General features: G+C 39.0%; 45 protein-coding genes (1 of these 45 running past the window's edge). 18 read left to right on the top strand and 27 right to left on the bottom strand.

Translation table 11 applies throughout. From position 1 onward, the window contains the following. Together Q4489_RS08695 and Q4489_RS08700 are read left to right on the top strand one after the other, a co-directional pair. Positions 1-598 carry the 3' portion of a symmetrical bis(5'-nucleosyl)-tetraphosphatase gene (locus Q4489_RS08695; RefSeq protein ID WP_303479132.1) on the top strand. Its footprint begins 218 nt before the window's first position, so only the last 598 of its 816 coding nucleotides appear in the window; its start codon lies beyond the left edge, outside the window; its stop codon occupies positions 596-598. 147 nt (positions 599-745) lie between these two features. Further along, complete coding sequence (locus Q4489_RS08700; RefSeq protein WP_303479134.1) at positions 746-2764, top strand: methyl-accepting chemotaxis protein; 2019 nt, start codon at positions 746-748, stop codon at positions 2762-2764. A 188-nt stretch (positions 2765-2952) separates the two neighbouring features. On the opposite strand, the gene folA is transcribed toward Q4489_RS08700, so the two are convergent. After that, the gene (gene folA / locus Q4489_RS08705; protein ID WP_303479136.1) at positions 2953-3438 is read right to left on the bottom strand and encodes a type 3 dihydrofolate reductase; all 486 of its coding nucleotides are present in this window, start codon (positions 3436-3438) and stop codon (positions 2953-2955) included. Positions 3439-3635: 197 nt separating this feature from the next. Between folA and Q4489_RS08710 the strand changes: the two genes are divergently transcribed. Together Q4489_RS08710 and Q4489_RS08715 are read left to right on the top strand one after the other, a co-directional pair. Further along, positions 3636-5771, top strand: a complete 2136-nt coding sequence (locus tag Q4489_RS08710; RefSeq protein ID WP_303479138.1) for a TonB-dependent receptor — start codon at positions 3636-3638, stop codon at positions 5769-5771. Positions 5772-5841: 70 nt separating this feature from the next. Continuing rightward, positions 5842-6954 (top strand): PepSY domain-containing protein, encoded by a 1113-nt coding sequence (locus Q4489_RS08715; protein WP_303479141.1) that lies wholly within the window; start codon positions 5842-5844, stop codon positions 6952-6954. A gap of 74 nt (positions 6955-7028) precedes the next feature. Here Q4489_RS08715 and cgtA read toward each other — a convergent pair whose 3' ends face one another. The 3 genes from cgtA to rplU form a co-directional block, all read right to left on the bottom strand. Continuing rightward, complete coding sequence (gene cgtA, locus Q4489_RS08720; RefSeq protein ID WP_303479144.1) at positions 7029-8189, bottom strand: Obg family GTPase CgtA; 1161 nt, start codon at positions 8187-8189, stop codon at positions 7029-7031. Positions 8190-8312: 123 nt separating this feature from the next. Then, positions 8313-8570: a 50S ribosomal protein L27 gene (gene rpmA, locus Q4489_RS08725; protein WP_074498721.1), complete on the bottom strand. Its 258-nt coding sequence runs from the start codon at positions 8568-8570 to the stop codon at positions 8313-8315. 17 nt (positions 8571-8587) lie between these two features. Further along, positions 8588-8899 carry a 50S ribosomal protein L21 gene (gene rplU, locus Q4489_RS08730; RefSeq protein WP_074498722.1) on the bottom strand — a complete coding sequence of 104 codons (312 nt, stop codon included), beginning with the start codon at positions 8897-8899 and terminating at the stop codon, positions 8588-8590. A gap of 233 nt (positions 8900-9132) precedes the next feature. Here rplU and ispB point away from each other — a divergent pair, with 233 nt between their 5' ends. Then, complete coding sequence (ispB, locus tag Q4489_RS08735; RefSeq protein ID WP_303479147.1) at positions 9133-10104, top strand: octaprenyl diphosphate synthase; 972 nt, start codon at positions 9133-9135, stop codon at positions 10102-10104. Positions 10105-10230: 126 nt separating this feature from the next. Beyond that, complete coding sequence (locus Q4489_RS08740) at positions 10231-11034, top strand: UDP-2,3-diacylglucosamine diphosphatase (RefSeq protein ID WP_303479149.1); 804 nt, start codon at positions 10231-10233, stop codon at positions 11032-11034. A gap of 45 nt (positions 11035-11079) precedes the next feature. On the opposite strand, the gene mdh is transcribed toward Q4489_RS08740, so the two are convergent. Then, the gene (gene mdh, locus Q4489_RS08745) at positions 11080-12015 is read right to left on the bottom strand and encodes a malate dehydrogenase (protein WP_303479151.1); all 936 of its coding nucleotides are present in this window, start codon (positions 12013-12015) and stop codon (positions 11080-11082) included. A gap of 460 nt (positions 12016-12475) precedes the next feature. On the opposite strand from mdh, the gene argR reads away from it, so the two are divergent. Both argR and Q4489_RS08755 read left to right on the top strand, forming a co-directional pair. Then, positions 12476-12961 (top strand): transcriptional regulator ArgR, encoded by a 486-nt coding sequence (gene argR / locus Q4489_RS08750; protein ID WP_303479153.1) that lies wholly within the window; start codon positions 12476-12478, stop codon positions 12959-12961. 133 nt (positions 12962-13094) lie between these two features. Continuing rightward, complete coding sequence (locus Q4489_RS08755; RefSeq protein WP_303479155.1) at positions 13095-13790, top strand: hypothetical protein; 696 nt, start codon at positions 13095-13097, stop codon at positions 13788-13790. Between the two features lie 23 nt (positions 13791-13813). Here Q4489_RS08755 and Q4489_RS08760 read toward each other — a convergent pair whose 3' ends face one another. The 5 genes from Q4489_RS08760 to Q4489_RS08780 form a co-directional block, all read right to left on the bottom strand. Then, complete coding sequence (locus Q4489_RS08760; protein ID WP_303479157.1) at positions 13814-14743, bottom strand: Dyp-type peroxidase; 930 nt, start codon at positions 14741-14743, stop codon at positions 13814-13816. Positions 14744-14864: 121 nt separating this feature from the next. After that, positions 14865-16130, bottom strand: a complete 1266-nt coding sequence (locus tag Q4489_RS08765; protein WP_303479221.1) for an ammonium transporter — start codon at positions 16128-16130, stop codon at positions 14865-14867. A gap of 9 nt (positions 16131-16139) precedes the next feature. Further along, entirely contained in the window at positions 16140-16478 is a 339-nt protein-coding gene (gene glnK, locus Q4489_RS08770; RefSeq protein WP_074498730.1) for a P-II family nitrogen regulator, read from the bottom strand. Between the two features lie 354 nt (positions 16479-16832). Further along, the gene (locus Q4489_RS08775) at positions 16833-17678 is read right to left on the bottom strand and encodes an HDOD domain-containing protein (RefSeq protein WP_303479158.1); all 846 of its coding nucleotides are present in this window, start codon (positions 17676-17678) and stop codon (positions 16833-16835) included. A 126-nt stretch (positions 17679-17804) separates the two neighbouring features. Further along, a complete protein-coding gene (locus Q4489_RS08780; protein WP_303479160.1) occupies positions 17805-18635 on the bottom strand; it encodes a DUF2797 domain-containing protein in 831 nt (276 codons plus the stop codon). Positions 18636-18713: 78 nt separating this feature from the next. Between Q4489_RS08780 and Q4489_RS08785 the strand changes: the two genes are divergently transcribed. Further along, positions 18714-18995, top strand: coding sequence for a GIY-YIG nuclease family protein (locus Q4489_RS08785; protein ID WP_303479162.1), 282 nt, complete (start codon positions 18714-18716; stop codon positions 18993-18995). Between the two features lie 119 nt (positions 18996-19114). Then, positions 19115-19825, top strand: a complete 711-nt coding sequence (locus Q4489_RS08790) for a DUF3581 family protein (protein ID WP_303479163.1) — start codon at positions 19115-19117, stop codon at positions 19823-19825. Between the two features lie 35 nt (positions 19826-19860). On the opposite strand, the gene Q4489_RS08795 is transcribed toward Q4489_RS08790, so the two are convergent. Both Q4489_RS08795 and Q4489_RS08800 read right to left on the bottom strand, forming a co-directional pair. Continuing rightward, complete coding sequence (locus Q4489_RS08795) at positions 19861-20094, bottom strand: PGPGW domain-containing protein (protein ID WP_303479164.1); 234 nt, start codon at positions 20092-20094, stop codon at positions 19861-19863. Between the two features lie 161 nt (positions 20095-20255). After that, positions 20256-20726: a hypothetical protein gene (locus Q4489_RS08800; RefSeq protein WP_303479165.1), complete on the bottom strand. Its 471-nt coding sequence runs from the start codon at positions 20724-20726 to the stop codon at positions 20256-20258. Positions 20727-20861: 135 nt separating this feature from the next. Here Q4489_RS08800 and Q4489_RS08805 point away from each other — a divergent pair, with 135 nt between their 5' ends. Both Q4489_RS08805 and Q4489_RS08810 read left to right on the top strand, forming a co-directional pair. Continuing rightward, a complete protein-coding gene (locus Q4489_RS08805) occupies positions 20862-21710 on the top strand; it encodes a DNA ligase (protein ID WP_303479168.1) in 849 nt (282 codons plus the stop codon). Between the two features lie 9 nt (positions 21711-21719). Continuing rightward, entirely contained in the window at positions 21720-22337 is a 618-nt protein-coding gene (locus tag Q4489_RS08810; RefSeq protein ID WP_303479169.1) for a LysE family translocator, read from the top strand. Here the strand turns inward: Q4489_RS08810 and Q4489_RS08815 are convergent. The 7 genes from Q4489_RS08815 to modA all read right to left on the bottom strand — a co-directional run bounded on the left by Q4489_RS08815 (position 22334) and on the right by modA (position 30391). Beyond that, positions 22334-23239 (bottom strand): class I SAM-dependent methyltransferase, encoded by a 906-nt coding sequence (locus Q4489_RS08815; RefSeq protein WP_303479171.1) that lies wholly within the window; start codon positions 23237-23239, stop codon positions 22334-22336. The genes Q4489_RS08810 and Q4489_RS08815 overlap by 4 nt on opposite strands. Before the next feature lie 66 nt (positions 23240-23305). Next, the gene (locus Q4489_RS08820) at positions 23306-24730 is read right to left on the bottom strand and encodes a sodium-dependent transporter (RefSeq protein WP_303479174.1); all 1425 of its coding nucleotides are present in this window, start codon (positions 24728-24730) and stop codon (positions 23306-23308) included. 227 nt (positions 24731-24957) lie between these two features. Then, positions 24958-25800 carry an HDOD domain-containing protein gene (locus Q4489_RS08825; RefSeq protein ID WP_303479178.1) on the bottom strand — a complete coding sequence of 281 codons (843 nt, stop codon included), beginning with the start codon at positions 25798-25800 and terminating at the stop codon, positions 24958-24960. Positions 25801-25912: 112 nt separating this feature from the next. Next, the gene (locus tag Q4489_RS08830) at positions 25913-27589 is read right to left on the bottom strand and encodes a M28 family peptidase (protein WP_303479180.1); all 1677 of its coding nucleotides are present in this window, start codon (positions 27587-27589) and stop codon (positions 25913-25915) included. Positions 27590-27841: 252 nt separating this feature from the next. Continuing rightward, positions 27842-28936, bottom strand: coding sequence for a molybdenum ABC transporter ATP-binding protein (modC, locus tag Q4489_RS08835; RefSeq protein WP_303479181.1), 1095 nt, complete (start codon positions 28934-28936; stop codon positions 27842-27844). After that, complete coding sequence (gene modB / locus Q4489_RS08840; RefSeq protein WP_303479182.1) at positions 28929-29651, bottom strand: molybdate ABC transporter permease subunit; 723 nt, start codon at positions 29649-29651, stop codon at positions 28929-28931. The genes modC and modB overlap by 8 nt, the downstream gene beginning before the upstream one ends. Next, positions 29651-30391 (bottom strand): molybdate ABC transporter substrate-binding protein, encoded by a 741-nt coding sequence (gene modA, locus Q4489_RS08845; protein WP_303479185.1) that lies wholly within the window; start codon positions 30389-30391, stop codon positions 29651-29653. Before modA ends, modB begins: the two co-directional genes overlap by 1 nt. A 507-nt stretch (positions 30392-30898) precedes the next feature. Between modA and Q4489_RS08850 the strand changes: the two genes are divergently transcribed. Continuing rightward, positions 30899-33298, top strand: a complete 2400-nt coding sequence (locus tag Q4489_RS08850) for a CHASE domain-containing protein (protein WP_303479224.1) — start codon at positions 30899-30901, stop codon at positions 33296-33298. Positions 33299-33334: 36 nt separating this feature from the next. Here the strand turns inward: Q4489_RS08850 and Q4489_RS08855 are convergent, their stop codons facing one another. Beyond that, entirely contained in the window at positions 33335-34234 is a 900-nt protein-coding gene (locus Q4489_RS08855; protein ID WP_303479187.1) for a LysR family transcriptional regulator ArgP, read from the bottom strand. Between the two features lie 107 nt (positions 34235-34341). Here Q4489_RS08855 and Q4489_RS08860 point away from each other — a divergent pair, with 107 nt between their 5' ends. Then, positions 34342-34944, top strand: a complete 603-nt coding sequence (locus Q4489_RS08860; RefSeq protein ID WP_303479189.1) for a LysE/ArgO family amino acid transporter — start codon at positions 34342-34344, stop codon at positions 34942-34944. Between the two features lie 47 nt (positions 34945-34991). Here Q4489_RS08860 and Q4489_RS08865 read toward each other — a convergent pair whose 3' ends face one another. From Q4489_RS08865 to Q4489_RS08885, 5 genes are all read right to left on the bottom strand, one after another. Then, positions 34992-35360 (bottom strand): YciI family protein, encoded by a 369-nt coding sequence (locus tag Q4489_RS08865; RefSeq protein ID WP_303479191.1) that lies wholly within the window; start codon positions 35358-35360, stop codon positions 34992-34994. 114 nt (positions 35361-35474) lie between these two features. Next, entirely contained in the window at positions 35475-35846 is a 372-nt protein-coding gene (locus Q4489_RS08870; RefSeq protein WP_303479194.1) for a DUF1428 domain-containing protein, read from the bottom strand. Positions 35847-35915: 69 nt separating this feature from the next. Next, positions 35916-36320, bottom strand: coding sequence for a VOC family protein (locus tag Q4489_RS08875; protein ID WP_303479196.1), 405 nt, complete (start codon positions 36318-36320; stop codon positions 35916-35918). Between the two features lie 84 nt (positions 36321-36404). Beyond that, positions 36405-37655, bottom strand: coding sequence for an RNA polymerase sigma factor (locus Q4489_RS08880; protein WP_303479199.1), 1251 nt, complete (start codon positions 37653-37655; stop codon positions 36405-36407). Between the two features lie 236 nt (positions 37656-37891). Beyond that, the gene (locus Q4489_RS08885; RefSeq protein WP_303479201.1) at positions 37892-39523 is read right to left on the bottom strand and encodes an alpha-glucosidase family protein; all 1632 of its coding nucleotides are present in this window, start codon (positions 39521-39523) and stop codon (positions 37892-37894) included. 258 nt (positions 39524-39781) lie between these two features. Here Q4489_RS08885 and Q4489_RS08890 point away from each other — a divergent pair, with 258 nt between their 5' ends. After that, a complete protein-coding gene (locus tag Q4489_RS08890) occupies positions 39782-41548 on the top strand; it encodes an alpha-amylase family glycosyl hydrolase (RefSeq protein ID WP_303479203.1) in 1767 nt (588 codons plus the stop codon). A 62-nt stretch (positions 41549-41610) separates the two neighbouring features. On the opposite strand, the gene Q4489_RS08895 is transcribed toward Q4489_RS08890, so the two are convergent. Both Q4489_RS08895 and Q4489_RS08900 read right to left on the bottom strand, forming a co-directional pair. Then, the gene (locus Q4489_RS08895) at positions 41611-43104 is read right to left on the bottom strand and encodes a tryptophan halogenase family protein (RefSeq protein WP_303479206.1); all 1494 of its coding nucleotides are present in this window, start codon (positions 43102-43104) and stop codon (positions 41611-41613) included. A gap of 117 nt (positions 43105-43221) precedes the next feature. Beyond that, positions 43222-45999 carry a TonB-dependent receptor gene (locus Q4489_RS08900; protein WP_303479211.1) on the bottom strand — a complete coding sequence of 926 codons (2778 nt, stop codon included), beginning with the start codon at positions 45997-45999 and terminating at the stop codon, positions 43222-43224. Between the two features lie 438 nt (positions 46000-46437). Here Q4489_RS08900 and pulA point away from each other — a divergent pair, with 438 nt between their 5' ends. The 3 genes from pulA (at position 46438) to Q4489_RS08915 (ending at position 52937) form a co-directional block, all read left to right on the top strand. Then, on the top strand, positions 46438-49194 hold the full coding sequence (gene pulA / locus Q4489_RS08905; RefSeq protein ID WP_303479213.1) for a pullulanase-type alpha-1,6-glucosidase: 2757 nt from the start codon (positions 46438-46440) through the stop codon (positions 49192-49194). A gap of 138 nt (positions 49195-49332) precedes the next feature. Next, positions 49333-51384: a glycoside hydrolase family 97 protein gene (locus tag Q4489_RS08910; protein WP_303479216.1), complete on the top strand. Its 2052-nt coding sequence runs from the start codon at positions 49333-49335 to the stop codon at positions 51382-51384. 47 nt (positions 51385-51431) lie between these two features. Further along, a complete protein-coding gene (locus Q4489_RS08915) occupies positions 51432-52937 on the top strand; it encodes an MFS transporter (protein ID WP_303479227.1) in 1506 nt (501 codons plus the stop codon). The last annotated feature ends 86 nt before the right edge of the window (positions 52938-53023 follow it).

The following is a 53023-nucleotide window of genomic DNA, read 5'->3' on the forward strand; positions in this document are numbered from 1 at the left end:
TTATGCAGGGTTAAAAAAAGCAAAAGATAAAGACAAGCTTCAGGCGTTGTTATCAGCCCCTGAAATCGAAAATATTATTGAATGGCTAGCTCGACAACCTTTATTGCGAAAACTTCCCAATGAACAAGTTTACATGTCTCATGCGGGCCTTTCTCCTCAGTGGAAAATTAAAAACGCTATAGAGTGCGCTGATTTTGCAACAAAAAAACTGTCCGATAAAAATAGAAACTATTGGCTCTCTATTATGTACGGAGAAACACCTAATAATTGGCAAGATGTAAATAGCAAAGAAGATAAATTTCGCTACACCATTAACGCCTTAACCCGCATGCGGTATTGCTATAAAGACGGCAGTTTAGATTTTTCTTGTAAAAGCTCTCCTGAAAATACACCGAACCACCTAAGCCCATGGTTTTGTCAAACAACAAAACAGTTAAAAAAAGCACATTGGGTTTTCGGTCATTGGGCGGCATTAGAAGGTGATGTTCCTGTAGAAAACATTTATGCGCTCGATACCGGCTGTGTCTGGGGTGGAGAATTGACCTTACTTCGTTGGCATGATAAACAATACTTTAGACAGCAAGCCATAAAAAACTGACGTAAAGCAACAAGTAAAGGTGTAATTCATTTCAAGCTTGTTATACTAGCTGTTAAGGAAAGTAGGCAAGGTGCCGATATAGGCATAAATAACAAATAAAATACCTACTTTTTGTATCAACACCCAAATTAACTATTGGTGGTCTCAATGAATTTGACTGTGAAAGTAAAAATAATTGGTGGTTTTTCCATCATTGCTGTTTTACTCGTTCTTACAAGTATTATCTCTTTAAGCAACTTAAATAATATTCATCATGCAACACTTAAACAAAGTGAACTTGCCATTCCAACACTAAGCTCGAGTACAACCCTGGCAAATGAACTTAGTCAAATAGGTGGCTTAACGTTACGTGGTTATTATCAAACCGAACTAGATGGCTTGGCAGACAACTTAAAACGTTTTAATACTATTAACCAATTGTTTATTGCTGAGCATAAAAAATTAAAATCTATTGTTAGCAAAGAGAAAGCATTACTGACCAATTTAGCAAAGATTGGTGATATACATGCTAATGTTGAAGAAAATATCAACGCCGTATTTAGTAACCGAAAAACAGCAATAGAACAATATAATGTTGCATTAGATACCATCGATGTACTTGAAGAGAAAGCAGATGATGCTGCAACGCTCATGCTCGATTTAGCCGATCATGACTTAGCAGACACCAAATTACAGCGAGCTGTGTCATTAGGGGAGCAATTAGAATTTCAGTTAAATGGTATTGTTGCTTCATCGTTTGAATATCGAGATCTAAGAAATACCCAAGCAACAGAGTTAGTAGAAAGCCAAATTTTAACTGGCTATGAAAATGCTAAACGCGTTATTCGTGAAATAAGCAACGAACTTACCTTAAATAATGCTGGTGGTATTTCTGATGAACTGACCAATATTGAAAAGCATCTCGATGATCTTTTACTAGGTAGCTCGAGCATTTTCACCATCAAAAATGCACAATTAGCTGCCCGCGAACAAGCAACTTCTCAATTAGAAGCGGCAGATAAAAACATTGCTTTAGCAAAAAATGTGCTTGCCACACAAGTTGAATTAGCCAATAAAACCACCAATGAAGCAGGTATTTTAGTTGAAGAGTCGGTGTCTACAGGTACAACCGTTACCTGGATGATAATGTTAGTATCGATTGCTTTGGCGGCTAGCATTGCCTTCTTCGTGTTAATTAGCATCACACGCCCACTATCACGTGTTAATGACATGCTAAATGTTGTTGCCTCTGGCGACCTTTCTCGGAAGCTGGATGATTCAGGTAAAGATGAATTTGCCACATTATCGCGTAATTGTAATACTGTAATTGATAGCCTACGTAACCTAATTACGGGTATCGTGAGCCGTTCGACGCAACTTGCAACCGCAGCCGAACAAACATCAGCAGTGACAGCACAAGGCTCAACAGCGATTGAAGAACAACGCACACAGGTTGAACAAGCAGCTTCTGCAACCACAGAAATGAGTAGTACCTCACAAAGCGTGCTTTCAAGTGCCAATGATGCGTTAGGTGAAATCAAACAAGCCGATGATGAAGCAGAAAGAATCAAAGGCATTTCTAATCGCAACCGTATGACCATCGAACAGTTAGCAAGCGAAGTAGAAGACGCCTCGCAAGTCATTAACAAACTACAGCAAGACAGCGCATCAATTGGCGGTATTCTTGATGTAATTAGAGGAATAGCAGAGCAAACCAACTTACTGGCGTTAAACGCAGCTATTGAGGCCGCACGAGCTGGTGAACAAGGCCGTGGCTTCGCCGTTGTTGCCGATGAAGTACGAACGCTAGCAAGTAGAACGCAAGAGTCTACTCAAGAAATTCAGAACATGATTGAAGTATTACAAACAGGTGCAGAGAAAGCGGTATCTGTCATGGAGACCGGTAAGAAACAGGCCTCTGAATGTGTGGTACAAAGTGGCGAAGCAGAAAAAGCGCTAGAAGTTATTACCCATGCAGTACATGAAGCCTTTGATCGTAGCTCACAAATTGCCAGTGCCGCCGAAGAACAAAGCACGGTTGCCCATGAAATCAGTGAAAACTTAGAGTCTATTGTTGCCATTGCAGAGCAAACCACAGCTGGCTCTCAACAAACAGCTCAATCAAGTAGCGAAGTGGCCCAGTTAGCCGAGGAACTACAACAATCAGTTAGAGAGTTTAAGCTGTAGCTGTAGTCTTAATAATCTCGATAAAACGGCACCTCGTTAGGTGCCGTTTTTTTAAGTGATTTACCGCGCATTTTTAAATTCAAAAAAGTCGATTATAGTGTCTGCAACCACTACGTTTGCTTTGATATACCAGTTTACTCTACTTACCGTGTGGAAAATCAGGAACTATAAAATATTGGGTGACTTAATTAACGTCTTTCATAAACACAGAAATCTAATGCATAGGCATTTTTATCATCCGGTGCACGTGTTTCACAACTCACTTTTTTCCAATCGTTATCATATTCAGGAAAACGAGTATCACCAGCAATGTGTCCATCTATATGAGTAATATACAAACGATCGGCTTTTGGTAAACAATGTTGATAAATGGCCCCACCACCAATAACCATTATTTCTTCAACACCCTTTGCTGTATCTAGTGCTTGTTCAACAGAATTTACCGTCGTGATCCCATCAGCTTCATACGATGGATCACGAGAAATAACAATATTTAAACGTCCGGGTAATGGTCTACCTATCGACTCAAAAGTTTTTCTGCCCATGATCACAGGCTTACCAAGCGTGGTTTTTTTAAAATAAGCGAGATCGGCAGGTAAATGCCACGGCATATCATTATCTCTGCCAATAATACGATCAGCTGCATGCGCAACAATCATAGACAAAATAGTCATAAAAATCCTTAGAATAAAAGCGATAATAAATTTTACCGCAAAGGGAATGAGCAAGCTAGAAAGCCCTGTATTTTCTGTTCAATAAAACTACGCTTTCTTTGAAAGTAGACAACGTTAAAAAAACCTTATTTGCGGTTGTAAATAATAACGATTTGCAATATCATCCACGAAATTTTTAAACATCATCTCTATTTTTTATGAAAGCATTCCCTTTTCAATTAACATTTATCGCTACGCTTATTTCTCCTGCCGCTATGGCATATTTTGACGAAGCTCCTACCGTTGATGACAACACAATCGAACGAGTTATTGTTACCGGCAGTCGTATAGAAGAAAGTATTGACGAAGTACCAGCTACCGTAACCATTATTTCGCAACAAGAAATAGCTCAACAAATGAAGATAACCCCTGAGTTACAAGACATTCTTGCCGCGCTTGTCCCTGGTATGTCTCCCACAACAGGCACATCGAGTAACTCAGCACAAACATTACGAGGCAGAAACCCTTTAGTGATGATTGATGGTGTACCTCAATCTACACCATTGAGGAACGGTGCTTTAGGGATCAGAACCCTTGATGCTTCAGTTATCCAGCGAATTGAAGTAATAAAAGGTGCAACGTCAATTTTTGGTAATGGTGCAGCTGGCGGTATCATCAATTACATTACTAAAAAAGCCGCAACAGATAGAGCATTAGTAGGTGAAATCAGCCTTTCTAGCAGATTCAGTGCGGTTAAATTCAAAGATAGTGCCGGCCACCGTATCACTGGAAATATCCACGGTCAGCAAGATAAGTTCGCATACGTTATTAGTGCAAGCTATGAAGAAAACGGCGTTCAGCGTGATGCAGAAGGTGATATTCTAGGGTTAAAATACGGTTTGAGTGACGCAGTTACTGAAAACCTTTTTACCAAGTTTAATTACTATTTTGATGATGAGAAAAGCGCTCAACTGACATATAACTACTATGAGTCACAGCAAGAAACTGACTTAATTGATGTGGTAGGTAGTATCAATACTGGCGAAAAAACTTACGCAATAAAATCACCAAGTGGTGAACGTTTAATTGGAGCACCGCAAGGCCCGCGTGGCAATCACAACATTATGTTGAAGTATACCGATGACAATATTTTTGCTGATACAGCATTAACCTTTGATGCTTATAAGCAAGACATCGAAAATGTATTCTTCTTTTCAGCAACGTTAGCAAACCAAGATGAAGGCTTTGACGGTGGTCAATCAATGATCAAGTCAGAAAAAGAAGGCTTACGCGTAACATTCAATACATTAGTAGATTTCGAAAACCTCAACGCTACTTTTATTTACGGCATGGATATGCTGCAAGATATCACCTCACAACCCTTATTAGATGGTCGTATGTGGGTGCCTGAAATGGATATGGAAAACCAAGCGTTTTTCTTACAATCTAAATGGCATTTCAATAACGATATAATCGTAAAAGCTGGTGTTCGCCGCGAAAGTATTGATTTACAAGTTGATGATTATCAAACACTCAAACTATGTAGAACGCCAAGCCAATGTTCAGTAGCAATGCAGGTTAAAGGCGATACATTACAGTATGATGCAACAACCTATAACTTCGCAATAAAGTATAATTACCATCAAGCTTTTTCACCATTTATCAGTTACTCACAAGGTGCTGATATCTCGGATATTGGCCGTTTACTTAGAACAGCAACCGTTTCAGATATCGCTGATATTCACACGGAAGCATCAGTAATTGACAATTACGAACTTGGTTTTACGAGTAATTTTGAAGATATTCGCATTGAATTTTCAGCTTACCGCAGTACTTCAGAATTAGGTACAACTAATCAATTTGACCCCGTAACTGGCGTGTATATGCCAATCAGGGCACCACAGGAGATTTGGGGCCTTGAAACGGCAGTAAGTTATCAAATCAGCGATACCTTGAAGTTAAATGCGACCGCAAGTAAAGTTGAAGGCACAAATACAGCGACTAACGAACACCTAGGGGGTAAGCAAATAAGCTCTCCTAAAGCGACTTTGCAAGTTAACTGGCAACCAAACCAAGATACACAAATGATGGCGACACTACTTTACGTTGCTGATAGAAATAAGTTTGAGCAACAAAATGGTGAATGGGTTGGCGATCAAGGGCCTATTGATAGTTACTTCACAGTAAATCTATCAGCCAATCATCAACTAGGTGATTGGCAATTATTTGCTGGTGTAGAAAACTTATTAAACAAGGACTACTACCCTGCTCGCTCTCAAATGTATAGTTACAGTGGCTATAACTTAAAGGGGCTAGGTACAACAGTCACCATGGGTGTTAGTTACCAGTTTTAAGTGAATATCCCCTTGCTGAGCATCCATAGATACTCAGCAAGGGGACACTGCTTAGGTAAAACAAATCACCATGAAATTACTGCTACGCCGAATACACTTAACTCTAGCACTCATTAGCGCAATATTTCTGCTAACGCTATCAATTTCTGGTGCTCTCTTACTCTATGCAAAAGATATTCAACGGACACTTTTCCCAGATCAGTGGACAATCAGCCCTCCCCCAACAACGATTAATGTTGAGCAACTCATTGCTACCATTGAACAACAACACGCTGTTAACGTTAGCTTAATTACCTTACCTAAAGATCCCTCTGCACCTTGGCAATTTCGGTTAGCAAGTGGTACTTACATGAATGTTGACCCTCAAACGCAATCGGTGATCCACCAATACGATTATTACTCAACATTTTACGGGTTTTTAATGGCTTTTCATCGCTGGTTAGCGATTGATAATGTAAATAAACCCTTGAAAGTGTTTATGTCAATTGCAAGTCTTTGTTTAGTTGTTCAATTAATCCTTGGTTTTTACTTATGGTTTAAACCCAAAAAACCATTAAAACGATTAAAAGTTCGGTGGCAAGCAAAAGCCAAAACAAAGTATGCTCAATTGCATAACGTTACAGGCGTGATCGTTTTATTACCATTAGTTTTAATTGCCATTTCCGGCATGGCATTTCATTGGAGTGTTCCTATTCAAACCTTGCTGAATGGACTATTCGTTGGAGAAATACAAACGTTACAGAAACATACAGTCAATGAAACTAACTCTAATCGTTTGCAAATAAATCAAGCCGTAGTAAATGCTCAAAAGGTGTTTCCTGATGCGTCCTTGTATCGTATCTACATTCCGTCAGAGCAAACAGAGCCTATACGTTTACGCTATACACAACCAGCAGAAGCACATGGCAATTCATGGCTTTGGGCACATCCAAGTACCGGAGAAACTATTGAACATTTTGATGCAAGTAGAGCCAATTGGGTGACACAAGTATGGAACTTTAGGTACCCTTTCCATGTTGGTGAATTTATTGGTTGGCCGATAAAGTTACTTTGGTTAGTAATTAGCTTAACGCCTATCTTTTTTGTAGTTACTGGCTTTTATTTATATTTTTCCAGAAAACCCAGCAATCAAAAAAGCACTCAAAAGCAAACTAGACAAGACAATCTTCAAACGCTTAAGTAATTGCTAAATAAAAACAAAAAAGTCAGCTAATTTAACATTAACTGACTTTTAAAATTATATGTAAATCGTAACTTTTAACGTCGATATTCTACTTCTACGTCGTAATCGTCTTCGTCCCAATCTTCATCATCAAGATCGTCTTCAACATCATCAAGTGCTTCTTGATGATAAGTATCCCATTTAAACTCAACCGCTTTGTCTTCTGGCGCTTCTTCTTCGATTTCGCCAGGTAAAGTCTCAATAAAGCTCATTAAGGCTTGGCATAACTCTTCAGTACCCTGCTTATTAAAGGCCGATATTTCAAAAACTTTATCTTGCCAATCTAAGCCATTAACAATACGTTCAGTGACTTCTTTTGCTTCTTCTTCAAGCATCAAATCTAGCTTATTTAACACTAACCAGCGTGGTTTATCAGCCAGTTTGTCAGAATGCTTTTCAAGCTCTTGAATAATCGTTTGGGCATTTTCAAGTGGATCAGATTCATCAACGGGCATTACATCAACAACGTGCAGCAAAACACGACAACGTTCTAAATGTTTTAAAAATTGAGTACCTAAACCTGCGCCGTCAGCTGCACCTTCGATTAACCCCGGAATATCTGCAATGACAAAACTACGCTGGGCATTTAACCGCACCACACCTAAATTGGGAACAAGTGTTGTAAACGGATAGTCTGCTACTTTAGGTTTTGCGGCTGAAACACTACGAATTAGCGTAGATTTTCCAGCATTAGGTAAGCCTAATAAGCCAACATCAGCTAATAATAATAATTCTAACTTTAAATTACGTATTTCACCTGCGGTACCATCAGTTTTCTGACGAGGTGCACGGTTAGTACTACTTTTAAAACGTGAATTACCTAACCCATGCCAGCCACCTTTGGCCACCATAAGCTTTTGTTTATGTTTTGTTAAATCACCTAGTTGTTCTTCGGTATCAACATCAACAGCACGCGTGCCGACGGGTACTTTCAAGACCAAGTCTTCCCCCCGCTTTCCGGTCATATCGCGGCTTTTACCATTTTCTCCACGCTGGGCACGGTGAAAACGTTCAAATTGGTAATCGATGAGTGTGTTCAAGTTTTCATCTGCGATCAAATAAACATCGCCGCCATCGCCGCCATCGCCGCCATTCGGACCACCAAATTCTACATACTTTTCTCTGCGGAAGCTGACACAACCATTACCACCATCACCTGCTTCTACACGGATTTCTGATTCGTCGACAAATTTCATGAGGGTTTTCGTTACTCCAATGCTAATTGCATGTACTCAGTATAATACCAAATAATGATTTTACTCGTTGCATAAAAAAAGCCCCGCTAATTCAGCAGGGCTTTTTCAAATAAGTAAATCTGATTATTCAGCGATAATGCTTACAAATTTGCGGTTTTTAGGACCTTTTACTTCAAACTGTACTTTACCGTCTGATAAAGCAAATAAAGTGTGGTCTTTACCGATACCCATGTTATCACCAGCGTGGAATCTAGTACCACGTTGACGAACAATAATGTTACCTGCTAAAACAGTTTCGCCACCAAAACGTTTAACACCTAAGCGTTTACTTTCTGAATCGCGACCATTTTTGGTACTACCTGCTGCCTTCTTATGTGCCATGTTAGAATGCTCCTAAATTAGCCGTTAATACCAGTAATTTTCACTTCAGTGAACCATTGGCGATGGCCCTGCTGCTTGCGTGAATGCTTACGACGTTTAAATTTAACAATTTTAACTTTATCACCACGACCTTGCGAAACAACCTCAGCTGTTACTTTGCCGCCTGAAATGTAAGGTGCACCTACATTAACATTTTCGCCATCAGCGATCATTAAAACGTTATCGAATTCTACTGAAGCACCTACTTCAAGTTCTAGCTTTTCTAAGCGAACTGTTTGTCCTTCAGAAACACGGTGCTGCTTACCACCGCTTTGGAATACCGCGTACATTTGCTACTCCGAACTGCGCCTATCAAGGGTATGACGCATAAATTTAAAAATATAGGGCGCGAATTCTACGCCAAGACAAAAATTATCGCAAGTATATTTATGCGCTATTTTACACTTTTTTGACTAATTAATGATGATATTAATATCCCCCTTCTTTATTGCCTATTTTAGTGTAAACTTGGCGTCATTAAATAACGTAACGCTTTAATAAGACATACCAGTCATTTTTTCTTATGGATCTTCAACAAATTCAAGCACTCGCACAGCAAGATATGGACGCGGTAAATGATTTAATTTATCAGCAGTTACAATCAGATGTCGTTTTAATCAATCAACTTGGTGTGTATATCGTTAATGCCGGCGGAAAACGAATGCGCCCAATGTTAACGGTATTAGCCGCAAGAGCATTAGCTAACCAATCTAGTCAACATATCGATATTGCCGCCATTATTGAATTTATCCACACTGCCACATTATTACATGACGATGTAGTAGATGAATCAGCATTACGCCGCGGTAGAGAAACAGCCAATGCATTGTTCGGTAATAGTGCCAGTGTATTAGTTGGCGACTTTTTATATACTCGTTCTTTTCAAATGATGACCAAGCTCAACAATATGCATATTATGGACGTATTGTCAGATGCAACGAATATTGTTGCCGAAGGTGAAGTATTACAGTTAATGAATTGCAATGACCCTAATACTTCAGAAGAAAGCTATATGCAGGTTATTTATTGTAAAACAGCCAAGCTCTTTGAAGCAGCAACACGTTTAGCTGCTGTTGTTTCGCAGCAACCTAAACATATAGAACAAGCGATGCAAGAGTATGGTAAATATTTAGGTACGGCATTTCAGCTCGTTGATGACATTATGGACTACACAGCTGACGCAAAAGAAATGGGGAAAAATGTTGGTGACGATCTCGCCGAAGGAAAGCCCACCTTACCCCTTATTTATGCTATGAATAACGGCACTGTAGAACAAAAGCAACTCATTAGAGATGCCATTGAACATTGTAACGGTATGGATAACCTTGATGCCATATTACAAGCAATGGAAGACACTGGGTCGCTTAGATATACACAAGAAATAGCCGAAAAAGAAGCTGATAAAGCCATTAATGCATTATCTGTATTGCCTGAATCTCAATATAAACAAGCATTAATTGCATTAACACATATTGCAGCCAATAGACGCCATTAAATCACTTCTAAATCTATCCCTCAGTGTGGCGTAATCACCACACTGTAAAATTTCCTTCATTTTTCTGTCGCTTAACTGAAACCTTCGCTTTTTATGCTGTATTAACACTTATAAATGGTGATCACTATGACTTCTCAATTGCCAGAAAAAATTGTCACTCGTACGGTTTGGATTTCAGACATTCATTTAGGCTACAAAGACTGTAAAGCAGAATATTTATTGCAATTTTTAGATCGACTGGAATGTGAAACACTCTTTTTAGTCGGAGATATCATTGATGTATGGTCGCTTTCTCGTCGATTTTATTGGCCAGAACAGCACAATAAGGTTATCAGTAAACTAATGACAATGGCAAAGCACCAATGCCGCGTTATTTATGTTCCAGGCAATCATGACATTAACTTTAGAGAATTCTCTGGGCATATTTTTGGCAATATCGAAGTTCATCGCTCTTATATTCATGAAACCATCGATAAACGAAAATTATTGATCATCCATGGTGATGAGCTCGATAGTGTTGTTCGTTTTAGCCGCATCAATAAATACATTGGTGATAGTGCTTATGATTTTTTACTGTTTTTAAACCGTTGGACCAACATTATTCGGAAAAAACTCGGTTATGGCTATTGGTCTTTTGCAAAATATCTAAAAGTTCGCATTAAAAAAGCTAAAAAGGCGATAGAAACCTTTGAAGATGCCGCCATTGATCTAGCGAAAAAGCAGCAGCTCGATGGAGTAATTTGTGGTCATATTCATCATGCAAATATAAAAGAAAAAGACGGAATTTTATATTGTAATGATGGAGACTGGATTGAAAGTTGCACTTTTATCGCCGAAGATTATCATGGCACTTTAGCCGTCACTCATTGGTCGGAAACAGTAAAAACTGCGCAAATGATTGATCTAGCTAAAATAAAACGCGTAGCATAAAAAAGCCTGAGCAGTGCTCAGGCTTTTATGATCAAAAACGCAATACTAGCCGTTGATGAAGTCGATACCTTCTTGAATATCTTTGTTCAACGTTGCTAACATATCTTCTTTAGCTTGTTGTTCAAACGCGCTTAAGTCACCGTATGGTAAAATTTCTTCAACGCCATTTTTACCTAAGCGAACAGGGTGTGCAAAGTAAGCTGCATCACCATTTTCAACAGACACATAAGCATAATCTACAACACTTTCGCCTTTTAAACCTTTCACAAGCGATAAGGTAAAACGTGCTGCTGCTGCACCCATAGATAAGGTTGCTGAACCACCACCCGCTTTAGCATTTACCACTTCTGTACCTGCATTTTGAATGCGAGGTGTTAATGATGCTACTTCATCATCAGAGAACGTTACGCCTTCAACTTGCGAAAGAAGAGGTAAAATTGTCGTACCAGAATGACCACCGATAACAGGCACTTTCACATCGCTAACATTTAAGCCTTTTAATTCAGCAATAAAAGCTTCTGAACGAATCACATCTAGCGTTGTTACACCAAATACTCGGTTAGCTTCATAAGTACCTGCTTTTTTAAATACTTCAGCCACAATAGGTACAGTGCCATTAACAGGGTTAGTAATTACACCAACTAGCGCTTTAGGACAATTTGCAACAATACCTTCAGCTAATGTTTTTATAATGCCAGCATTTACGTTAAATAAATCAGCGCGATCCATACCTGGCTTACGAGGCATACCTGCTGGAATAATAACAATATCAGCACCGGTTAATGCTGCTGATAAATCATCTGCACCGTAACCTTTAACCGTTACAGCTGTTGGGATATGACTTAAATCAACAGCCACACCTGGAACAACAGGTGCAACATCGTATAATGCTAAGTCAGAGCCGGCTGGTAATTGAGTTTTTAATAATAAAGATAACGCTTGGCCGATACCGCCAGCTGCGCCTAGAACAGCTACTTTCATTGGAATTCTCCGAAATTTGAGTATTTACGTAAAATTTGGTTGCCAAAAGATAAAGCATTAGCTCCCAAAAAACAATGTTTAATAATTAGCCCTAGCGTTATCAGGCTGTTTATACTTTATACAAAGTAAATGATGCCTGTCGTTCACTACAAAACGCCACCCAAAATATTCTAGAACAAAATGATATACCGCAACATACCGTGGAATTAACCATTAGTTACTGCCAATATAGTTGCGGTGCTCCAGCAAAATGGTAGTTCTACTGTGCTAATCTGTAATGACCTACAAGGATAGCGTATAATCGCGAGAACGGTATAATACTTAAACAACCTCGGGGTTGAATAAGAAATAGTGCTATATCAATTAAAAAATACCTTAGCCTTACTGCATATTTATAGCTTATATAAAGCTGAGGTACGGAATTAACTCAATTTACTCTAGTGGGATAAGAAGCATTTTTATGACAACGGTTCAACAAAAACAAGAAGCATTGGTTTCAGCCTTTAAAGATTTACTAAAACAAGAACAGTTTGGTTCGCAAAGCGACATTGTTGAAGCTTTAAAAGCACAAGGTTTTGATAACATAAGTCAATCGAAAGTGTCTAGAATGTTGAGTAAATTTGGTGCTGTTCGCACCCGAAATGCGCGTCAAGACATGGTATATTGTTTGCCTGCTGAATTAGGTGTTCCTACTGCAAAAAGCCCCCTTCGTCAGTTAGTTATTGATATTGAACATAATGAAATGATGATCATCATTCGTACTAGCCCAGGTGCTGCACAATTAATCGCGCGTTTATTAGATAGCTTAAGTAAAGCTGACGGTGTTTTAGGTACCATCGCAGGTGATGATACTATTTTTATTGCCCCTACAAGCGTTAAACAAATTAAACAAACGTTGGTACGTTTAGAGGAGTTATTCTCTAAAAGCTCTGCATTGAGTGGCTAATACTTTCCTAACATGGAAAGTTAGTTCGCTTTATCATTATTCGAAACCTACAATACCAACGAGATTAATAGCTAACCGCAAATGCATCATTCAAGTTGGTATTCTATTGATGCAAGCAAACAAGGAAAGTTTCATGAAATTACTACCATTATTACTAACCCTTTTATTCAGCTACTATGCCCTTCCTGTTCAAGCTGGCACATTCGCTAACTTTAATGGAAAACTTATCGAAGCAAATAGCGCTGCAAAGGCGAAAGGTATATTACTGAACAAGCTTATAGCGTATTACGGAAAAATTCATAACATTGAAGTACCGACTCAAGACAAGGCAGCATACCTAACCTTATTTAACCTCACTTCAGAAATTTCAGTACTAAAAAACCAACAAGCGTTAGCGGAGTTAACTGAGCGGCAAAATACGCGGGAGCTGACAGAAAAAGAAAGTAAACAACTTAAACTTTTTCAATCTTTATCTAACACACCTATTTCCTCTCTTAAGGAGTTAACGCCACTGTCGTTATTGCTATTAAACAGAGCGTACATCAATAAGGCGATGCATAAAGAATTTGGTGGAGGGATCATTTTTCAACAAGCAGGTTTAGAAGTTCCAGAAGCATGGAGTGCTTTCGCTCAAGAGCAAGAAGCCCTCAATAATTTAACTTTTATCAATGAATCTTTCAAATCGTCTTTTTATCACGCTCTAAAGCCCAAGAAAAATCATGTAAGTTATCTATCTTCTGGTGATGAAGAGTTTCCAATAATCGATTACCAAAAAGCAATAACAGAAAAAAAAGCGGAGCTAGCCGCGCTAAAGAACAACACACAATAAAACCAGTTCAGGTCAACAATGACTTACTGCTCTCCAGCTAATGCAGCAAGAAAGTTTAAACTTGGGGCGAAAAAGGAAGCCCCTGTTTCGGCTTGTGTATATTTAAGCATATGGTCAAAGTTTCCTTGCCCATCGCCCTCTATCATGCTTTTTAGCATTAATTCAAAATGTACTGGTGTATGACAATAAGATACGAACATTAATCCTTTTAATTTCATATCTCCATAAGGCATGCTTTGTCGTAGTATTTCTAAGCTTTTACCTTCACTGTCTTTTAAATTAGTGCGTTTTATATGAGATGTAGGTAGCTTATTTTCAGCCGTGTACTCTTCATTATCAATTTTAGTGCGGGCAATAATATCTTCTTGCTCTTTCACTTTGAGCGTATTCCATAAGTTTAAATTATGACGATAACGTTGAATATGTAAATAACTACCGGCTGCAAACTCGCTGTCTTGTTCATTTTTAATTAATGCAACGTCACGTCTAAACCGTCCTTGAGGATTTTCAGTGCCGTCAACAAAGCCAGTAAGATCTCGTCCATCCAGAAAACGAAAACCTCTTACTTGTTCTGCTAATTCAACACCTCCAGCAAGTAATGAACATACCTTTTCAGCAACAATATGATTTACATCTGCACGATCACTGCGTAGTTCTATATATAAGTCATAATTTATCGCTGGTGCAATACGATCATCACACTTCAATTCTTCAAATGAACGAAGCATGGTTGGCCTTGCCTCAGGCCATAGTTCATCCCAATAATTCGCACCAATAGCAATAACCCCTGTTAAATTCGCTTCTGAGAATCTATCTGCGTAGTTATCAAAGAGTGCCGGTAATCTAGCAAGCGCTTGCTTAATGTGTTCATTTTTATCATCCAGTACATTAAACAATAAATAATAGCCATGGAGGCTAGGCTCTGCACATATACCGAATTGTTCTCTTGCCATTGGTTATTTCTCAAAAAAGCTAATGTCTTAATATTACACAATTTTAACTACTTTTCAGTAAGAGTTATACATAAAAAAGCCAACGTCGTTACGTTGGCTTTTCACTCATGTAAACAGTCGCTTAACCGCGAGTAAATTCAGGGTATGCTTCTAAACCACAATCTGATTTATCAACGCCTTCATACTCTTCTTCTTCCGTTACACGAATACCGATAGTCGCTTTTAATGCAAACCATACGATAAAACTTGTTGCAAATACCCAAATAAAGATAGTTGCAGCACCGATTAGTTGACCAGAGAAACTTGCGCCATCATTTGTTATCGGTACTAATAATAAACCGAGTAAACCAACAACACCATGTACTGAAATCGCACCCACTGGATCATCGATTCTTAATTTATCTAAACTAACAATCGATAACACAACAACAATACCACCTAATGCGCCAAACAATGTTGCTTGTAGCGCTGTTGGGGTAGAAGGCTCAGCAGTAATCGCAACCAAACCAGCTAATGCACCATTTAACGCCATGGTTAAATCAGCTTTCTTAAATAAGATTCTTGCTAACACTAGCGCAGCTATCGCACCACCAGCCGCTGCCGCATTGGTGTTTAAAAACACCATCGCCACTGAATGAGAGTTGCCAATATCACCAAGTTTTAACACTGAACCACCGTTAAAACCAAACCACCCCATCCATAAAATAAAGGTACCTAACGTTGCCAATGGCAAGTTAGCGCCTGGTATGGCATTTACACGACCATTGCTACCATATTTTCCTTTACGCGCACCTAGTAATAATACACCTGCTAACGCTGCAGCAGCACCAGCCATATGAACAATACCAGAGCCAGCAAAGTCAGAAAAACCTAAGTCACCCAAGTTATATAAGCCAAAAACAGCGTTACCGCCCCATGTCCAGCTTCCTTCCATCGGGTAAATAATCGCGGTTAACACAACAGTAAACAACAAGAAAGACCATAGTTTCATACGCTCAGCAACAGCGCCTGATACAATAGACATCGCTGTAGCAACAAATACTACCTGGAAGAAAAAATCAGAAGCAGTAGAGTAAATTGCACCACCGGTAAAACCATCTTCTCGGCCGGCAAAGTCTTTTAATACAGCATCAGCATCTACGGTTTCAATACCCGATAATAAAAAACCACCGCCATACATAATTTCATAGCCACATACTAAGTACATAATGCAAGAAATAGAGTACAAAGCGACATTTTTTGTGAGTATTTCGGTCGTATTCTTAGCACGTACTAGACCAGCTTCTAGCATAGTAAAACCAGCAGCCATCCACATTACCAAAGCTCCACAAACTAGAAAATAGAATGTGTCCATGGCGTATTGAAGGTGAAAAATATTTTGTTCCATCATTAACCCCTAAAGTGCTTCTACATCAGTTTCACCCGTACGAATACGCACGGCTTGCTCAAGGTTGTAAACAAATATCTTGCCGTCACCTATTTTACCTGTGTAAGCTGATTTGCTAATCGCCTCCACTAAGCGTTCTACTTGATCATCATTTACCGCAACTTCAAGTTTTACTTTTGGCAGAAAATCAACCTGATACTCTGCTCCACGATATAGTTCTGTATGACCTTTTTGACGACCAAAACCCTTTACTTCACTTACGGTTAAACCTTCAACGCCGATTTCAGAAATCGCCTCACGAACATCATCGAGCTTGAAGGGTTTAACTATTGCGCTTATTAATTTCATTGACTACCCCTAGTTATTGTTTGTAAGTGAATATTCAATCGTTATGCCAATAAAAATAACAAATAAATTACAACGACTTACAACAAAATAAGCATTGGAAGTACCATTTCGTGCACTACATTAGTGCGCTAAACAAAAGCGTACGTTGTCTTTTGGTGCACCAAATAAATGAAAGAAATAACGATGATTAGGGTCTGTTGAACTGATGATAGTTAGAATTTTGGGGAAGTTATCGCGTTGTATCTATAGTTAAACGATAACAGTTAACCTACTTACTGATTACCTATCTAAAACCAACCTTATGAAGGCTTTAGAAAGGCGTATTTAAACGTTGTTCTGTACTCGAAAAACTATTTAATAAATCATGGCTGCGCTAGGTTTTAAAATAGCAAGAATCGCTAATCGCTCCATATCGCAAAAGTTATTCGCTGCGTTTACGTTATCAGTTTTTAACATCAACTCTTGCATTTTTTCTTCCGCGAGTATCTTGGATTGTTCATGTTGTTGACATTGATGGTTCATCAACATAATGCGCTTAGCGATAAACAGCAGTTTAGTCTCCATGGTACAATGTTCGAAGTTATCCTCGTCTTGAAAACGTATCGGCTCAATTAAGCTATACGGAAGCTGCCATAATTTTAATAGCTCGCCTGTACAGTCTGCAAAGGTAAAACCAAAGATATCACGCTGTTTTTGCCAAGGTAATTCATTTGAAGCAATACGCCTTGCCTCATTTACCTTTTCAGGTGCAAATTGTTGCATCACCAATTCACCTAAATTATGCATTAACCCTAAGATAAACAGTCGTTCAGCATTAGGTACTTTTAACTGAAAACCTAGATATTTAATAATTAACGCACAATCTACACTGTTTTCCCAAAATGCTTCTAAGAATTCAGGCTCAGCTTTAACCCCTTTAAACGCCTTGGTTGTAAAATAAGCAATGACCAAGTTATACACTTCAGTAATGCCAAGCACTAAAACAGCTTTGGAGATAGTATCAATTTTACCGGGATAATTAAAAAAAGAACTATTGGCTAACTTTAAAATTGTGCCTGCTAAAGCAGGATCCAATAAAATAACATCCGCTATATCATCTATAGTAGAGGCCTCATCATCAATAAGTTGTTTTATCCTGATAAAGGAATCAGATAAAACGAATACTTCATTGGCTTTTTCAGCGTAATCTAATGCTTCCATATTGCTACCTTACGTGGTTAGACCAAAAGTACGTTGAACACTTTATACTCACAACACATACTCCAGTTGATGTTATAAATCGCTACTTTCTTTGATTATAGACGGATTTTTCGTTACTGCAGATTATTATTCTACTTTAGCTTCAACATGGTACGAGGTAAATTTACGAATATTAATCACCCCAGTATCAAAAATAAGGTACTGCCCTTTTATCCCTTGTAAAATACCACTAACCTCTTGATGTTTATCAAAATTGAAAGAAGATACTTTAGTTGGGTATTGTGTGACAGGAAATGATAAATCTACCACTGAATGTTCTAACTCTTCAATGGCATCTTCCCCATAATTCAGTTGTAATTCGGCTAATTTATCCCGAATTAACGGTTTTAACTCTTGCGCGACCTGTTGTAAATCAACATTCTTTGTTTCGCCCTTTAGCATTGCTCGCCAATTTGTTTTATCGGCAATATGTTGAGCTAGCGCTATTTCAACTAAACCTGACTGAAGACGAGAACTCACTTTGAAAATAGGCAGTGCCTGCGTCGCACCTTGATCAATCCAACGTGTTGGTATTTGTGTTTCACGGGTAATACCCACCTTAACACCAGAAGTATTTGCTAAGTACACATAGTGAGGCATAAAACAATTTCTCTCTCCCCATTCAGGCTCTCTACAAGTACCTAAATGAAAATGACAGGTTTCTGGCTTCATAATGCACATATCACATTGTGCTAATTTCTGCATACAAGGAAAACAAAAACCTTGAGAGTAGCTTTTTTTCGTTTTTCGACCGCAGTGTTGGCAAGTTATATGCTGCTGAAAAGTGAGGGTAAGATGATGACCAATCACATCATTTAACGGTAAGGCATTATCACCAATAGGCAACTGATAGTTAACATTGCCTTGTTCAGAGAGCTGTGCCGTCATTTTTTTTAACGGGCCTGCGGGTATTTGCATATCAAACTTCAAAATATGTTATTTTGCAGACATGTTAAGTAAAACAACCACGCAATAGCAAGCGAAGATTCATTGATTATGCCCTCAACAACATGGTTCGTTTATTTTTTACGCTGCGCAGATAATAGTTTGTATGCCGGAGTCACAACTGATCTTGCACGGAGAGTGCACGAACATAACCAAACAGCGAAAGGCGCAAAATATACACGTGTACGCCGCCCAGTACGTTTAGCTTATGCAGAGCCGGCAGCACATCGAAAGGAAGCTTGTCAGCGTGAGTACTACCTTCGTAAACTATCAAAAAAACAAAAAGAACAGTTAGCGGCACAATTTACCCTTGAAAAAGAGGTACAAGTGTAAGCTGAAGCCCTTGTTTTTACTGGTCTGCTTAGTTAGTAGATGCTATTAATCTTTCGATTTTTTAGCAAACTACTGGTAGAATGCGTCGGTTTTTACTTGAAGTACCAGAAGAATAACTTATGTATTTAGAAAATTATTGCCATATTGATAACGGCAAAATCAGTTTTAGCCGAGAGCAGGCAAGCAACTTTGCCAAAAATATTGCCGATGATTTTAACCCTTTGCATGACATAGACGCTAAAAGGTTTTGTGTGCCTGGCGATCTATTATTTGCCTTAAACTTAGAAACTTCTGGTTTATCTCAAGAAATGAAATTTACCTTTTCAGGTATGGTTTCAGACGGTATATCTCTAACCTTTCCTAGCGACATCCATGAAAAAGCAGCAATTATTGATGATAATGGTAAAGAATATTTAACCATTGAAGCCAGCGGTGAATGCACAAAAGATGCGAAAACAATTGCAGCATTAACCTCAGCTTATGTTGAATTTTCAGGGCATACTTTTCCGCACATTCTGGTTGAGTTAATGAAGCAAAACCAAGTGATGATCAACCCTACTCGTCCAATGGTCATGTATGAAAGCATGACAATACACTTAAACTCATTGTCGTTTAAAAATGTTAAATTGTCTTTAGCAGACTCAAAGCTTTCATTAGAAGGTAAGCGCGGTGTAGCTGATTTAATTTTCAATTTATACGATGGCGACAAAATCATTGGCCATGGCAAAAAACACATGCTTCTTAGTGGTTTACGCCCATATGAACAAGACGTGATAGATAATATTGTCCAGTTGTATATTGATAAAAAACAACAGCATATTAAATCTTAATACTCCAAATTAACGCAGCAAGTCGCTGCGTTAATTTAACCGCGATATTTACGGTTTAGTAACCAACGATCAATTACAACTGCACGTTTACGAAGCCAACGCTGACTTCGTTTCAACCATTGCTGTGCCCACAGGTATCTTGTGCTTAACATCGCTAGGCCCAATGGAATAAAAATAACAGCGGGCCCAGGTAATAAAATAAAAATAATGCCAATAAGCAAAAATATAAATCCACCAATGATCATCAAAGATGATTGTAATCTTTTCACGCAAACCTCATCGATAAAAAATTATAGAGACCTGTCTTTACAGCAAAATTCAAACCAAAACCTAAGCCATTGTATTAAAAGCAAATAAATATAACTTACTCTATTAATTATCGCGATGTTCACGACTATTGTACTAATTTGACCAATCATTAACGATTCAATCACTGCTGTTCAAAAAGCAATTGCTGACGTTCTTCATCCTTTAAACACTTTGCAAAGGTAGACAATTTTTTCGGCGATTTACATATCGCTAACGGTTGATAAAAATCAAGCCACGCTTGTTGTTTAGCACCATGATATTTTGCTTTTATCCTAATGTTATTAGTCAGTGGTTTAACAGTAGTTAACTTGATTAGAGCTTTTGGTTTTAATTCACGTTTCAACAGTTTTTTATCGCCTTTGGCTTTCTTAGTTGCTTTCTTTAACTTACCTCGTTTGCAATCCCACCATTTGTTATATGCCGCACGTTCCTGCTTAGCAAGTTTGACGCCCTGCGAAGCACTGTAACCTTGACGCTGTTTTGATTGAATAGTGTTTAATTTAGTTTCATATGAGGAGCAATTTGTCTTCGCATGTAAACCAGAACTACCCATCAAAAGCGTTAATGTCACCACAATACGTGTATTGTTCATATGCAATTCCCTTTGCGTATTTATTTAGCAACGAGTCTAGTACATAAAAACGGCTTTGCTCGCATTTTTATCGTTAGCTTCTATACTTGCCAACAATTTTATTCATCCTCCCATTACTGAACAAGGACGTTCCACATGGTCAATCACCTTATTATTTCTCACTTACTATTGTTATTATTCTCAGGCTCAATCACATTAAAAGCCGCCAAAATTGATGGGTTGCAGCATAGCATTGCTTATCAAAAACCAAATGATATAAGTCAGTATTGGGTCAGTGAAAAACTAGACGGTATTCGCGGTAGATGGACAGGTAAATCATTAATAACACGCAATGGCAACCACATTAATGTGCCTCCATGGTTTGTTAAACTATGGCCAAACACCCCACTAGATGGTGAAATTTGGTTAAACCATGGTGAGTTTCAGGCGACTATGTCTTGTATCTCAAAACAAGGGGTTCAGCATTATTCATGTTGGCGTCAACTAACATTTATGCTCTTTGATTTACCTGAACATCCAGGCACGTTTACCGCACGAATTTCAGCATTAAAAACACTTATTCAAGAGACTAATTCACCTTACCTTCAATTGATCCCACAAGTAAAAGTCAGCACTTTTTCAGCATTGGAAAACACACTTTCAACAGTAATTAATAACCAAGGTGAAGGGTTAATGCTGCATCATAAAGACGCCTATTATCAAGTAGGCAGAACACCGACGCTGATGAAGTTAAAGCGAAAGCAGGATGCCGAAGCGCAAGTAATAGCACATATCGCAGGCAAAGGTAAGTATACCGGTATGCTAGGTTCATTGCAGGTAAAGATGCCCAACGGCTTAACCTTTCGTATTGGCTCAGGTTTTAGTGATAAAGAACGGCAACAACCACCCGCAATTGGCAGTACAATAACCTACCAATATATTGGTAAAACCAAACGAGGTGTGCCAAAATTTGCGAGCTTTTTACGCATTCGCCCAACAGAGTAGGATTTTTCAATGGAATTACATTTGTGGCTATCGTTAGTCGCTATTTGCATTATGGGAGCATTATCACCTGGCCCTAGCTTAGCTGTGGTGGTTAAAAACACCTTACACGGTAATGCAATACAAGGGTATGCCACTGCAATAAGTCACGGTTTAGGCGTTGCCTTATATGCCGCACTTACCACTTTAGGTATTGCAGTACTTATTGTTCAATCGCCCATTCTCTTTCAAGTAATACAATACGCTGGCGCTGCTTTCTTATGTTACTTAGGTATTAAAGCCTTGATGAGTAAGCCTAAAAAAGCTAGCGATAATAACGATACGGCACAAAGTGCTGACAAAAAAGTAAATGGTTGGCGAGACGGCTTTTTAATTGCATTTTTAAACCCTAAACTTGCGATTTTTTTTCTCGCGTTATTTAGTCAGTTTGTAAGCCCTGAGGCAACATTCAATGAAAAAGCTATCATGGTGGCAACAGTAGGCAGTATCGATGCCTTATGGTATATCCTTGTCGCTTTTTTGTTTTCCAGAGGCCCTGTTATCGAAAAACTTAAAAACAATAGCCATATCATTGATAGGATCACCGGCAGTTTTTTAATTTTACTTGCCGCGCGCGTTGTTATTAATTAAAGCGGTAAATACTTAAACCTGAGTGCTTTTAATCCCTTACCAGCAGTCGCTTCTTTGAATACTGTTGGATTCAATATTTTTTCGATATATTGACAATTAGGGCACTCTCTTTCCATTTCTTCACGTAAAAACTGTTCATCAAGATCTGGCGAATTTAAACATAGCAATAATTCTGCATCAGGGCTGAGTAGCTGTGGAATACGTGAAAGAATTTTTTTGTAATCACGTGCGATATTTACACTGCCTTTTTGAAAGGAAGGGGGATCGCAAATCATGAGCTGATAAGGTCCATATTTTTTTAATCGATTGTACGACTTAAAAATATCAACGCCTTCAAAAATCACTTTTGATAAATCATGCTGATTAAGTCGATGATTATCACGCCCTTTAGCCAATGCTCCCTTTGCCATATCGATATTTACCACTTTGCTCGCGCCGCCGGCTATAGCAGCAACAGAAAAAGCACAAGTATACGCAAACAAATTAAGTACTTTTTTGCCCTCAGCGTGAGATTTCACCCATTGACGACCATTCGCCATATCTAGAAACAAGCCAACATTTTGCGATTTACCTAATTGAATATGATAGTGCAAACCATGTTCGGTAACCTCAGTTTCAGAAATGGTTTTACCTAATAAAACTTCAGTGGGTGCTTTAGCAAGGTAGCGCCTTTGTACTTGCACTGAACGACATAAAGGTACACGGTTTAATAGCATGTCGGCCGTTTCATGTAACCACACATCGTCAACAGCTTGATACAAGGTGATCAACACAACTGGTGCTAACCAATCAACGTTCACATGTTCAAAGTGTTCAAAGGCATGTCCACGACCATGAAATAAACGTTGGCACTGGCTGAAATCAGCCGTCGTAATATTTTGCTCAACTTCGGTTAAAAACACAGTATTTCCTTAAAAACAAAAGCCGTATCAAACTGATACGGCTTTCTTCAACACGTTTATTAACGATTACACACCAAACAGGTTAATACCCCAAAACTTTGTGATAACCGTATTGATAAAGATGAAAAACACAATAACTGGCACAAAAGTACCTAACGAAAAGTTAACGTATTTTTCTACCCACGAGCCTGCGTAATTGTCATTACCCACAGATAACTCTTTTGTCAGCTGTTGCTTCTTCCAGCGATAACTAACAAACACACACAATAAGAAACCATTCAGCGGCAATATCGTATCGTAGAAAATGTCGTACACCACATCAAAGAACGATCTGTTCCCGCCGGCATACGAAGTAAATTCAGTGAAGAATGCAACCATACCAAATGATAAGGTAGCAAACACAGCGAGTACGCCAGCAGTCATTAATAAAATGGTTAAGGCTTTTTTACGACTATGACATTTTTCTGTCACCAAATATGATACAGGTACTTCTAGTATCGAAACCAAAGAAGTAATAGCGGCAAAAAATACCAGCGTAAAAAAGAACGTAGCCACAACACTTGCACCAAGGTAACCAATGGAGGTTTGTAGTGCTAAAAATATTTTAGGTAAGAAAGTAAAAATTAACGATACAGAGCTATCACTTAATTCTTGAGGGTTTACCTCAGGATTAAATGAAAACACCGCTGGCAGTATCATTAAGCCGGCTGTAAAGGCTACCCCAGTATCTGTTATTGCCACTAATTTTGCTGAATTTGTGATATCGGTTTTTCGGTTAATGTATGAGCCATAGGTAATTAAAATACCCATACCTAACGATAATGAGAAAAACGCCTGCGAAAGCGCGCCGTTAATGACTGAAGGGGTAATTTTTGAAAAGTCAGGAATAATAAAGAATTTAACCCCAGCAAAAGCATTATCTAGTGATAGCACGAACACCACCATGATGATCAACATCACAAGTAATGCTGGCATCAGTACTTTTGCAGCTCGCTCTATGCCGTCTTTAACGCCGGCAACCAATATGTAATTGATAATGCCCGCAACAACTGCCATAGCAACAAATAAATAAGGACTATTGATGAAGATACCAAACCCTTCGCTACTGGCTAAAAAGTCAAGTTGCCCTGAAACCGTTAACGCAATATAACCAAATAACCAAACCGTTAACACCATGTAGAACACGGCTATCATAAACGGCGTTAAAACGCCCAGAAAGCCAGCAGCTCCCCAAAACTTGCTGCCACCGCTTAAGTCTTTATAAGCACCTACCGGTTCTTTTTGCGTTTTTCTTCCTACCGCCATTTCTGCGATCATCACAGGCAAGCAAATAAAAAAGACGAATAAGGCATACATTAATAAAAAAGCGCCACCACCATTTTTGGCGGCATTTACCGGAAAACCAACTAAGTTACCAATACCCACTGCTGAACCAGCAGCGGCTAAGATAAAACCGAGTCGTGAGCTAAAGTGTTCTCTAGATGCGGTCATAAATGTCCTTCATTATAATATTTTTTTAGGCACGTAATCACAGGATTAAAGTTGCTAAATTTGGCTGCAGCGCCGTGCTAGACTCGCGCTGACAAATTTTAGTTGCCAGATGCTATCAAGCTTTTAAGAGAATGTCTTGTCTTACTCGTCGATCATTTAAGTACAAATGTATAATAAACAGTGCACTTAACCATATCGATTCAAATAAAACATTACTTAACAACAAGTTATCGAGTAAATTGTTTAGCATCCATTATCGATAATATATGTTCAGCTTCTTGGCTCGCAAAGTCAGCAGCTAAATTTAAATCATCGGTTGAAATGCCCAAGCTTTGGCATAACGATTCATCAATCGTGTCATCATAACTAAAGCGCTCAGGGTGAGCATCAACAAGCGCTAAACGTGTCGCTAAATAAAGCACCTTAACATCCTTATTTATTTGAATATCTTGTGCTGCATTGTAATGCCGAATAGGTAGAATTATCTTTTCAGGTATCTGCCAAATTTTTAACAGCTCGGCTGATATTTCTGTATAGGTAAATCCCAAGGTTTGTTGTTGAACTATCCAAGGTAAATGTTCAGCATCATAATTTTCACAGCTTTTAGCAAGTTCAGGTGATACTTTCGCAACAATTAATTCACCAAAGTTTTGTAATAACCCTGCAACAAATAAACGTTCTATATCGCGAATTCCCGCTTTTATTGATAAATTTTTAGTTGCTAAACCACAAAAAACACTCATCCGCCAAAACCGCTTTAGATCTATAGCTTGATTTGAAAAATGTTTAAAGGCAGAGGCAGCAACATCAACGAGCATCATGTTATAAATAGCTTGTGTGCCTATGATGGTAATGGCTCTTGAAATTGTACTAATTTCACCCGAAAAGCTGTAGATTGCGCTATTAGCAATTTGCAATAACCTTGATGTCATTGACGGATCAACACTGATCACATTAGCAAAATCTTCAATACATGAAGATTCATCTTCCATTAAAGCTTTAACCTTGAAACATGCATCAGGTAAAGCGAACGAGCCATTCGCTTGTATTGCATAATCATGAGCGTTCATAGACAGCCTTTATTTATTATTGTCACATTTGAGTGTAACGCTTTTTTTTAGGGGTTGAAAATAAAAAACGTGGCAATAGCCACGTTTTTTAGCATCTTATAATTTACGCTAATTATTGTGCAAATGTTTTACCGAAGAAGTCACCTTGGTTCCATGCTGGACGTTTGTCACCATTGGCAATTTCTAAACCAATCATCATATTCACTTCGGCAAAGTCAGCCGCAGCATCCCAACGAATGGGTAAGTCAATTTGATCACTGTGTTGGTGATAATGGTTTTTTAAGAAATCTTTAAACATTTTGCCGCCATCAATGTTTGGATCTTTTGATTTAAAGCCTGTCATCAAGAATACCGATGGAATGCCAGCTTTTACAAAACTGTAATGATCGCTGCGTGTAAATAACGCTTGTTCCGGCATTGGATCTGGGCTCAAGCTAACGTCAACTTTACCAGCCGCTGATTCAACGATTGGTCCTAAGCTAGAGTGCGTTGAACCAAACGCAATCACATCAGCAAAAGGATATAATATTAATGGCATATCTAAATTTACATTCGCTACCATTTGTGTACCAGGTACGGTAGGGTTATTGGCAAAGTAAGAAGAACCTAATAAACCTTTCTCTTCACCGGTTACTACCACAAATAATACTGACCGTTTAGGAGCAGGTTGTGATGCTAATAAACGTGCAGTTTCTAATAGAATAGACACGCCAGACGCATTATCTAATGCACCATTATTGATGCTATCAACTTCTTCACCTTCTTGATGATCACCGTGATGTTTACTCACACCAATATGATCTAAATGAGCAGAAAAAACGACATATTCATTTTTTAATTTAGGATCGCTACCCTCTAAAGTTGCAACAACGTTCGGGCTAGTAATTTCTTCATGACGAGATTTCTTCGCCATCGTTACCTTGCTGTTTAACGCAAAGCCTTTTACTGCTTCATCATTTGAATCTTTTTCAAACACTGACGCTAAAGACTCTGCAGCACCTTCAAACAATACAGCCGCTGCTTCATGATTAATGTAAGCGCCGCCTTTAATCGATTCATATACACCATTAGGCTTGCCATCTTTACCAACCCAGCTTAAACGAGGCGCACTCGCATATTTTGCTGAAACAGAAAAGTCGCGTACTTTATTACGTTTTGGTGTATGAACAGTGATAAAGCCAACAGCTCCACGCTCTGCTGCATGACGAATTTTTTCACGTCCTGAACCAATATGAGCACCTTCTTCTGAAGGTAAGTCATGTGGGCGACCCGTTAATGCAACAACAACTTTCCCTTCAACATCAATATCTTCATAATCATTGTAGCCAAAGTCAGAAGCAATAATACCGTAGCCTACAAAGACAGTTTCAGCTTGTACAAATGACTCTTTTTCGATTGAAGAACCAGAAGCTAAGAATTCTTCCTTAAACACTAACTCTTTCGTGCCTGATGCAGTTTCAACGGCTAAAGTTGCAGAGCCTTCTTCAAGAAACGTTTTACGAAACGTTACTTGCTGTTCAAACGTATCGTGATCACCTTGTGGTTGTAACCCTATTTGCTTGAAGTTTGAAATAACGTAATTTGCCGCAATTTGATAACCAGTGCTACCAGTATCACGCCCTAACAGCGTATCATCAGCTAAAAATTCAACGTGTGCTTTAATACGTTCTGCATCGACTTGTTCAGGTTGTGCTGAAACAGTTGTTTCTTGTTTTGCCTCTTGTTGACCACATGCTGTCAACAGCGCAAGTGATAATAGACTTGCTGAGGTAAGGTGTGTAAGTTTCATAAAATACTCTTTGGGCTTTTTAATTATATAATTTATTCACGACCGCAGGTTGCGAATTGGTACTCACTATAAAGGGCATTGCAAGAAAAAACCAGACCAAGCCAGCGTATGTTTTTGTTGATTGGTCGATTGCTAGTCACTCCTTGCCATTAACGAACACCTATTAACAAAAACGTCTTCATCAGCTTTCTGGGCAAAGTTTCATTATCAACTATTCATTGTGCAAGCCGTCACTCCACAAGCAGCGATTGCTTAACGCACGATTGCAGTTGATTTTACTTGTAACCACACTTCGTTGTCGGGAGATAAAGCTAAACTTGCGATCGATTTTCGTGTTAATTGCGCAATAAACTGACTGTCTCCGACACTTAATTGCACTAACGCCATAGCGTGTTCTGCTTGTTCGCTAATAGCGACAACCTTTGCAGCTAAGCGATTTAAAACACTCGAGTCATCAAGACATGTATTAGTAACACTAATATCGGAAGCCTTCACCTGAACACGAATTTCTTGGTTAAGATTAAAATCGTGATCAGCAAGCCATAAATGACCACCAGAGAATTCAAATTTTGCCAACCGCCATTGTGGTTCAAACGCAACAATTTTCCCTGATAACACTACCCCTTTATCTTGCCCTAACCTTGTGTCTAAACGTGAAAACACATCGAAAACATTCCCTTGCGCACTAATTTTCCCAGCCTCTAGCACTAAAACATGATCAGCAAGACGCATTATTTCATCCACCGAGTGACTGACATAAATAATAGGAATATTAACAATGGCTGTTAACGATTCTAAATACGCTAATATCTCTGCTTTATGTTTCCCATCTAGTGAAGCAAGAGGCTCATCCATCAGTAATACCGTTGGCTGAATAAAAATAGCCCGAGCAATAGCAACGCGTTGCTTCTCACCACCTGAAAGCTGAGTTGGATATCGTGTTAGTAGTGTATCAAGCGCAAGCAACTGAATTACTTCATTATAGTGTGTTTTTGTAACGGGTGAATCAGCACGTTTAAGTGCGTATTGTAAATTCTTGGTAACGGTTAAATGATCAAACAAGCTCGGTTCTTGAAATACATACCCTACAGTGCGTTGATGGGTTGGTAAAAACACCTCCGCTTGCTGCCAAATATGTTGGTCAACTATCAACTGCCCTTGCTGGCACTTCTCCAAGCCGGCAATTAAACGCAACAGCGTTGTTTTTCCAGAACCTGAATGACCAAAAATAGCCGTTACACCGCGAAAAGGGATTGAAAAATCAACGGCTAACTCAAAGCAGTGATTCTGTGATTTCTGCTTTCTTGTTAACGAAAATTTTGCTGATAACTGCGGTTGATTAGCCATTAGACGACTGTCCTTTCGCTGAAAATAAACTCGAGCTCGAACGACGTTGCACCGAGTGTAATAACAACAATACCGCAAATGAGAATAATACCATGGTTAACGATAACGTATGTGCTTGGCTGTATTGCAACGCTTCAACATGATCGTAAATCTGCACTGAGATCACTTTCGTTTCATCTGGAATATTACCGCCAATCATCAATACAACACCAAATTCACCCACGGTATGGGCAAAGCCTAATACCGCAGCACTGATAAAGCCTGGTTTTGCTAAAGGTAAAACGACCGTAAAAAATTGTTCTATTGGCCCGGCCCTCAAGGTTGCAGCAACCTCTAATGGTCTTTTACCTACCGCCTGCATTGCATTTTGAATTGGCTGCACAACAAAAGGTAACGAATAAATCATAGAAGCGATCACCAATCCCCAAAAAGTAAAAGGTAATATGCCAAGGCCAAGCATTTGTGTGAATTGGCCAATAAAACCATCAGGCCCCATTGTGATCAGTAAATAAAAACCAATAACTGTGGGCGGCAATACTAAGGGCAAAGTAACTAAGGCATTTACAAAGGCTTTAAGCCGACTGTTTGTATGCGTTAACCACCACGCAATAGGAGTGCCTACCAACAACAATAAGACAGTAACCGTAGTTGCCAGTTTTATCGTTAGCCAAATCGCAGCAAAATCTTCTGCTGAAAGTAAAGTAGTCGTTAACATCAAAAAGTCTCGTAGCCGTACGCCTGAATTAACTTTTTGGCTACATCTGTGTGCAAAAATGTCCAAAAAGCCATGGCTGCTTTATTCGTTTTGCTTTTCATCAATAATACCGCATCTTGATTAATGGGCTCATAAAGTGAACTAGGTATTTGCCATACTTGTCCACTCACCTTACTCGTATTCAATTGAGATTGCGCCACAAAACCTATATCAACACTGCCATACGCAACAAAACTATACACTTGGCTAATGTTTTCTCCCATTACCCACTTTTTCCTCGTTACTTTTTCCAATGACAAATTCACTAATACCGATTTTGCAGCCGCGCCATAAGGGGCCAATTTAGGGTTTGCAAGTGCAACTTTTACAAATTGTCCGCCTGTTAACAGTTCAGAGGCGGTTTGTGCTGAATAATGGTTTCTCGACCATAACACTAATTTCCCCTGAGCGTAGGTAAAACGATGCTCTGCCGTTGCTAAGCCTTTAGAAATAAGGGCATCAGGCTTTGCTTGATCGGCAGATAAAAAGATGTCAAAAGGTGCGCCGTGAGATATTTGTGCGAAGAGCTTTCCCGAAGAACCGTAAGACGCTTGTATATCATAAGGTGAATCTGCTTCAAATGTTTCAATAAGCGATTTCATCGGTAAAATGAAATTTGATGCAACAGCAATTCTTGCTTGTTCAGCCAACACCGAGGCAGAGAAAAGCGAGGTCAGGAGTAATGTAAAAAATAAATTCATCACGGCATTAAACTCGAAAAAAAAGATGGTGGCAGAATATCAAGATAAATTCAATTGGCATCTGCTTATCAATTTGGTAAAACAATATTGATAACCCAAGGTAACACTATATACTTAAAAAGCATATTTCATCGTAGCCGTTGTAATAGTGCACTTATATTTTGTTAATTTTCCGACTCATTACTCGGAAAGCTTACTACACCGTTATCGTTTATAGTAGATTGAACACATTTGAGGGTTTAAATTCTGTCATTCTCTAAGCTAAATCTATCTAAGCAGCAATTTTTATTTAGTTGTTTAATAATTATTTTTGGACTTGTATTTTCCGCTTACCAACAATTTAGTCATCAAGAGAAGATTGAAAATCAAATTCAACAAGCATTAAAAACACGATTAAACTTTATTACCAATGGCATTATTGAGCGACTTGATCATTATGCCTTAGGCGTTGCCAGTGTACATTCGGCGCTGTTATCGCACGAACGTCAGAACCATACGCATCAAACAATTCACACGTTTAGCAATGCTCAAAACTATCCGGAACGCTACAAAGGAGCAAGAGGTTTTGGCCTGATAAAGCCTGTATCAGTAGCAAATGAACCACAATTTATTCAGCAAGCAATTCAAGACAGGCCAGATAAAACATTTACGATAAACTCATTAACTCCACATAAAAGAACGCGTTTTATTATTCAATATATCTTTCCTGAGTCTGTTAATAAAAAGGCGATTGGCTTAGACGTTGGTTCAGAGAAAAATCGCAGAGTTACTTTAGAAAATGCAGCGCTAAATAATCAAACGACCTTAACGGCTCCTATTACTCTGGTACAAGCAACCGGAAAAGTGGAACATGGATTTTTATTAGTTAAACCCGTGTATAACAACAGTGGCATACCGCAGTCGAACAATGAGATTGAAAATACCGTTTATGGTTGGACCTATGCCCCTCTGCTGATAGGTGAAATTTTAGCCACAGTAACACAAGTTGGTGATGATCTACTCGCCATTAGCGACACAACGGATAACGTGCCTTTTTACCAACCACAGGCTGAAAATTTAAGCCGTGTGCAATACATTGCTCAAGCGGTGCCTATTTATGGCCGCACATGGGAAGTTAAGTTATTTGCCACCGAAAGTTTTTTACAAAATTTAAATTTACCTCATCAATATTTAGGGATGATGACAGGCACAATATTCACGTTAGTTACACTATTATCGTATTTTTTATTGCACTTAGCTTTACAACGAAAAGCGCAGCTAGCGCAATATCAAATAGATATAGCCAAAGCACGAGAGGATAAGTTAACACTTACCAACTCACAATTATCCATAGCCGTTGAAAATAAAACCAATGAGCTGAAACAAGCCAACTTGCTTAATGACACCATACTAAAAAATGCAGCGTACGCTGTAATAGCAACAGATCAAGCAGGGATCATTCAAGTGTTTAACCCTGCTGCAGAAAAATTATTAGGCTATCGTGCTGATGAAGTCATTAATATTCATTCGCCTGCACTATTTCATCTTGAGCGTGAAGTTATTGCCAAAGCCATTGAGCTCTCAAAAGAGCTCAATGAAAATATTTCACCAGGGTTTGACGTGTTTGTGGTGAAAACTAAGTACGTCGATATAGATACCAACCAGTGGACATATGTCAGTAGATCAGGCGAGCATATTCAAGTTAAGCTCAGTGTAACCTCGTTAGCGAATTCAACCTCAGAATCATTGGGTTACTTAGGAATAGCTTACGATTTAACTGAAACACTACAACATGAGCACGAGCTAAAAGAAGCCAAAATAAAAGCTGAACAAGCATCAATCGCAAAATCAGAATTTCTAGCTAACATGAGCCATGAATTACGTACTCCTTTAAATGGCGTTTACGGTACGATTCAATTATTAAAAGAACAAAAGTTTGACGCTGAGAATAATAAGCTCATCTCAACCGCTTATCATTCAACTAAATCCCTCATTACCATAATCAATGATATTCTCGACTTTTCGAAAATTGAAGCGGGAAAGCTTGAGTTAGAAAATGAAGTATTTAAGCTACCTGTGTTAATGGAACAATTAAATTCTGAATTGTCACTGTTACTTCAAGGTAAAAATATTAGTTTAAGCTTCGATAACCAAGTTAAAGACGAATGTTGGCTGGGCGACATCGTACGTATTCGGCAAATATTGATTAACCTAATTTCTAACGCGATTAAATTCACCGAGCAAGGTTCAGTTAGCATCACTGCAAGTGCCGAAAAACATAATGGTGTTTTATTTACCATTAAAGATACCGGTATCGGTATTGATCAACAAACGTTAAAGCGTTTATTTACTCGGTTTGAACAAGCAGACACCTCTACAACACGTCGCTTTGGTGGCACTGGTCTTGGCTTACCCATATCAGAAAAATTAGTGAAGCTAATGAAAGGTTCTATCAATGTTCAAAGCGAGATCAATAAAGGTACAACTATCGCTGTAGCCTTGCCATTAACAGCAGCCACTGGTGACAAATCTACCAGCATAACACTTGATACTCTCTACCCTGATATGCACGATAAAACAATTCTCATTGCTGAAGATAACAAAATAAATCAACTTGTTATTTCTAAAATGATGAAACCTACCAATGCTAATATTGTAATGGCCAATGACGGTGTTGATGCGATTAATAAATTTCATACTTGCGACCCAGACTTTATTTTTATGGATATACAAATGCCAGAAATGGACGGTTTAACCGCTTGTAAAAAAATAAAGGCAGAGGCACCTGAGCAACCCATCATTGCGTTAACTGCCAACGCATTAAAGAACGAACAAGATCTATATCGCCGATATTTTGATGGTTACTTATCCAAACCCTTAGAAAAAGATGAGCTAATTAAAGAGCTTAACAGACTGTTGCGTGAATGATTATTCTGCAATGATAGACATAAATCGCCTTTACCACTATTTATCAGGTTGATGCAAACGTAATGATGCTACTGCTAATGCTTGTGTTCTCAACGCTTTTAATTGTGGCGCTTCTGATTGCCAATAATGCCAATATAAAGGTACATCAATAAAGTATTCGTCTCCTAGGGTAATTAGTTTATTTTCGGCTAATGCATCAACACATTGCAACTCAGGTAACATACCATAGCCAACCCCTGCGATTAACGCTTGTTTAAAACCCTCAGGGCATGGCAATAAATGAACAAAATCAGTATCGCCTTTTACAATATCTGCCAAAAATTGATGTTGTAAGTTGTCATTTTCATCAAAAATTAGACATGGGCATTTAATCAAATCTTGAACGACAACCACCTTATATTTAGCTAAAAATGTCGGAGATGCGACAGCTCGATAACGCAACATACCTAGATAACTTACTTTGCCGCCATTAATCGCGTTAGGCTCTGAAGAAATACATGCCATCACCTCGCCAGATTTCATTTTATTAAGCACAACAGATTGGTCGTCAACTAGTAATTCGAATTTCACCTGTTGTTGATCTAGCCCATTTAAAATACTTAACGCTTCTGGTAACCAAGTAGCTAATGAATCTCGATTGGTTGCTAGGCGTATAGTGATTGGCATCGCACTAACTGCTGTATCAGCAAGTGACTCTATATTTAACTCCATTTCTAATTGTAAAACCTGTTGGAAATGGTTTAACAAACGTATTCCTTTACCCGTCGGTTTTGGCGGTTTTGATCGTATTAATACTGGTTCACCTAACAGCGATTCAAGCGTTTGTATTCTTCTACTTATTGCGGACTGGGTAATAAAAAGTTTGTTTGCCGCCTTTTCAAAACCACCTTCATTTACTATCGCGTGAAGGGCTTCTAGCAACTGATAATCCATCATGATAAATACTCATGTATAAACATTATTATTCATTAGAATAATAATGAGATTTACGTATGATGCCAACATAAACTCACCTTTTTCAGAGAATAAACGTAAGGGCTAACATGTTATCTTTTTTCTCAGGGATCATGCTTGGATTAAGCTTAATTATTGCCATTGGTGCACAAAACATTTGGGTATTAAGTCAAAGCATGGCTGGTGCAAACCGTTTTGCTTTAGCATCTGCATGTATTTTTTCAGATGTTTTGCTAATAATTCTTGGCGTATATGCCGCAAGTGAAATTAAAGCACTCTTACCCGCTATAATTCCCTGGCTTACCTATGGTGGTGTGCTCATGTTAATTTATCTAGCAGGAGGTGCAGCCTATAGAGCTTATCAAGGTAGTTCAGGATTAAGTACCGCAAAAGCAAATACTTATCACTGGAAAGTTACTGTCTCACAAACATTAATGATCAGTTTCTTAAACCCTCATGTATATTTAGATACAGTAGTGTTACTTGGTAGTATCGGCGCATTACAACCTTCACCTCAAATGTTTGCTTTTGGTGCCTGTATAGGCTCAATTATTTGGTTTATTGCACTGACTGCGTTTTCTCCAACGTTAAAGCGCTGGCTTAGCTCAACAGTGAAATGGAGAATTTTTGATAGCTTTATTGCTTTTATATTATTATTTATGGCGTATCAATTACTTAATTTCATCTATTAATGTGCAAAAAAACGAGAATGAATCATTAACGTTTATTACTTCATTATTTATCTGTCATTACCATCATGTTTTAGCTCGCGAACAGGTCTAACTTCAACAGTGCCGTAGCGAGCAGGAGGTATTTTTTGTGCTAACCGAAGCGCATCATTCATATCTCGGGCTTCCAGCATATAAAAACCTGCTAATTGCTCTTTCGTTTCGGCAAATGGTCCATCGGTAATTAACGGCTTGTCATCACGAATGCGAACACTTAATGCCGTATCTGTTGTCATTAAAGGCGCACCATCAATAAAATTACCCGCCGTGGTTAACCCTTCAACACAGGCAATGCATTCCTGATTCAAATCATCCCACTGTGTTTGGGATAAGTTCCCCATTTTAGTTTCATCATAATAAACCAAGCATAAATATTTCATCTGCATTTCCTATCGCTTATCTACATTGTTTAATGAATGTTACATAACAAAAAAAACGGGGGATAACTTGATAAACTTAACCACACTCCCCCGACTATAAATACGTTAATCGTGCTATTTATTCAGGGTGATCATAGGTACAAATCCACCATAGATAAGTCGCATACCATCAAAAGGCATGGGGTTAGACTCCATATTCATCTTTGGATCAGATTTCATTGCCTGTTCCATTTTTTCCATGCCGGCATTGCGAGTTGCTTTGTCAGGCCACTCTATCCACGAAAATACGATTTGCTCATCAGGTTTTGCTTTAACGGCCTGACGAAAGTCTGTTTGTTTACCATCGGGAACATCATCTTCCCAACATTCCACTACGCGCAATGCGCCCCATTCAATAAAGGCTGCATCAAATGCTTCAGCATGTGCTTTAAACTTTTCTTTATTCATTTTTGGTACTGCTGCCACCATGCCATCTATATAAGTCATGTTATTCTCCTATTAGCACTATTACGAGGGCTACTTATCTTTGTTCACCCCGTTAGAAAATGTGTTTTATTATTCAGCCGCTGCTGCTGGGTCCATCCACATGGCTTCCCAAACATGGCCATCAAGATCAGTAAATGCTCTAGCATACATAAAACCATAGTCTTGGATCGCGTTAATATCTGCAGTTCCACCACATGCGCCCGCAGCTTGGGTCATTTGTTCAACTTGTTCACGATTCGGTAATGATAAAGCCAGCATTACTTCACTTGATGTAGCATCAGGGATAGGTCGTTGGGTAAAGTGACGCCATTTATCATGCGTTAACAGCATGACATGAATACTTTCACTCCACACCATACATGCCGCTGTATCGTCAGTAAATTTGGGGTTATTATCAAAACCAATGGCTTGATAAAACTTTATCGCTGCCGATAAGTTCATCACTGGTAAATTGACAAAAATCATCGATGTCATTGTTATACTCCTTACTCGTTCATTTTTAGGTGTTCTAAGAGTAGTCGTACAGCAAACATCGATTTCGACAAGGCAGCAAAAAAATTAAAGCGCCGCCATTCTTTTTTCAATGAAACGTTTCTCCGGTGCTTGCTGGGTTAAACCCAAGGCACGTTGGTAAGCAGACAAAGCCTTTTCCTTTTGCGCAAGTTGTCGATATAAGTCAGCCTTAGCAGCATAAAGTAAATAATAATGTTGTAATGCTTTATCGCCTTCTATTGCTTCTATTGCCTTTAAACCGGCAGTAGGCCCGTCTCGCATCGATAGTGCGACCGCATGATTTAACGCGTAAATCGGTGAGAAATTTATCGATAAAAGTACTTGATATAACCCGGTGATTTCAGCCCAATTTGTTTCCTCAAAATGTTGCGCTTCACCATGAACAGCGGCTATAGCTGCCTGCAATGTATAAATATCAGCCGGCCCCAACGATAACGCTTCTTTTACCAGCTGACATCCTTCTGCTATTTGAGGCTGATCCCATAACAACCTATTTTGCTCTTCTAAAGAAACAAGTTCGCCGTGCTCATCCATACGCGCTTTTTTGCGAGCATCATGAAGTAACATTAATGCTAATAAGCCAATAATTTCTTTTTGTGGCATTAACTCAGAAAGCAGCCTCGTTAGTCGGATAGCTTCTAAAGATAGCTCTGTGCATGTAACATCTTGGCCAACGGTTGCCGAATAGCCTTCATTAAATAATAAATACAAAGCAGCTAATACCGACGTTAACCGCTCGGGTAATTGATCCTTATCGGGTACTTCATAAGGTATCTGTAATTCGCAAATTTTATTTTTCGCTCGAACAATACGTTGCGCAAGGGTTGGTACCGGAATTAAAAATGCCGCAGCTATCGCTTCTGTTGTTAAGCCACACACTTCTCTAAGGGTTAACGCAAGTCTTGCTTCGATGGCTAATGCAGGATGACAGCAAGTAAAGATCAATCGCAATAAATCATCTTCGATGGTTTCTGGATCTTCAAAAGATGCAGTTTGCACCATATCGTCAGGTATCGTTGAATTGAGATAATGAGAGAAGCTGCTATTTTTACGAAGTTTATCTATCGCTTTAAATCGCCCTGTTGAAATTAACCAAGCTCGAGGTTTTTTAGGTACACCGTCTTTTGGCCATTGCGTTAAAGCTGCCGTGAATGCATCTTGTAACGCTTCTTCCGCCAAATCAAAATGACCATTCAATAAACGCATAAGCGTGGCCAATACAGCACCTGACTCACGCTGATAACATGCGGTAATTTCTTGCTCAATAGTTAGGTCTGCTTGTTTAACATTGATCATAATTTAAATACTATTATTTGCACTTAACATAAGGCATGTTGCTGTTTGGCGTATGTGTAAACATGGTCAAAAACTATACCACAAAATTCAAAAGAGTCTCACGTTTGTCGACAACAAATCATTAAAAAGCAACCGCTCAATAGCCCACGTTCAGGGTACATATAGTGTTTTTTGCTAGGCACAAAAAAACCATCGAACAAGTAAGTGCGATGGTTTTTATTAACGAAATATAAAAACTATTGAGCGAGATACGCTATTTGATAAGGCGCTACCGTAACAGTTGTATGTTGTTCATTCGTTGAAACGTCAGCAATTAAGAAACCATGACCTTCCACTAGCTGGTACGCTGAGTTGGGTAAATCAAATACCACGGTAGTGTCTGAGAAGTTAGCCAATACATATAGTGTATTCCCTTGGTACTGACGCGTAAATACGAGTTTATCGTCGCTACTCTCTAAAAAGTTGATATCACCATATAGCAAAGGTGATTGACTTTTACGCCAGCTTAAAAAGGTTTGATAAGCATTTAATACCGACGATGGTTGGTTTTGCTGCACTGAAACAGCATTAATTTGATGCGCATCGCTTACCGGTAGCCACAAATAATCACTTTGGGAAAACCCTGCGTTACTTTCTTGCGCTGACCATGGCATTGGAGTGCGGCAACCATCTCGTCCTTTAAAGGTTGGCCAAAAAGTAATACCGTAAGGGTCTTGTAAGTCATCATAGGCAATGTCTGCTTCGGTTAAACCAAGTTCTTCACCTTGGTAGCTGCACACACTGCCTCGTAGCGAGGCAAGCAACGCGTTAAACATTTTACTCTGTGCTTGACGATTATTTTCATTGCCCCAACGCGAAGCTACTCGCATAACATCATGATTGCCAATTGCCCAACACGGCCAACCATCAACCAACTTATCTTCTAATGCTTCAACGGTTTGTCGAATATAGCTAGGACTACCGTCTGGTGTTAATAATTCAAAACTATACGCCATGTGTAATCGCTTATTACCTTGAGTGTAATCAGCCATCGTTTGCAAAGAGTCTTCTGAAGAAATTTCACCTAATGCCACCACATTGGGATACTTATCCATTAATTGGCGAATATCTTCCATAAAGGCGATATTTTCAGGTTGTGTATTATTGTAATAATGATACTGAAAAGCATAAGGGTTATCTTCGCTAAACCCGCGGCCTTTTCTGTCTTTTGGCGCTTTGGCGGGATTGTCGCGTAATTGTTGATCATGAAAACAAAAATTAATCGCGTCTAAGCGGAACCCGTCAACACCACGTTTTAGCCAAAATTCAACATTTTCTAACACTGCTTTTTGCACTTCAGGGTGGTGAAAATTTAAATCGGGTTGCGAGGTAAGAAAATTATGTAAATAGTATTGTTGGCGACGAGGCTCCCATTGCCACGCACAACCCCCGAAGATAGATAACCAATTATTAGGTGGTGTACCATCTTCTTTAGCGTCAGCCCACACATACCAATCAGCTTTCGCATTGGTTTTATTTTGACGACTTTCAATAAACCATGGATGTTGATCAGATGTATGGCTTAACACTTGGTCTATCACGACTTTAATATCATATTCTTTCGCTTTATTCATTAAGCGATCAAAATCGTCCATGTTACCAAACATCGGATCAATTTCACGATAGCTACTAATATCGTAACCAAAATCTTTCATCGGTGATTTGAAAAACGGCGAAATCCAAACAGCATCCACGCCCAAGCTTCTAATATAAGGGAATTTTTCAACAATCCCAGCAAGATCGCCAATGCCGTCATTGTTGGCATCCATAAAACTGCGAGGATAAATTTGATATATTACGGCGCCACGCCACCAAGGTTGAATTTCCATACAAGTCCAATCTACTTTATTTTATATTAATCATGTGGCTTAAAGCATTATATGACAGTAGCCAGTCACGATTTATCGAGACCTTGTAAGCATAAGTAGCCCCATGGCTTAGTGCAATGCTACTGCATACGTATGCATGAGTAATCAATGCCTGAATCGCTATGCATACGTATGTAATTTTTATACTTGTCACTTAGATATTTGTACTATCAATACAAATGACCTTTGCTAACGTAACAATAAAAAACAAGGCAACTTATGACATTAAGCTTAAAAACACTAATGACCACACTTATATTGAGTTGCTGTGCAGCTTTTATGTTTGGTTGCATACATGAAAAAAACAGCCCTCAACCGCTACAACCTTCAATCACACCAACCATCGCGAGTGATTTAGCACCTTATCAACAAAGACCGATTGAAGATGAAGTCTTTTACTTCGTATTACCCGATCGTTTTAGTAACGGTGATACCAGAAATGACAATGGTGCGAAAGAAATACCTATTTCTTTTGGCGGGTTTAACCCAAGCGATGAAAAGTATTTCCATGGTGGTGATCTCGCTGGATTAACGAATAAACTTCCCTATTTAGAACAACTTGGTATTACAAGTATCTGGTTAACGCCTATTTTACGTAATCAAGCAGTACAAGGAGATATTGCTGGCTATCATGGTTATTGGGTATTAGATTTCACCGAAATTGACCCTCACCTAGGGAGTAATGATGACCTTAAAGCTTTAATTGATGCAGCACATAAACGCAATATTAAAATATTTTTTGACATTATCACCAATCACACTGCTGATGTGATCAAATACAAAGAATGCCATGGACAAGACGGTTCAGGATGGTCTGAAAGCGGCGAAGCCTGCCCTTACATCTCTCTTGCTAAGCTAGCTCAAGGCAAGGGGTATCAAACAGTCATTCAAAAAGGTAATGAGCAACTTAAAACACCAACGTGGTTAAATCATCCTAAACATTATCATAACCAAGGTGACTCTACTTTTAGTGGTGAAAATTCATTAAATGGTGACTTTTTCGGCCTTGATGATTTAAATACTGAATCGCAAGCAGTCGTTGACGGTATGATCGAAATTTACCAGCACATCATCAGCGAGTTTAAACCTGATGGCTTTCGAATCGATACCGTAAAACACGTCAATATTGAATTTTGGCAACAGTTTATTCCTGCACTTGCTGATCATGCCAAAGCTCAAGGCATAGAAAACTTCTTTATGTTTGGTGAAGTTTATAGTGGCAACCCCGCTGAGCTAAGTAAATACACTACGCAAGGCACTTTACCTTCTGTGCTCGATTTTGGCCTACAGTCAGTGTTGTATCAAACGTTAATCGAACAAAAGCCTACTGCATTGTTTAGTACACTTTTTGCACAAGACGGTTTATATAAAAATGCCAATCAATTATTAAACTTTACTGGTAATCATGACATGGGCCGCTTTGCCTATTTGCTTGCTAAGCAAGAAAAGTTTAGTCACCAAGAAATTAGCCAACGACTCAAACTAGCCAGTGCAATGACTTTTTTCTTAAGAGGAGTACCTGTTATTTATTATGGTGATGAACAGGGCTTTATTGGTACAGGTGATAACCACAACGCGCGGCAAGACATGATGCCATCTAAAGTAGCTACCCATAATGCCCAGAAATTGTTGGAAACAACAGCAAGTACTGCACAGGATAATTTTGATATCAGTCACCCGTTATTTACTTACTTTGCAAAATTAGCGGCCCTTTACCACCAACATGAAACCTTACGTGTCGGCGAGCAAGAAGTTATATTGACTCAAAATAAAGCAGGCTTATTAATACTGCGTAAGCAAGATAAACAAGATGATTACTTAATTGCTTTTAACACAGCAATTGCTGAGCAATCAGCACTATTAACTCTTGATAAACAATATCAACTCATTCATCCGTCTGAACAAGCATTAATAGAAACAGTCGGTGAACAGTCACGTATTTCTCTGCCAGGTTTGTCATTTGCGCTTTATCGCGCAGTTAAATAACGTAAACTGAACGTAAAAAACCAGTGCAATGCACTGGTTTTTTTTACTTTTAATCGCTTATATCAGCGAATACATGCATCAATAAATTGATGATGCGGTGGTACCTTTTCAGCCGTTTTAGTCATTATTTGTTTAATACTGTAAAGCATTTCATTTAATTCATCAGTGTTTAATTGATCTGCACTCCGATGATAATCATCAGGAATTAACCCTTGACCTAAAAATACCTGCTGCCAGGCAATTTTTGTAAAAAGCTCATCATTTTCTCGAAACACTAACCCTGAAGACTTAAATAACGCCATTTTATGCTTTAAAGACTGGGGCACTTCTACTCGCTGGCAGTCACGCCAAAACTTGCTATCGTCACGTTGATTAAGCTTGTAATGTAAAATAATAAAGTCACGAATACGCTCGTATTCAAGTTTAGATTGACGGTTAAATTCTTCTATCATCACCTCATCAATACCTTGATGAGGAAATAGCTTCACTAAACGCACAATCGCGCTCTGGATCATATGTATACTGGTTGACTCTAACGGCTCTAAAAAACCACTCGACAAACCAATAGCAACCACATTTTTATGCCATTGCTTTAAACGACGTCCGGTTTTAAATTTAATCACTTTCGGTTCTGCTAGCGCTTTACCATCTAAATTTGCAAGCAAGCATTGTTGGGCCTGTTCATCTGTTAAATATTTTGAGCTATATACAAAGCCATTACCCGTTCTATGCTGCAATGGAATACGCCACTGCCAGCCAGCTTCATGGGCAATTGATTGTGTAAATGGTTTAATCGGAGAAACGCTTTCACTAGGTACTGCTACAGCACTATCAGCAGGTAACCAATGAGACCAGTCTTCAAAACCGGTATTCAAATTTTGTTCGATCAGCAGCCCTTTCATTCCAGAACAATCAATAAACAAGTCACCTGCCACTTTAGTGCTATTTTCTAAGGTTAATGACAGAATATTTCCTGTTTTTTCACATTGATCAACCTGTGCAACTTTTCCTTCGATTCGCTTCACGCCTTTGGCTTGGCAATATTGAGCTAGAAATTTTGCATAAAGTCCAGCATCAAAATGATAAGCATGCGCGAGTCCATTAAGGTTTAAGCCGGGTATTTTATCGAGTAACGCAAAGGCATTACGCTTAGCAACTTGGTAATTTAATGAAAAGTCCCAAAAGTCATAGTTAAGCCCCGCGTGGTGTGCTTTTGTAAAAAAGTGATTAAAATCGCAAAGCGGAAAACTTTTACCGATATCACCAAAGGCGTGCATATAACGATTACCAACTGTTCCCCAGTTTTCAAATTCAATACCAAGCTTTATCGTAGCGTTAGTGGCTTTGATAAAAGCTTTAGGGTCAATACCTAATTCTTCATTAAAATGCATAATCGGCGGTATTGTCGCCTCACCAACACCAATAGTGCCTATTTGATCTGACTCGATTAGCGTAATATCTAGTTTATTGCCGAAGGTTTTCACTAACAGCGCTGCCGACATCCACCCTGCCGTGCCGCCACCTAAAATAACAACCTTATTCACTTTATTTTTCATGATAATTCTCTCGACCTAAGCACCGAAGGGTAAATTTCAATAGGAGAAAAAGTAGAATGCCCCAATAACATGACATTACCAGGGCACTTATTCAACTAACCATAAAAGGTATTACCATTAAAATTTATAGGTAAACCCTGCTTGATAACTACGACCATAATCAAAGTATTGATCGGTAGCGTAGTCAGCATCGTCAAATTTAGTTTGAAATGCCTCATTCGTTAGGTTTTGGCCTTGCACATATATGTATAGGCTATCAGTAACGTCGTAACCAATTTGCGCATCAACTAACGTTTCACCTAAGCCGAAACGTTGTTCAGTGGTTAAGCCAATAGTTGAATAGATTGACGCGGTAAAATCAGAACGTTTACGCATCGAAGTACGCACTTGAATGCCGTCTTTTTCATAGTACGCGGTAATGGTTGAAACACGCTCAGACAGGCCAGGTAACGTATAATCATCACCATTAAAGTCTTTCATATCTTGCTTAACCATTGTATGGCTGGCAAAAATACCAAAGCCTTCCAAGCTTTCATCAATCATTTTAAAAGGGAATGACACTGAAAGTTCAACACCACGTAAGTCACCTTCACCACCATTTTCTTTTGCATTCACGGTAGCTGTTTTATCGCTAAAACCATCAATATTGCTTGCAACAGGGTGCGTTGATAACGATGCATCATCTAACGGAAGTTCGGTTTCATAAACGCTATCAAAGTTCCAGTTTTTAATTTTCTTATAAAATAACGCTACCGAGAAGTAGCCTTCATCTGAGAAATAATTCTCATAGCTTAAATCAAAGCCATTTGCTTCACGGGCTTCTAATTGATAGTTGCCCCCTGAAGCTCGCCAATAATTGCCATTAATATCTGTGTCGTCAGGATTACCACTCCAGCTTGTTGGTTCAACTAAAATACCACCTTTCATATCATCCATCGTAGGGCGGGCAATAGTTTTAGCAAAACCAAAGCGTAGAATTTCATCATCTGATACGTCAACAATAATATTAACGCTTGGTAAGAAGTTTGAATATGAGTGCGAGAAATCTAATTTAGTATCTATTCCACTCCAGCCAAACGTGTCGCCAATAGAGCTTTGCTCTGTTTTGATGTAGCGTAAGCCAACATTACCGCGTACCGATTTACCGGCTATTTCTGTTGAAATATTACCTTGCACGAATGCTGCAGATACTTCTTCACTCACCTGAAAGGCATCATTAATTTTGCCCCAAGAATACGTTACATCTGTTTCGCTATAAACAGCGCCACTTGAAAGTAATGCTTCTTGATCAAAAATAAGCGTATGACCCATATTTGCGTGTGTTAAATCAACTGTACCCAGCAAGTATTCAGGTGAAATAGCAGCTACATTAGTACCTGGGATCATCGCAGACGGTAAAACATCTGTTTTTGAGTAGCTAATCGTTTTTTGTTTATCACGTTCACGATATGCCAAACCGAATTCAATCGAGTCAAACACGTCGCTTTCTAGCATGTGCTTAGCTGCAAGCTTAAATGACTTAATTTCATCTTCTACTTTCGGGTTTGATCGTTCACCAGCAAGATCCCAACCCATAATGTCACCTAAGCCAACAACACTAGGGTCACCATAATCAAGTGAACTTTCAAAAGTACCGCCCGAACCGTCTTTATTTAATTGATACGTTACTTCGTTACCCGCAAAAGATGATGCGCCACCAAACGTAGCATGCTGATATAAATCACGCTCTACTTCAGAAGAGCTGGCATCAAATGTTACTGTTAGGTCATCATTAACACGGTATTCGATGTTTAACCCTAAGTTTAATAAATCAGCTGTGCGATGCTCTTGATTGTTTTTTACATAAAAAGGAAAATTACGGTAAGTAGCACCAGTAACAAAGCCGTTTTCAACACTATTAATGGTATATTCACAGTCTGGGAACTTACCTTCATCATCACAGTTATTAAAACCGAATTCTATCGCCCCGATATAGCGTTTATCACTAAAATCAACGTATAGAGAATCAACCGTGATGGTTAGGTCATCTGTTGGTGCATATTCTACAACAGCCATAACAGAGTCACGCTCTAATACTGACGAACGGCCTTTAATATTCGCCCCTTTAATGCCAGTATAGCTATTGCCTTCTTCATCAGTCAGGTCATACAAAAAAGGGTCACCGTGACGACCAAATTGCTTCTCTTGGCCAGGGGATTCCATCGTATTAAAAGCTAACGCGACACCTAAGGTGTCATCAGCAAATTGATCAATGTAGGAGAAATTTAAACGATGGCCGGTATTATCATAGCCATCTACCACTGCGTCATGGCCATTTTTTTCATACTGACCATTAATAACAATCACTTGTTCCGCTTTTGATAGCGGGCTGATCGTTTGCATATCAATGACACCTGCGATGCCTTCACCGGTCATTGATGCGTTCGGTGTTTTGTAAACGCTAACACCGCTCATGATTTCGGATGGATAAAGATCAAACTCAACACCACGCCCATCACCAATAGACACCTGTTCACGACCATTTAGCGTTGTAGTAGATTCGTTTTCACCAAAGCCACGAATGCTAATAACACTCGCACGACCTTCCAAACGCTGCGCAGCTAACCCTGAAATACGTGATAAGGAATCAGCAATTGACGAATCAGGTAGTTTACCGATATCTTCGGCACTTATGGCATCAACAACGTTTGAAGAAAAACGTTTTGTGTTAATTGATTTAATTAAGCTGCCACGAAGACCTTTTACTTCGATGACTTCAACCTCTTGGTCTGCTTTTTTTGCTTGCTCTTTTTCTTCGTCTGTTTGCTGTGCAAAAGCAAACGATGAAGCGCTAACTGCCATCAAACCCGTCGACAACAACGCCAATGTTAACTTGCTCGGTGTAAACTTAACCATCTGTATTCTCTCCCCTACCTTCCCTGTACTTTATTTTAATTTTCAGCGTATCCAATAGCTGTTGTAATAACTAAATGTATATTTCATGTGTAAGTCGATACCCACTGTCACGTGGATGACCTAAATATAGAGAGGTCGGCTTCTGAAAAATACATTATGCATACGTATTCAATTTATGCATTTATCTGCATACGTATTCAAAATGAAGACAATAAAGGCTTTTTTAGTGTTGAAACATTTGGTTACAGCCCTGATAAAATATAGCATTCTTCACTATAGATAGCGGGTAATTTTTAAACAAAATTTTACAAAGTGCCAACTCAACCAAATGATTGAATACGTATGCAATAATACCCAACTACTTCTTATTCATGGCCTCGCAACGTAAATTAAGCAACGTTCAGCGACTATACTGCTTATAAATTAACGGGATTTAAGATGCGCTTTTTTTTAACCATCATGTTATGGCTATGCATAACAGAGCAAGTAAATGCACAACTTCAACATTTTTCACACAGCAGCACTACAACAGTTGCTCCAAAAAAAATATCGAGTCATATAACGTTGGCGGGAGCCCACTGGTTAACACCAAATACCATCGTAGTTGCCACACAATTTTCATCCGATGAATTAGCACTGGCTACGTTCAATGCTGAAAAAATAGACCAAACATTGCCATTAACTAAGTGCCAATTAAGTCCGGCGTTAGCGAATAAGTACCCGCATTTACAAACCTTTCAGTGTTTCAAAATAAAAACGCATACCAAACAAATAAAGCAATTACTTAAACAACCTCTTATTGTATATAAACAACAGCATGGCGACCTCGTAGGTACATATGTTCAAACCGCAAACATTATCGATGTGCTTTATACCTCAGGACAAAAAGATGCGAATGAAGATAATGAATTAGGCGCACGACTAACGAATAATGGCGTACAATTTAAGTTATGGGCACCAACAGCACTGGCGATTAATGTACAACTTTTTGATAAAACTAAGCGCCCGATACCACCTTACAAACTCAAGATGAGTGAAGATAAAAACACAGGTATTTGGTCAGCTGATACTTCTCAATCGCTAAATGAACAATTCTATCGCTATCAAATCACCTTGTATCACCCAAGCACGAAAAAAATAGAAGAAGTGATTACCACTGACCCATATTCTCTTAGCTTATCGACCAATAGTGAGTACTCACAAATTATTGATTTAAATCATCCCTCCACACAGCCAACTGGCTGGCTAACGCAGTTAGATACCCCTGTTAAAACCCCTGAAGATAATATTTTTTATGAAACTCATATTCGTGACTTTAGTTCACACGACACGACGCTATCAAACAAGCATTACCGAGGGAAATACCTTGCGTTTACCGAGAAAAATAGCGCTGGAATGCAACATTTAAAAGCATTGAGAACAGCAGGAATAAACAGTATTCATTTACTGCCAGCCTTCGATATAGGCACGGTAGATGAAAATAGCGAATCTGTAATTGATATCAACCGCTCACTAAATGATATTTGCCGAAAAAGCCAACTTGAAGAAATTTGTGCACTAAAAACCGATAAATCACAGCAATTAAATGAATATCTTGCAACGTTGCCTAGCACTAGCAAACAGCTGCAAGCTATTATTTCAGCACTACGAAGCCAAGACAATTATAACTGGGGTTATGATCCATTCCATTACACAGTGCCTGAAGGTAGTTACGCAATAAACCCTGATGGGATAAGTCGCATTGTTGAATTTAGAACGATGGTGCAAGCATTACACAATTTAGGATTTCGCGTGATCATGGATGTTGTTTACAACCATACTCATCAGGCAGGCTTAGCACCAACAGCTATTCTCGATAAAATTGTTCCTAATTATTATCACCGATTAGATGCACTCACAGGAAAAATTGCCCAGTCAACTTGTTGCGATAACACCGCAACAGAACATGCAATGATGGAAAAATTAATGATTGAGTCATTGGTCGTATGGGCAAGAGATTATAAAATTGACGGTTTTCGTTTTGACCTAATGGGTCATCAACCCAAGTCTTCAATGCTTAAAGCCCGTAAAGCCGTTAAAGCCTTTGATGATGACACCTACTTTTATGGTGAAGGATGGAATTTTGGTGAAGTTGCCAATCACCAGCGATTTGAGCAAGCCAGTCAACTAGCACTTGCTGGAACTGAAATTGGTACATTTACCGACAGATTAAGAGACGCTGTCAGAGGCGGTGCATTTAATGCGCAAGGACAAGATATTCGCAAAAGCCAAGGTATTGCTAATGGTTTAGCAACACTGCCTAATGAACTGCAAACAGAAGACGATCGCCAACGTTATCTCGCGTTAGCCGATCAACTCAGAATTGGTTTAACTGGCAATTTAGCTAACTATTCATTATTTACCGCAGAAGATACCATTCGAAAAGGAAGCGAAATTCCATATGGCGATCAACCAACAGGCTATGCACTTGATCCTGCCGACACCATTAACTACGTGTCAAAGCACGACAATCAAACATTGTGGGACAATAACCAATATCGTATTGCTTATGAGTTAACCACTAAGCAGCGTGTGCGAATGCAGCTTTTATCTCTTGCGTATCCGTTATTTTCCCAAGGCATTCCTTTTATTCATATGGGCAGTGAAATGTTACGCTCAAAAGGTTTCTTGCGTGACTCCTATGATTATGGCGACTGGTTTAACTATGTAGATTTTACCAAACGATCAAATAATTACGAGATCGGCTTGCCGCCAGCAGAAAAAGACCAACAAAATTGGTCAACCATTTTAACACTACGCCATCAAAACGCAGGCAAAGATATAGTCTCTGCAGAAGATATTGCGTTTAGCACCAAGGCTTTTCTTGATTTGGTCAACATAAGAATGTCTAACCCACTATTTCGCTTAACCACCGCCAAGCACATTATTGCTAATGTTCAATTTCATAATACTGGCAGCAAACAACAGCTTGGTTTGGTTGCAATGAGCATCAAAGGAGATAAAAACCAGCCGAGCACCCTCGTTATATTCAATAGTTCAGGTAGTCGAAAAACGCTCAACTTTGCTAAGGCAAACGACTACCAACTTCATCCAATACAACAACAAGGCATTGATAACGTTGTTAAAGAAAGTCAAATAAGTGCCAACAGTTTTACCGTTCCGGCACTCACCACTGCCGTTTTTATCAAGCAATAAGCACAATATTGAAAACGTTTATCAACATGAATTTCGACAAAGTCGCGATGAAATTATGCTGAATACGTATGCAGCTAGCTGTAATTTGCCATCAGTAATTTTATGCTGTTAACCATTAATAAACCCTCAGGAAAAATAATGAAGAAAAATCTGCTGGTTCTAACAACTCTTTTTGCAAGTACTTACTTAAACGCACCAAACCTGATCGCTAAAACAGTTAAGGTAAGCTCACCAAACAACAAAATAACGGTCTCTGTAAGTGATGAAAACACACCAAGCTACCGCGTTAGTTTTAATGGCAACCAAGTGATTGATACATCGCTGCTTGGTTTAAGGTTTCAACAATCGGCGGATTTAGCGGAAGGCTTTACAATTTCGTCAAGCAAACAACAAACCGCTGACAGCACATGGCAATTACCTTGGGGCGAACGCAAAAATGTACGTGATAATCATCATGAATTAATCGTGAATTTTACCACTAATAGAGATAAGTCTAACCAGTTTAGCGTACGCTTTCGCGTATTTAATGATGGTATAGGCTTTCGCTATGAAGTACCCAAACAACCAGGCCTTGATGGTAATATTGCCATCGTCGATGAGTTAACAGAATTCAACGTGCCAAATGCAGAGAAAACCACTGCGTGGTGGATCCCAGCACGTGGCTGGAATAGATATGAGTATATCTACCAAACCACCCCATTATCGGAAATAGATCTTGTTCATACTCCACTCACGATGAAGTTAGCTAGTGGCGAACACATCAGTATTCACGAGGCCGCATTAGTCGACTACGCTGGTATGACGATTCTAAAAGGTCGTCATAATAAACTAAAAGCGGATTTAACACCTTGGTATGATGGAGTTTTAGTAAGAAAAACACCTGACTTCACCAGTCCTTGGCGCACGATTCAAATAAGCAAGAATGCAGCGGGATTACTCAACTCTGATTTGATTTTAAACCTTAATGAACCCAGTAAATTAACAGATACATCTTGGATAGAGCCAGGGAAATATGTCGGTATCTGGTGGGGCATGCATGTGGGGGAGACCACTTGGGGAAGCGGTAAGAAACACGGAGCTACCACAGAAGAAACCAAGCGTTACATGGACTTTGCCGCAAAGTATGGCTTCGACGGTGTATTAGTGGAAGGTTGGAACATCGGTTGGGATGGAGATTGGTACGATAATGGTGATGTATTTAACTTTACTCAATCATATGACGATTTTAATCTCAAAGCAGTGACAGATCATGGACTGGCAAAAGGTGTACGTTTAGTTGGTCATCATGAAACATCAGGCAATGTAACCAATTACCGTAATCAAATGGCTGACGCATTTGAGTTGTACCAACAACATGGCGTTCGTCAGGTTAAAACAGGTTATGTCGCAGATGGTGGTAAAATCAAGCGTGTTGATGAACACGGTATCGCACGTTTTGAGTGGCATGACGGCCAATTCATGGTTAATGAATATTTAGATAACGTGACACTTGCTGCCAAATATAAAATTAGTATAAACACTCATGAACCTATTAAAGATACTGGCTTGCGCAGAACCTACCCTAACTGGATCAGCCGTGAAGGCGCTCGCGGTCAAGAATATAACGCGTGGGGTTCACCACCAAATCCGCCATCACATACCGCTATTTTACCTTTCACTCGTATGTTAGCAGGGCCAATGGACTTTACACCTGGCACCTTCAATATGGCATACAAAGGTTTAGGTGCTGATACAGACCGTCCACAAACAACACTGGCGAAACAATTAGCCTTATATGTGGTTATATTCAGCCCGATTCAAATGGCATCAGACCTTCCTCGTAATTATGAAGCTAATTTACCTGCATTTCAGTTTATTCGCGATGTACCGACCGATTGGCAAGAAAGTAAAGCTCTTGACGGCGAAATAGGTGAATATGTGGTAATGGCACGCCAAGAACGTCTTGGTCAAGATTGGTATTTAGGCGCTCTAACTAATGAAGATGCGCGTAAAATCACCGTATCTTTAGACTTTTTGTCACCAGATAAGCGCTATCAAGCACAAATCTACCGTGACGGTGAAAAAGCAAACTGGATTGATAATCCGTATGAAATAATCATTGAAAATAAGCCAGTTTCAGCGAATGATAGTTTAACGCTATCACTTGCAACAAGCGGTGGTACCGCCATTCGCTTTAAAGCGCTAGACTAATCAAGTTCAGTAATTAGGTATTTAAAATGACAATGTCAACTTCCTCGATAGCGCAACAAAAGCCAACATTAAATTTTTGGCAAATTTGGAACATGTGCTTTGGCTTTATGGGTATTCAATTTGGCTTTGCTTTACAAAATGCCAATGTCAGTCGCATTTTCCAGACCTTAGGCGCTGATTACGGTAACATGGCAATTTTATGGGTTGCCGCCCCAATAACTGGGCTAATTGTACAGCCAATCATCGGCTATATGAGTGATAATACTTGGGGAAAATTCGGCCGTCGTCGTCCTTATTTTTTAATTGGTGCTATCGCAGCAAGTTTGTCACTCTTTATTATGCCGAACTCTCCTACCTTATGGGTGGCTGCTGGTATGTTATGGATCATGGATGCCTCGATTAACATTTCCATGGAACCATTTCGCGCGTTTGTGGGTGATATGTTACCGAGAAAACAACGAGCCATGGGTTATGCCATGCAAAGTTTTTTTATTGGCGTTGCTTCTGTCGTTGCATCATCATTGCCTTGGATCATGACCAATTGGCTTAATATCAGCAATACCGCTGCGCCAGGGCTGTTACCTGATTCAGTGAAATTTGCTTTTTACGCTGGCGGAGCAGTATTTTTACTGGCAGTGTTATGGACTATCTTTAGTACCAAAGAATATTCACCTGAACAATTAGCCGCGTTTGAACAGGCAGAAACCACAAAAGCGACTCATTCAATGCCTCGCGTAACACCACCTTATGGTATTTATGGCATGATCACGCTAATAATCGGCATCGTCAGTAGTGTGTTAGTTTATAGCAACATATCGCGCTTAGATAAAAGTCTCTATATTTTAACCGGAGGCTTCACAGCTTTTGGAATGTGTATGCTTATCGCCAGCTATCTGCATAAACAGCATAAAACGGATAATGGATTTGCTCATATCATGGCTGATTTATTCGCAATGCCACAAACCATGAAACAATTAGCTGTTGTACAATTTTTTTCATGGTTTCCTTTCTTCGCCATGTGGACCTATACCACAGCAGCTATTACAGAGTTTCATTATAACACTTCTGATGTCACCTCTGCCGCATACAACAAAGGAGCAGATTGGGTGGGTGTTTTATTTTCAACTTATAATTTAACCGCCGTTTTTGCTGCCATCTGTATCCCTTTAATCGTTAAAGTGTTTAATTTACGTATAGCACATATGATTAATTTATTTATGGGCGGCACTGGCTTTGTTTCATTTATCTTTATACATGATCCAACGTACTTGGTTATATCGATGGTAGGTGTCGGCTTTGCTTGGGCGTCAATATTGTCAGTACCTTACGCCATTCTTGCTAATGCATTGCCTGCAAAAAAAATGGGGGTATATATGGGAATTTTTAATTTTTTCATTGTGCTGCCGCAAATTTTAGCTGCAAGTATTTTAGGCTTTTTGATCACTAAATTTTTCGATAATCAACCAATCTACTCATTAGTGATAGGCGGGTTAAGTATGATTTTGGCAGGTGTATTAACCTTAAGGGTAAAAGAAAGTCACCGGCATATTTAAGGTAAATACCTAGAGCGTGTTGATCTTTCAAGTTTGTTTTTGCAGCAATTTGTTTGGTATTTATACAAGGCAGAGCTTGTGCCGTG

The sequence above is a fragment of the Thalassotalea sp. 1_MG-2023 genome (genome assembly GCF_030546745.1).
Classification (GTDB): domain Bacteria; phylum Pseudomonadota; class Gammaproteobacteria; order Enterobacterales; family Alteromonadaceae; genus Thalassotalea_C.

Bases quoted from the DNA above. Each gene is read 5' to 3' on its own strand.
- Q4489_RS08870 (WP_303479194.1), bottom strand. From the start codon at position 35,846: ATGACTTATATAGATGGCATGGTGGCAGCAGTACCAAAAATGAATAAA.
- Q4489_RS08855 (WP_303479187.1), bottom strand. From the start codon at position 34,234: ATGATGGATTATCAGTTGCTAGAAGCCCTTCACGCGATAGTAAATGAA.
- rpmA (WP_074498721.1), bottom strand. From the start codon at position 8,570: ATGGCACATAAGAAGGCAGCAGGTAGTACCAAAAATGGTCGCGATTCA.
- modA (WP_303479185.1), bottom strand. From the start codon at position 30,391: ATGAATTTATTTTTTACATTACTCCTGACCTCGCTTTTCTCTGCCTCG.
- Q4489_RS08825 (WP_303479178.1), bottom strand. From the start codon at position 25,800: ATGAACGCTCATGATTATGCAATACAAGCGAATGGCTCGTTCGCTTTA.
- Q4489_RS08860 (WP_303479189.1), top strand. From the start codon at position 34,342: ATGTTATCTTTTTTCTCAGGGATCATGCTTGGATTAAGCTTAATTATT.
- folA (WP_303479136.1), bottom strand. From the start codon at position 3,438: ATGACTATTTTGTCTATGATTGTTGCGCATGCAGCTGATCGTATTATT.
- modC (WP_303479181.1), bottom strand. From the start codon at position 28,936: ATGGCTAATCAACCGCAGTTATCAGCAAAATTTTCGTTAACAAGAAAG.
- rplU (WP_074498722.1), bottom strand. From the start codon at position 8,899: ATGTACGCGGTATTCCAAAGCGGTGGTAAGCAGCACCGTGTTTCTGAA.
- Q4489_RS08775 (WP_303479158.1), bottom strand. From the start codon at position 17,678: ATGGAAGCATTAGATTACGCTGAAAAAGCCAATGAAGTATTCGTTTTA.
- Q4489_RS08740 (WP_303479149.1), top strand. From the start codon at position 10,231: ATGACTTCTCAATTGCCAGAAAAAATTGTCACTCGTACGGTTTGGATT.
- Q4489_RS08780 (WP_303479160.1), bottom strand. From the start codon at position 18,635: ATGCAAATACCCGCAGGCCCGTTAAAAAAAATGACGGCACAGCTCTCT.
- Q4489_RS08880 (WP_303479199.1), bottom strand. From the start codon at position 37,655: ATGATCAATGTTAAACAAGCAGACCTAACTATTGAGCAAGAAATTACC.
- ispB (WP_303479147.1), top strand. From the start codon at position 9,133: ATGGATCTTCAACAAATTCAAGCACTCGCACAGCAAGATATGGACGCG.
- Q4489_RS08890 (WP_303479203.1), top strand. From the start codon at position 39,782: ATGACATTAAGCTTAAAAACACTAATGACCACACTTATATTGAGTTGC.
- Q4489_RS08790 (WP_303479163.1), top strand. From the start codon at position 19,115: ATGTATTTAGAAAATTATTGCCATATTGATAACGGCAAAATCAGTTTT.
- mdh (WP_303479151.1), bottom strand. From the start codon at position 12,015: ATGAAAGTAGCTGTTCTAGGCGCAGCTGGCGGTATCGGCCAAGCGTTA.
- Q4489_RS08910 (WP_303479216.1), top strand. From the start codon at position 49,333: ATGAAGAAAAATCTGCTGGTTCTAACAACTCTTTTTGCAAGTACTTAC.
- Q4489_RS08805 (WP_303479168.1), top strand. From the start codon at position 20,862: ATGGTCAATCACCTTATTATTTCTCACTTACTATTGTTATTATTCTCA.
- Q4489_RS08830 (WP_303479180.1), bottom strand. From the start codon at position 27,589: ATGAAACTTACACACCTTACCTCAGCAAGTCTATTATCACTTGCGCTG.
- Q4489_RS08765 (WP_303479221.1), bottom strand. From the start codon at position 16,130: ATGGAACAAAATATTTTTCACCTTCAATACGCCATGGACACATTCTAT.
- Q4489_RS08900 (WP_303479211.1), bottom strand. From the start codon at position 45,999: ATGGTTAAGTTTACACCGAGCAAGTTAACATTGGCGTTGTTGTCGACG.
- Q4489_RS08895 (WP_303479206.1), bottom strand. From the start codon at position 43,104: ATGAAAAATAAAGTGAATAAGGTTGTTATTTTAGGTGGCGGCACGGCA.
- Q4489_RS08760 (WP_303479157.1), bottom strand. From the start codon at position 14,743: ATGGCAAGAGAACAATTCGGTATATGTGCAGAGCCTAGCCTCCATGGC.
- Q4489_RS08885 (WP_303479201.1), bottom strand. From the start codon at position 39,523: ATGGAAATTCAACCTTGGTGGCGTGGCGCCGTAATATATCAAATTTAT.
- glnK (WP_074498730.1), bottom strand. From the start codon at position 16,478: ATGAAATTAATAAGCGCAATAGTTAAACCCTTCAAGCTCGATGATGTT.
- Q4489_RS08755 (WP_303479155.1), top strand. From the start codon at position 13,095: ATGAAATTACTACCATTATTACTAACCCTTTTATTCAGCTACTATGCC.
- Q4489_RS08785 (WP_303479162.1), top strand. From the start codon at position 18,714: ATGCCCTCAACAACATGGTTCGTTTATTTTTTACGCTGCGCAGATAAT.
- Q4489_RS08800 (WP_303479165.1), bottom strand. From the start codon at position 20,726: ATGAACAATACACGTATTGTGGTGACATTAACGCTTTTGATGGGTAGT.
- Q4489_RS08700 (WP_303479134.1), top strand. From the start codon at position 746: ATGAATTTGACTGTGAAAGTAAAAATAATTGGTGGTTTTTCCATCATT.
- Q4489_RS08715 (WP_303479141.1), top strand. From the start codon at position 5,842: ATGAAATTACTGCTACGCCGAATACACTTAACTCTAGCACTCATTAGC.
- pulA (WP_303479213.1), top strand. From the start codon at position 46,438: ATGCGCTTTTTTTTAACCATCATGTTATGGCTATGCATAACAGAGCAA.
- argR (WP_303479153.1), top strand. From the start codon at position 12,476: ATGACAACGGTTCAACAAAAACAAGAAGCATTGGTTTCAGCCTTTAAA.
- Q4489_RS08865 (WP_303479191.1), bottom strand. From the start codon at position 35,360: ATGAAATATTTATGCTTGGTTTATTATGATGAAACTAAAATGGGGAAC.
- Q4489_RS08820 (WP_303479174.1), bottom strand. From the start codon at position 24,730: ATGACCGCATCTAGAGAACACTTTAGCTCACGACTCGGTTTTATCTTA.
- Q4489_RS08875 (WP_303479196.1), bottom strand. From the start codon at position 36,320: ATGACATCGATGATTTTTGTCAATTTACCAGTGATGAACTTATCGGCA.
- Q4489_RS08710 (WP_303479138.1), top strand. From the start codon at position 3,636: ATGAAAGCATTCCCTTTTCAATTAACATTTATCGCTACGCTTATTTCT.
- cgtA (WP_303479144.1), bottom strand. From the start codon at position 8,189: ATGAAATTTGTCGACGAATCAGAAATCCGTGTAGAAGCAGGTGATGGT.
- modB (WP_303479182.1), bottom strand. From the start codon at position 29,651: ATGTTAACGACTACTTTACTTTCAGCAGAAGATTTTGCTGCGATTTGG.
- Q4489_RS08810 (WP_303479169.1), top strand. From the start codon at position 21,720: ATGGAATTACATTTGTGGCTATCGTTAGTCGCTATTTGCATTATGGGA.